Annotated in this window: 57 protein-coding genes (2 of these 57 running past the window's edge); 46 read left to right on the top strand and 11 right to left on the bottom strand. The window is 66.5% G+C overall.

Annotation, left to right across the window (positions count from 1 at the left end; all coding sequences use genetic code 11):
- Positions 1-1,533, bottom strand: partial view of a DNA translocase FtsK gene (locus tag C1932_RS09725; protein WP_108761976.1) — the 5' portion only. Its footprint begins 828 nt before the window's first position; 1,533 of the gene's 2,361 nt are visible here — the first part of the coding sequence; the start codon lies at positions 1,531-1,533; the stop codon falls past the left edge of the window.
- 232 nt (positions 1,534-1,765) lie between these two features.
- On the opposite strand from C1932_RS09725, the gene trxB reads away from it, so the two are divergent.
- Entirely contained in the window at positions 1,766-2,737 is a 972-nt protein-coding gene (gene trxB, locus C1932_RS09720) for a thioredoxin-disulfide reductase (protein ID WP_108761975.1), read from the top strand.
- A gap of 109 nt (positions 2,738-2,846) precedes the next feature.
- Here the strand turns inward: trxB and C1932_RS09715 are convergent, their stop codons facing one another.
- Complete coding sequence (locus C1932_RS09715) at positions 2,847-4,091, bottom strand: N-acetylmuramoyl-L-alanine amidase (protein WP_234412343.1); 1,245 nt, start codon at positions 4,089-4,091, stop codon at positions 2,847-2,849.
- 16 nt (positions 4,092-4,107) lie between these two features.
- A complete protein-coding gene (locus C1932_RS20010; RefSeq protein ID WP_234412342.1) occupies positions 4,108-4,326 on the bottom strand; it encodes a hypothetical protein in 219 nt (72 codons plus the stop codon).
- A gap of 192 nt (positions 4,327-4,518) precedes the next feature.
- Here C1932_RS20010 and C1932_RS09710 point away from each other — a divergent pair, with 192 nt between their 5' ends.
- From C1932_RS09710 to C1932_RS09695, 4 genes are all read left to right on the top strand, one after another.
- A complete protein-coding gene (locus C1932_RS09710; RefSeq protein ID WP_108761974.1) occupies positions 4,519-5,643 on the top strand; it encodes a GNAT family N-acetyltransferase in 1,125 nt (374 codons plus the stop codon).
- A gap of 57 nt (positions 5,644-5,700) precedes the next feature.
- Positions 5,701-6,441, top strand: a complete 741-nt coding sequence (aat, locus tag C1932_RS09705) for a leucyl/phenylalanyl-tRNA--protein transferase (protein WP_108763409.1) — start codon at positions 5,701-5,703, stop codon at positions 6,439-6,441.
- A gap of 86 nt (positions 6,442-6,527) precedes the next feature.
- Positions 6,528-6,746, top strand: coding sequence for a translation initiation factor IF-1 (infA, locus tag C1932_RS09700; RefSeq protein WP_005409596.1), 219 nt, complete (start codon positions 6,528-6,530; stop codon positions 6,744-6,746).
- A 201-nt stretch (positions 6,747-6,947) separates the two neighbouring features.
- Complete coding sequence (locus tag C1932_RS09695; RefSeq protein ID WP_108761973.1) at positions 6,948-7,337, top strand: hypothetical protein; 390 nt, start codon at positions 6,948-6,950, stop codon at positions 7,335-7,337.
- 61 nt (positions 7,338-7,398) lie between these two features.
- Here the strand turns inward: C1932_RS09695 and C1932_RS09690 are convergent, their stop codons facing one another.
- From C1932_RS09690 to clpS, 3 genes are all read right to left on the bottom strand, one after another.
- Positions 7,399-7,683 carry a HigA family addiction module antitoxin gene (locus C1932_RS09690; RefSeq protein WP_108756153.1) on the bottom strand — a complete coding sequence of 95 codons (285 nt, stop codon included), beginning with the start codon at positions 7,681-7,683 and terminating at the stop codon, positions 7,399-7,401.
- 168 nt (positions 7,684-7,851) lie between these two features.
- On the bottom strand, positions 7,852-10,134 hold the full coding sequence (clpA, locus tag C1932_RS09685; protein ID WP_108761972.1) for an ATP-dependent Clp protease ATP-binding subunit ClpA: 2,283 nt from the start codon (positions 10,132-10,134) through the stop codon (positions 7,852-7,854).
- Positions 10,135-10,577: 443 nt separating this feature from the next.
- The gene (gene clpS / locus C1932_RS09680) at positions 10,578-10,904 is read right to left on the bottom strand and encodes an ATP-dependent Clp protease adapter ClpS (protein ID WP_108749599.1); all 327 of its coding nucleotides are present in this window, start codon (positions 10,902-10,904) and stop codon (positions 10,578-10,580) included.
- Between the two features lie 98 nt (positions 10,905-11,002).
- Here clpS and C1932_RS09675 point away from each other — a divergent pair, with 98 nt between their 5' ends.
- The 7 genes from C1932_RS09675 (at position 11,003) to C1932_RS09645 (ending at position 15,989) form a co-directional block, all read left to right on the top strand.
- Positions 11,003-11,497, top strand: a complete 495-nt coding sequence (locus tag C1932_RS09675) for a hypothetical protein (protein ID WP_108761971.1) — start codon at positions 11,003-11,005, stop codon at positions 11,495-11,497.
- A 19-nt stretch (positions 11,498-11,516) separates the two neighbouring features.
- Entirely contained in the window at positions 11,517-11,960 is a 444-nt protein-coding gene (locus tag C1932_RS09670) for an NUDIX hydrolase (RefSeq protein ID WP_108763408.1), read from the top strand.
- Complete coding sequence (gene mnmA, locus C1932_RS09665) at positions 11,957-13,099, top strand: tRNA 2-thiouridine(34) synthase MnmA (protein ID WP_108761970.1); 1,143 nt, start codon at positions 11,957-11,959, stop codon at positions 13,097-13,099. The genes C1932_RS09670 and mnmA overlap by 4 nt, the downstream gene beginning before the upstream one ends.
- Positions 13,096-13,710, top strand: a complete 615-nt coding sequence (gene hflD / locus C1932_RS09660; protein WP_108753063.1) for a high frequency lysogenization protein HflD — start codon at positions 13,096-13,098, stop codon at positions 13,708-13,710. Before mnmA ends, hflD begins: the two co-directional genes overlap by 4 nt.
- Before the next feature lie 181 nt (positions 13,711-13,891).
- Positions 13,892-15,082, top strand: coding sequence for a methyl-accepting chemotaxis protein (locus C1932_RS09655; RefSeq protein ID WP_108749595.1), 1,191 nt, complete (start codon positions 13,892-13,894; stop codon positions 15,080-15,082).
- Between the two features lie 98 nt (positions 15,083-15,180).
- Entirely contained in the window at positions 15,181-15,393 is a 213-nt protein-coding gene (locus tag C1932_RS09650; protein ID WP_108756150.1) for a hypothetical protein, read from the top strand.
- A gap of 68 nt (positions 15,394-15,461) precedes the next feature.
- Positions 15,462-15,989, top strand: coding sequence for a hypothetical protein (locus C1932_RS09645; RefSeq protein ID WP_108761969.1), 528 nt, complete (start codon positions 15,462-15,464; stop codon positions 15,987-15,989).
- Between the two features lie 131 nt (positions 15,990-16,120).
- Here C1932_RS09645 and C1932_RS09640 read toward each other — a convergent pair whose 3' ends face one another.
- Positions 16,121-18,859: an EAL domain-containing protein gene (locus C1932_RS09640; protein ID WP_108761968.1), complete on the bottom strand. Its 2,739-nt coding sequence runs from the start codon at positions 18,857-18,859 to the stop codon at positions 16,121-16,123.
- A gap of 133 nt (positions 18,860-18,992) precedes the next feature.
- Here C1932_RS09640 and C1932_RS09635 point away from each other — a divergent pair, with 133 nt between their 5' ends.
- The gene (locus C1932_RS09635) at positions 18,993-21,095 is read left to right on the top strand and encodes a PAS domain-containing sensor histidine kinase (protein ID WP_108761967.1); all 2,103 of its coding nucleotides are present in this window, start codon (positions 18,993-18,995) and stop codon (positions 21,093-21,095) included.
- A gap of 3 nt (positions 21,096-21,098) precedes the next feature.
- Positions 21,099-22,874, top strand: a complete 1,776-nt coding sequence (locus C1932_RS09630) for an EAL domain-containing protein (protein WP_108749587.1) — start codon at positions 21,099-21,101, stop codon at positions 22,872-22,874.
- A gap of 106 nt (positions 22,875-22,980) precedes the next feature.
- Here the strand turns inward: C1932_RS09630 and C1932_RS09625 are convergent, their stop codons facing one another.
- The 4 genes from C1932_RS09625 to flgA form a co-directional block, all read right to left on the bottom strand.
- Positions 22,981-24,198: an ATP-binding protein gene (locus C1932_RS09625; protein ID WP_108749586.1), complete on the bottom strand. Its 1,218-nt coding sequence runs from the start codon at positions 24,196-24,198 to the stop codon at positions 22,981-22,983.
- A gap of 92 nt (positions 24,199-24,290) precedes the next feature.
- Positions 24,291-24,629, bottom strand: a complete 339-nt coding sequence (locus C1932_RS09620) for a flagellar protein FlgN (protein ID WP_108749585.1) — start codon at positions 24,627-24,629, stop codon at positions 24,291-24,293.
- Positions 24,626-24,931 carry a flagellar biosynthesis anti-sigma factor FlgM gene (gene flgM, locus C1932_RS09615; protein WP_108761966.1) on the bottom strand — a complete coding sequence of 102 codons (306 nt, stop codon included), beginning with the start codon at positions 24,929-24,931 and terminating at the stop codon, positions 24,626-24,628. Before flgM ends, C1932_RS09620 begins: the two co-directional genes overlap by 4 nt.
- Positions 24,932-25,006: 75 nt before the next feature.
- Positions 25,007-25,654, bottom strand: a complete 648-nt coding sequence (gene flgA / locus C1932_RS09610; RefSeq protein ID WP_199912030.1) for a flagellar basal body P-ring formation chaperone FlgA — start codon at positions 25,652-25,654, stop codon at positions 25,007-25,009.
- Positions 25,655-25,910: 256 nt separating this feature from the next.
- On the opposite strand from flgA, the gene C1932_RS09605 reads away from it, so the two are divergent.
- The 32 genes from C1932_RS09605 to C1932_RS09450 all read left to right on the top strand — a co-directional run.
- The gene (locus tag C1932_RS09605) at positions 25,911-26,855 is read left to right on the top strand and encodes a chemotaxis protein (protein ID WP_025879111.1); all 945 of its coding nucleotides are present in this window, start codon (positions 25,911-25,913) and stop codon (positions 26,853-26,855) included.
- 144 nt (positions 26,856-26,999) lie between these two features.
- Positions 27,000-27,395, top strand: a complete 396-nt coding sequence (gene flgB, locus C1932_RS09600; RefSeq protein WP_075075988.1) for a flagellar basal body rod protein FlgB — start codon at positions 27,000-27,002, stop codon at positions 27,393-27,395.
- Between the two features lie 3 nt (positions 27,396-27,398).
- Entirely contained in the window at positions 27,399-27,806 is a 408-nt protein-coding gene (gene flgC / locus C1932_RS09595) for a flagellar basal body rod protein FlgC (RefSeq protein WP_108749581.1), read from the top strand.
- A gap of 23 nt (positions 27,807-27,829) precedes the next feature.
- Positions 27,830-28,510, top strand: coding sequence for a flagellar hook capping FlgD N-terminal domain-containing protein (locus C1932_RS09590; protein ID WP_108761965.1), 681 nt, complete (start codon positions 27,830-27,832; stop codon positions 28,508-28,510).
- A gap of 32 nt (positions 28,511-28,542) precedes the next feature.
- On the top strand, positions 28,543-29,766 hold the full coding sequence (gene flgE / locus C1932_RS09585; RefSeq protein ID WP_108761964.1) for a flagellar hook protein FlgE: 1,224 nt from the start codon (positions 28,543-28,545) through the stop codon (positions 29,764-29,766).
- Positions 29,767-29,798: 32 nt separating this feature from the next.
- The gene (locus C1932_RS09580; protein ID WP_108761963.1) at positions 29,799-30,548 is read left to right on the top strand and encodes a flagellar basal body rod protein FlgF; all 750 of its coding nucleotides are present in this window, start codon (positions 29,799-29,801) and stop codon (positions 30,546-30,548) included.
- Positions 30,549-30,651: 103 nt separating this feature from the next.
- Positions 30,652-31,437 (top strand): flagellar basal-body rod protein FlgG, encoded by a 786-nt coding sequence (gene flgG, locus C1932_RS09575; RefSeq protein ID WP_049461063.1) that lies wholly within the window; start codon positions 30,652-30,654, stop codon positions 31,435-31,437.
- A 22-nt stretch (positions 31,438-31,459) separates the two neighbouring features.
- A complete protein-coding gene (gene flgH / locus C1932_RS09570; protein ID WP_108756141.1) occupies positions 31,460-32,152 on the top strand; it encodes a flagellar basal body L-ring protein FlgH in 693 nt (230 codons plus the stop codon).
- A gap of 8 nt (positions 32,153-32,160) precedes the next feature.
- A complete protein-coding gene (locus tag C1932_RS09565) occupies positions 32,161-33,297 on the top strand; it encodes a flagellar basal body P-ring protein FlgI (protein ID WP_108761962.1) in 1,137 nt (378 codons plus the stop codon).
- Between the two features lies 1 nt (position 33,298).
- Positions 33,299-34,495, top strand: a complete 1,197-nt coding sequence (flgJ, locus tag C1932_RS09560; protein ID WP_108761961.1) for a flagellar assembly peptidoglycan hydrolase FlgJ — start codon at positions 33,299-33,301, stop codon at positions 34,493-34,495.
- 8 nt (positions 34,496-34,503) lie between these two features.
- Positions 34,504-36,384, top strand: a complete 1,881-nt coding sequence (flgK, locus tag C1932_RS09555; protein WP_108761960.1) for a flagellar hook-associated protein FlgK — start codon at positions 34,504-34,506, stop codon at positions 36,382-36,384.
- Entirely contained in the window at positions 36,381-37,586 is a 1,206-nt protein-coding gene (gene flgL / locus C1932_RS09550; protein ID WP_108761959.1) for a flagellar hook-associated protein FlgL, read from the top strand. Before flgK ends, flgL begins: the two co-directional genes overlap by 4 nt.
- 231 nt (positions 37,587-37,817) lie before the next feature.
- Positions 37,818-38,996, top strand: coding sequence for a flagellin (locus C1932_RS09545; RefSeq protein WP_108756137.1), 1,179 nt, complete (start codon positions 37,818-37,820; stop codon positions 38,994-38,996).
- Between the two features lie 234 nt (positions 38,997-39,230).
- Positions 39,231-40,451: a flagellin gene (locus C1932_RS09540; protein ID WP_108761958.1), complete on the top strand. Its 1,221-nt coding sequence runs from the start codon at positions 39,231-39,233 to the stop codon at positions 40,449-40,451.
- A 243-nt stretch (positions 40,452-40,694) separates the two neighbouring features.
- Positions 40,695-41,936: a flagellin gene (locus tag C1932_RS09535; RefSeq protein WP_108761957.1), complete on the top strand. Its 1,242-nt coding sequence runs from the start codon at positions 40,695-40,697 to the stop codon at positions 41,934-41,936.
- A gap of 216 nt (positions 41,937-42,152) precedes the next feature.
- Positions 42,153-43,505, top strand: a complete 1,353-nt coding sequence (fliD, locus tag C1932_RS09530) for a flagellar filament capping protein FliD (protein ID WP_108761956.1) — start codon at positions 42,153-42,155, stop codon at positions 43,503-43,505.
- 130 nt (positions 43,506-43,635) lie between these two features.
- Positions 43,636-44,055, top strand: coding sequence for a flagellar export chaperone FliS (fliS, locus tag C1932_RS09525; protein ID WP_108761955.1), 420 nt, complete (start codon positions 43,636-43,638; stop codon positions 44,053-44,055).
- Entirely contained in the window at positions 44,055-44,354 is a 300-nt protein-coding gene (locus C1932_RS09520; protein WP_108761954.1) for a hypothetical protein, read from the top strand. Before fliS ends, C1932_RS09520 begins: the two co-directional genes overlap by 1 nt.
- Positions 44,351-44,929: a PilZ domain-containing protein gene (locus C1932_RS09515; protein WP_108761953.1), complete on the top strand. Its 579-nt coding sequence runs from the start codon at positions 44,351-44,353 to the stop codon at positions 44,927-44,929. The genes C1932_RS09520 and C1932_RS09515 overlap by 4 nt, the downstream gene beginning before the upstream one ends.
- A 91-nt stretch (positions 44,930-45,020) precedes the next feature.
- Positions 45,021-45,653, top strand: coding sequence for a response regulator transcription factor (locus C1932_RS09510; RefSeq protein WP_049460605.1), 633 nt, complete (start codon positions 45,021-45,023; stop codon positions 45,651-45,653).
- Positions 45,654-45,982: 329 nt separating this feature from the next.
- Positions 45,983-47,392 carry an RNA polymerase factor sigma-54 gene (gene rpoN / locus C1932_RS09505; protein ID WP_108761952.1) on the top strand — a complete coding sequence of 470 codons (1,410 nt, stop codon included), beginning with the start codon at positions 45,983-45,985 and terminating at the stop codon, positions 47,390-47,392.
- Positions 47,393-47,406: 14 nt separating this feature from the next.
- Complete coding sequence (locus C1932_RS09500) at positions 47,407-47,784, top strand: response regulator transcription factor (protein ID WP_049460600.1); 378 nt, start codon at positions 47,407-47,409, stop codon at positions 47,782-47,784.
- Positions 47,781-49,289 (top strand): sigma-54 dependent transcriptional regulator, encoded by a 1,509-nt coding sequence (locus C1932_RS09495; protein ID WP_108761951.1) that lies wholly within the window; start codon positions 47,781-47,783, stop codon positions 49,287-49,289. Before C1932_RS09500 ends, C1932_RS09495 begins: the two co-directional genes overlap by 4 nt.
- Positions 49,290-49,467: 178 nt before the next feature.
- The gene (locus tag C1932_RS09490) at positions 49,468-49,884 is read left to right on the top strand and encodes a hypothetical protein (RefSeq protein WP_108761950.1); all 417 of its coding nucleotides are present in this window, start codon (positions 49,468-49,470) and stop codon (positions 49,882-49,884) included.
- Positions 49,885-50,303: 419 nt separating this feature from the next.
- The gene (fliE, locus tag C1932_RS09485) at positions 50,304-50,669 is read left to right on the top strand and encodes a flagellar hook-basal body complex protein FliE (protein WP_108749563.1); all 366 of its coding nucleotides are present in this window, start codon (positions 50,304-50,306) and stop codon (positions 50,667-50,669) included.
- A gap of 12 nt (positions 50,670-50,681) precedes the next feature.
- Entirely contained in the window at positions 50,682-52,328 is a 1,647-nt protein-coding gene (gene fliF, locus C1932_RS09480; RefSeq protein WP_108753038.1) for a flagellar basal-body MS-ring/collar protein FliF, read from the top strand.
- A 7-nt stretch (positions 52,329-52,335) separates the two neighbouring features.
- Complete coding sequence (gene fliG / locus C1932_RS09475; RefSeq protein WP_108751550.1) at positions 52,336-53,322, top strand: flagellar motor switch protein FliG; 987 nt, start codon at positions 52,336-52,338, stop codon at positions 53,320-53,322.
- Entirely contained in the window at positions 53,319-53,960 is a 642-nt protein-coding gene (locus C1932_RS09470; protein ID WP_108749561.1) for a FliH/SctL family protein, read from the top strand. Before fliG ends, C1932_RS09470 begins: the two co-directional genes overlap by 4 nt.
- A complete protein-coding gene (locus C1932_RS09465; RefSeq protein WP_108761949.1) occupies positions 53,957-55,339 on the top strand; it encodes a FliI/YscN family ATPase in 1,383 nt (460 codons plus the stop codon). The genes C1932_RS09470 and C1932_RS09465 overlap by 4 nt, the downstream gene beginning before the upstream one ends.
- A gap of 3 nt (positions 55,340-55,342) precedes the next feature.
- On the top strand, positions 55,343-55,810 hold the full coding sequence (gene fliJ, locus C1932_RS09460; RefSeq protein ID WP_108749559.1) for a flagellar export protein FliJ: 468 nt from the start codon (positions 55,343-55,345) through the stop codon (positions 55,808-55,810).
- Positions 55,810-56,991, top strand: coding sequence for a flagellar hook-length control protein FliK (locus tag C1932_RS09455; protein WP_108761948.1), 1,182 nt, complete (start codon positions 55,810-55,812; stop codon positions 56,989-56,991). Before fliJ ends, C1932_RS09455 begins: the two co-directional genes overlap by 1 nt.
- Positions 56,992-57,141: 150 nt before the next feature.
- On the top strand, positions 57,142-57,171 hold the 5' end (the start) of the coding sequence (locus tag C1932_RS09450) for a flagellar basal body-associated FliL family protein (RefSeq protein ID WP_108749557.1). The gene runs 486 nt beyond the window's last position; the window shows 30 of its 516 coding nt (coding positions 1-30); the start codon lies at positions 57,142-57,144; the stop codon falls past the right edge of the window.

Raw genomic sequence — 57,171 nt, 5'->3', positions numbered from 1 at the left:
GCGGCGCTCCATTTCGGCCACGCACCAGCGCAGGCCGTTGGCGGCCTCCTTCATGTCGGTGACCACCGGCGCCAGCAGATGCGGAATGCCCTGGTAGACGCTCAGTTCCAGCATCTTCGGGTCGATCATCAGCATGCGCAGGTCTTTCGGCGAGCCCTTGTACAGCAGGCTGAGCACCATGGCGTTGACCGCCACCGACTTGCCCGAGCCGGTGGTACCGGCCACCAGCAGGTGCGGCATGCGCGCCAGGTCGGCCACGGTGGGCCGGCCGGCGATATCCTTGCCCAGCGCCAGGGTCAGCACGCTGGCCGCCTTGTCGTATTCCTTCGAGCGCAGCAGCTCGGACAGGAAGATCATTTCGCGGGTGACATTGGGGATTTCCAGGCCGATCACCGACTTGCCCGGAATCACATCGACCACGCGCACCGACTTCACCGACAGGCCGCGGGCGATGTCCTTGTCCAGCGAGCTGATCTGGCTGACCTTGATGCCCGGCGCCGGTTCGATCTCGAAGCGGGTGATGACCGGACCCGGATAGGCGCCGACCACCTGCGCATCGATGCGGAAGTCCTTCAGCTTGAACTCGATCTGCCGCGACAGGGTTTCCAGCGTTTCCTCGTCGTAGCCCTTGGGCTGCGGCTTGGGGTCGTCCAGCAGGGCCAGCGGCGGCAGGTCCGAGCCGTCGCCGTTGACGCCACGGAACATCGGAATCTGGTTGTCACGCTTGGCCCGGTCGCTCTTTTCGATCACCGGCTCCGGGCGCGGCTCGATCTTCACCGGCTCGCGCTTGGCGCGCACCTCGGCATCGGCCTTGCGCACTTCCTGGCGCTCCTCGCGCAGGGCGCGGGTCTGCTTCCATTCGGTGGCCTGTTCCTTCTTGCGCTCCAACAGCGGCGCCAGCGACATCACGCCGCGGCCGATCTTTTCCATCACCGCAAACCACGACAGGCCGGTGGCCAGGGTGATCGAGGCCAGCAGCAGCACCAGTACGAACAGATTGGCGCCCAGCGCGCCGAAGCCCACGGTGAGCGAATTGCCCACCAGCTTGCCGAGGATGCCGCCTGCGCTGGACACATCACCGCTGAACAGGCGCACGTGCAGGAAGCCGGTGCCGGCAATCAGGAAGCCAACCAGGCCGACCAGGCGCAAGGCCGGGTCCAGGTCGTTGTCGCCCTTGGCCTCGCGCTTGAGCCCGAACATTGCGATCCACGACAGGGCGCCCAGCACCACCGGCAGCAGGAAGGCGATGTAGCCGAACAGCTGCAGCAGTACGTCGGCAATCCAGGCGCCGGCACGGCCGCCCATGTTGTGTACGGGCGCGACCACGCTGCCGGTGTGCGACCAACCGGGATCACTGGCTGAATAGGTAAACAGACTGGCGGCCAGGTACAGCAGCGCCGGAGCGATCGCGATCAGCCCCAGGTCGCGCCACAGCCGCTGGCGCCGTGGATTGTCGGTCGTTGCCGCGGCCGCCGTGCGACGCGACGCCTTGCTGTCGTCGGACTTGGAGCGTTCGGGCACCTGCTTCGCCACCTTAGACCATACCTTTGGAATGCGCTGTTAGTGGTTGATAATAAACGACACGGCGTCAGTTTTCAGTCACCGCAGCCGAACGGGCGCCAGAACGGCGTCAATCCGCCCGTGGGCGACCGCGTTCTGTTCATCGGCTTGAATCGCCCTGCCCCAGCCGCCACTCTATGACCAGCCAAGGTTGCCGCGCAAACCGCAGCCGCGCCTTGTCCCATCTACCTTTTCGCGAGTCTACATGAGCACCAGCCTGCCCTCCCGCCATCAGCGCCTCGTCATCCTCGGTTCCGGCCCGGCCGGTTGGACCGCCGCGGTCTATGCCGCCCGCGCCAACCTGAAGCCGGTGGTCATCACCGGCCTACAGCAGGGTGGCCAGCTGATGACCACCACCGAAGTGGACAACTGGCCGGGCGACGCCCACGGCCTGATGGGCCCGGACCTGATGGCGCGCATGCAGGCCCACGCCGAGCGCTTCGAGACCGAGGTCATCTTCGACCATATCCATACGGCCGACCTGTCGCAGCGCCCGTTCAAGCTGATCGGTGACAGCCACGAGTACACCTGCGACGCGCTGATCATCTCCACTGGCGCCACCGCCAAGTACCTGGGCATTCCAACCGAGGAAACCTTCAAGGGCCGCGGCGTGTCCGCCTGCGCCACCTGCGACGGCTTCTTCTACCGCGAACAGGACGTGGTGGTGGTCGGCGGCGGCAACACCGCCGTGGAAGAGGCGCTGTACCTGTCCAACATCGCCCGCAAGGTCTACCTGGTGCACCGCCGCGACACCCTGAAGGCGGAAAAGATCATGCAGGACAAGCTGTTCGCCAAGGTCGCCGCCGGCAAGATCGAAACCGTCTGGCACCACCAGGTGGAAGAAGTGCTGGGCAACGACGCCGGCGTGACCGGCGTGCGCGTGAAGTCGACCCTGGACGGCAGCACCCGCGACATCGAGGCCCACGGCTTCTTCGTGGCCATTGGCCACCACCCGAACACCCAGCTGTTCGACGGCCAGCTGGCCATGAACAACGGCTACCTGGAAATCCGCTCGGGCCTGGGCGGCAACGCCACCCAGACATCGGTGGAAGGCGTGTTCGCCGCCGGCGACGTGGCCGACCAGCACTACCGCCAGGCGATCACCTCGGCCGGCTTCGGCTGCATGGCCGCGCTGGACGCCGAGCGCTACCTGGACGCACAGGGCAAGGCCAGCTGACCACGAGTTTGTAGAGTCGAGCCATGCTCGACTGGACCATGCTCGACAGAAGAGAACGGGCGCGAAAGCGCCCGTTTTCGCTACAGATTCCGTCCACTGGCCGCAACGGTCAGGCTTGGACGCAGGACTGAGTGAACTCCATCGGCGCCGAGGCGACACCATCCGCATCACGCATCAGCAATTTCCAGCGCACCGTTCCGGGACGCGTGGATGAGCAGCTCACTGCAAACTTCACCGGTGCATCCGGCACCTCGAAACGTCCCGTCCACGGGGTGCAGGCACCGGGCCTATCGCAATCTGCTACCACGACATCAAGCTCCAACGGATATTGCGGATTACCCCCAAAACTGACGTTCACATCGCGGGACGCCTGGAGCGGGACTTCAACGTCCGGGAGTGGATGGAGCGCCAAAGGCTCGCAGGTCTTCCCCTGCGCCCACAGGCGATAGCCTTTCTCCACACCTTTCATCGACGCCGCGCGGAAAACAGGATCCTGCAAGGCGGCCACATCGTCGGGATTGGAGTGATATGCGGTCTCGACGATGATCGATGGCATCGTTCCGATTCGGTTCTCGCCGTGCCTAGCCGCGTTGGAACTTTCGCGAATCGGGAAATCCTGATAGCCAGCTTGCGCTCGGATGACTTCCCGCATTGCACACAGAATACTGTCCGCCAGGAGCTTGTCCTGCGGTTTTTCCTGATGGTAGTAGACCTCTGTGCCACGAACGCTGGCTGAATCGCTGCCGTTGGTGTGCAGGCTCAGCATTACATCCACACCTAGATGGTTGGCGTAGTTTGGACGAGCCCTTATGTCCTCGTCCTTTTCGCGCGCAGGCTCTGGACTGTTCGGAAATTCGTTCCACATGTCGGTGCGCTCGGGAAAGAGCGCCTTTAGATGGTAGCGAGATGACATGTGCTCCCAAGGCTTTCCTGACTCCGGATGGAGTTCCGTAGAGCGACTTCGTGCCCGGTGCACCGTCAATCCACTACGTTGCTCAATCAATCCTTGAAGTTCGTCGCCATATGCCGGACTCAGTGTGTCCTCCTGAACTCCGAGGGGCGCCGGTCGCTGAAACTCCCATTCCCGGCCAGGATGTAGGCTGATGTAGCCATGACTTGCCGAGACCAAGGCTGATGTCTGCCTAGACCTCACTTGAACCCGTGGCGGAACGGCCAGATCCTCAGGGTAGTACTCCTCAAGGGTTTTTCCGTCAAAGAGGAAATCAATGTCGTTCACGTCCAGACCTGATTTTTCGGCGTAGAACCTCAATGTGGACGCCATCGGGATCAGGAAGAGCTCGTCATAGCTGCCTTCGGGGCCGGGAAGGTATCCAGGGCCAAAACTGATCGTCATTGATCTATTCTTCATATCAATACGGATGCTGACGCTGATCTGTCGCAGCTCCCCCCCTTTTTTGCAAATGACGCGTCAGCTGGCTCGCAGCCTCGCGCTCCAGCAGCGCAACCACCTCTGCATATACACCTGGATCCTCAGCCACTTTTTCAACCTGAGCTCCAGAAGCCAATACAGGTGATGCAAAGATCAGGCTGTACGCGACCACGGCAGACACAAGCTTCAATCCCTTCATTGTTGATTTCTCCATGTGGTGGGCTACGCGCCGCTCGTGCAGCGCCCCGATACCTTGCCGAGCCGAGTGCAAGTGATTCCGCACCGGGCGCACACGTATGGAGAATTCAAACTTTCCTCACGGCGCCGCCGAAACTGGCCGGTCCGATCTGGCCAGCCCCGTTCGCATTCCATCTGCCCTATCCTTCCTTCCATGCCTTCCCCTCGCCTCCTCGACTCCCTGCAGGCCATTCCCGCCACCCACTGGGATGCCCTGCACGACGGCCGCAATCCGTTCGTCACCCACGCCTTCCTGGCCGGGCTTGAAGAACATGGCTGTCTGCGCGAGGACTGGGGCTGGCAGCCGCAGCACTTCACGCTATGGGAGGGCGACACGCTGGTCGGCGCCATTCCGGGCTACCTGAAGAGCAACTCGCACGGCGAGTTCGTGTTCGACCATGCCTGGGCCAATGCCTACGCCCGCCATGGCCGCGACTATTACCCGAAATGGCTGGGCGCGGTGCCGTACTCGCCCGTCAGCGGCCCGCGCCTGCTGGCCCGTCACGATTCGCTGCGCGGCGAACTACTGGAGGCGCTTCGCGGGCACCTGGCCTCACTGCAGGTCTCTTCGGCTCACATCAATTTCCACACCGCCCGCGATGAGGCCGCCTTCAGCGACGACTGGCTGCTGCGCGAAGACATCCAGTTCCAATGGCAGAACCCGGGTGACTGGACCACCTTCGAGCAGTTCCTGGCCGCGATGAACCACAAGCACCGCAAGAACATCCGCCAGGAACGGGCCAAGGTCGCCCGCCAAGGCATCAGCTTCCGCGTGGTACATGGTGACGAAGCCAGCCGCGCCGACCTGCAGGCGATGTACCGCTTTTATCTGCAGACCTTCCTGGAATATGGCAACGCGCCGGCGCTGACCGAGGCTTTCCTGCGCCATCTGGCGGTTTCACTGGGCCGCGGGCTGGTGCTGTTCATGGCCGAGCAGGACGGCGAGCCGATTGCCGGTGCCCTGTGCCTGCGCGGCGGGGACACGCTGTATGGGCGCTACTGGGGTGGCGCCACCCTGCCCGGCCTGCATTTCGAGGCCTGCTACTACCAGGGCATCGAGTACTGCCTGCGCGAGGGGCTGAGCCGTTTCGAGCCCGGCGCGCAGGGCGAGCACAAGCTGGCGCGGGGGTTCCTGCCTACGGTGGTGCGCAGCCGACACTGGGTGGCCGATGCGGAGTTTGCTGAGGCTCTGCAGGACTGGTGCAGACAGGAGCGCCGCGATGTGCGGCGGTACCAACAGGCGCTGCAGGCGCACAGCCCGTTCCGCGCCGAGCCGTGATGCGTGCCAACCAAGGTTGGCACCTACCAGGGCTGCGGGGGCCGTTACACTTCGGGCATGACCCACCAGCTGCCATGGCGCCTGGCCGATGCACCGGACGCGCCGTTCCCGCCCGCTGAAACTGCACTGCGCCAGCCCGATGGGCTGCTGGCGGTGGGTGGCGATCTGCACCCGCTGCGGCTGCTGAACGCCTACGCCGGCGGCATCTTCCCGTGGTTCAGCGACGGAGAGCCGATCCTGTGGTGGTCGCCCGATCCGCGCATGGTGTTCCGCACCGATGGCGTGCATCTGTCCAGCCGCTTCCGTCGCCAGCTGCGCGCCAGCCCGTGGGAAGTGACGGCGGACACGGCATTCACCCAGGTCATGCGCGCCTGCGCCGGGGCGCCCCGGGCCGGCCAGGATGGCACCTGGATCAGCCCCGCCATGGTCGACGCCTACAGCCATCTGCACGATCTGGGCTTTGCCCACTCTTTCGAGGTCTGGGACCGGCAGGATCTGGTCGGCGGCATCTATGGTGTCGCCATTGGCCAGATGTTTTTCGGCGAAAGCATGTTCAGCGGCGCCAGTGGCGGCTCCAAGGTGGCACTGGCGGCACTGGCGGCCACGCTGAACGATTGGGGCTGGCCGCTGATTGATGCCCAGGTGGAGAACCCGCACCTGCTGCGGATGGGCGCGATCCACCTGCCGCGCCGGGAATTCCTGCAGCAAATGCGCCATGCCGTGCAGCAGCCGGGGCGCGAGAGCCCCTGGACCCAGGCCCTGGGGCGCCTGCCTGCGCGCGCCCTGGCCGGGGGTTAACACAAACTTTGCAAGCTGGCGCGAGTGCGCGTAAAATACTGCGCCTTAGGCCCAGCGTGGCCGTTTTCTGAACCGCACAGGACTACATGTCGAAAGACGATTCCATCGAGTTCGAGGGCACCGTCAGCGAGACGCTGCCGAACACCACTTTCCGCGTTCGCCTGGAAAATGGGCACGAAATCATCGCCCACATCTCCGGCCGCATGCGCAAAAACTACATCCGCATCCTCACCGGTGACCGGGTCAAGGTTGAAATGACCCCGTACGACCTGACCAAGGGTCGTATCACCTACCGCATGAAGTAAGCGGTCGGCGCACTGCGCCACCCCGACAAGGCCAGCCCTGGTTGCTGGCCTTTTGTCATGCCTGCCATCCGGCCCTGCCGGAGGTCACCGTGACCGAGCTCACCGTGGCATCGGTCAGCCGTGCTTGCGGCAGATTCGCATTCGTACCGATGGCGGCATCGTGGCACCCGGTCCAGTCCGGACCGCCACCCCTGCCCCGCCATGAACACGCCCCGCCTTCACGCCCTGATTGCTGCCGCCGCGCTGTCTGCCGGCACCTTGTCCGCCACCGCTACGGCGGCCGATGCCCCCGCTGCCAGCGTGGGCGACTGCGTTCAACTGGGCAACGACCAGCAACTGGTCCGCGCCAACGCATCGCGCGATGTGCTGCTACGCAACGGCGAAGCGCACTATCGGGTTTACTTTCAGGAAGACTGCTCCAAGGCCGCATACTCGCGCAAGCTGGCCTTCAGCACCGACGGCCAACCCGGACAGGTCTGCGGGGCCGGGCGCACCCAGCTGCAGACCGACCGCGGGCAGTGCACCGTGGCCCGCGTGGAAGCCATTGATGCCGACACCTTCAAGCAGAAGGCGCGCCAGCGAAGCCGCTGATGAGGCGCACAACAAGGGCGGCCGAAGCCGCCCTTGTTGATGCAGCGACGAAGCGCAGGCGCTAGCGCGCCGCTACAAGCGACTGCACATTCGGTTGCGCGCGCTGCCGCGCCAGCCAGAGATCGTAGTTCGACTGCAGGCCCATCCAGAACACCGCCGTACTGACGCCGGCAAGCTCCAGCCGAATCGCGAGATCGGGACTGATTCCCGCTTTGCCGTTGATGACACGGGACAGCGCAACACGCGACATGACCAGGCGCTCGGCGGCCTCGGTGACGGACAGCGAGACCGGATCGAACACCATGGCCTTGAGAGTTTCGCCTGGATGGGGATGATGGTGAATCATGTGCGCCTCACAATGGGTCGCCGGAATGGCATTGCTGAACGCCAGACACTCCCATCGATCCCAGCACCGGGCAAGGCAGCCAGCGACAACCGCGCACAAAAAAGGGCGGCCGAAGCCGCCCTTGCCTCCCCCCCCAACAGTGGCCGGGCATCACCCCGGCCGCTGGTCTTATTCCACCGTGGCCGGCAGCAGCCGCTCGGGCTCGGCCTGGGTTTCCACCACCAGTTCGTCGTCGCGAACGTCGATGCTGACCTTGCCACCGTTCACCAGTTTGCCGAACAGCAGTTCGTCGGCCAGCGGACGCTTGATCTTGTCCTGGATGACGCGGGCCATCGGCCGTGCGCCCATCAGCGGATCGAAACCATGGTGGGCCAGCCAGTCGCGCGCGGTCGGGGTGGCCGACAGGCTGACGTGCTTTTCCTGCAGGCGCATTTCCAGCTCGATCAGGAACTTGTCCACCACGCGCAGGATGTGCTCGAAGCCCAGCGCCTGGAACTGCACCACCGCGTCCAGGCGGTTGCGGAATTCCGGGGTGAACGCGCGACGGATGGTCTCCATCGCGTCGGTGGCATGGTCCTGCTTGGTGAAACCGATCGAACGCCGCGAGGCCTGGGCCGCGCCGGCATTGGTGGTCATCACCAGCACCACGTTCTTGAAGTTGGCTTCGCGACCGTTGGTGTCGGTCAGCACGCCGCGGTCCATCACCTGCAACAGGATGTTGAAGATGTCCGGGTGCGCCTTCTCGATTTCGTCCAGCAGCAGCACGCAGTGCGGCGTCTTCACGATCTTTTCGGTCAGCAGGCCGCCCTGGTCGAAACCGACGTAACCCGGAGGCGCACCGATCAGGCGGCTGATCGAATGCGGCTCCATGTACTCGGACATGTCGAAGCGCACCAGCTCGATGCCCAGCTGCAGGGCCAACTGCTTGGTCACTTCGGTCTTGCCCACGCCGGTGGGGCCGGCGAACAGGAAGTTGCCGATTGGCTTTTCCGGGTTGCCCAGGCCCGAGCGGGCCAGCTTGATGGCCGACGCCAGGGTGTCGATGGCCGGATCCTGGCCGAAGATCACCATCTTCAGGTTGCGCTCCAGGTGCTGCAGCACATCCTTGTCGGTGGCGCTGACCTGCTTGGCCGGAATGCGCGCCATCTTGGCCACGATCGATTCAACCTCTTCGACGTCGATCAGCTCCTTGCGCTGGCCTTCGGGCATCAACCGCTGGCGGGCACCGGCTTCGTCAATCACGTCGATGGCCTTGTCCGGCAGTAGGCGGTCGCCGATGTGCTTGACCGACAGGTCCACGGCGGCCTGCAGCGCTTCGTCCGAGTAGGTGACCCCATGGTGGGCCTCGTACTTGGCCTTCAGGCCCTGCAGGATCTCGTAGGTTTCACCCACGGTCGGCTCAACGATGTCGATCTTCTGGAAGCGACGGGCCAGCGCCCGGTCTTTTTCAAAGATGCCGCGATATTCCTGGAAGGTGGTCGAGCCGATGCAGCGCAGCTCGCCCGAGGCCAGGGCCGGCTTGATCAGGTTGGAGGCATCCATGGTGCCGCCCGAGGCCGAACCGGCACCGATGATGGTGTGGATCTCGTCGATGAACAGCACTGCGTTGGGCACCTTCTTCAGGGCCGTCAGCACGCCCTTCAGGCGCTTTTCGAAGTCGCCCCGGTACTTGGTGCCGGCCACCAGCGCGCCCAGGTCGAGCGAGTAGATGATGGCATCGGCCAGCACGTCGGGCACCGAGCCTTCCACGATGCGGCGGGCCAGACCCTCGGCGATCGCGGTCTTGCCTACGCCGGCCTCGCCCACGTACAGCGGGTTGTTCTTGCGGCGGCGGCACAGGACCTGGATGGTGCGCTCGATCTCGTCGGCACGGCCGACCAGCGGGTCGATTCGGCCGACGCGGGCCTGGTCGTTCAGATTGCTGGCAAATTCGGTCAGCGCGTCGCCCTTGGGCTCGCCCTCACCGCCCTCCATGCGGCCCTCGCTTTCCGGGGAGGACGGCTGTTCGCCCTCCTCGCCCAGCTTGGCGATGCCATGGGAGAGGTAATTGACCACGTCCAGCCGGGTGACATCCTGCTGGTTGAGGTAATAGACCGCATGGGAGTCCTTTTCGCCGAAGATCGCCACCAGCACGTTGGCGCCGGTCACTTCCTTCTTGCCCGAGGACTGCACGTGGTACACGGCCCGCTGCAGCACGCGCTGGAAGCCCAGGGTGGGCTGGGTATCGCGGCCATCATCTTCGGCCAAGCGGGACACCGAGGCCTCGATGGCCTGTTCCAGCTCCTGGCGCAGGCGCTCGGCGTCGGCGCCACAGGCCTTCAGGACCGCCTGGGCGGAGGGGTTGTCGAGCAGTGCCAACAGCAGGTGTTCGACCGTCATGAACTCATGCCGGGCCTCACGGGCGCGCTTGTAGCACTGGCCGATGGTGTGTTCGAGGTCTTTGCTGAACATGGATTACTCCGGCGGCAGTTGGAGACAATATGCGGCCTGACTACGCGATTTCCATCACCCTAGCGGATTGCAGCGTTCAGATGGCGTTAGCAGTGCAAACCGCTTGATCATCATTCACTCCACGGGCAGCCCACGGGGGGCAGAGCGCACCCTACCCGAGGCGCGGGCGATTGTGATGTGAATGGACCATCCCCATGGCTTTGAAGGAGAGCACGCAGGCTGTGGCGCGGAGCGGCCAGCGGGGCGGCGGCGCGTGGCGCGACCAAGGCGTGGTGCTGGACCGGGGTTGCGTGGCCCTGAGCGTCGCTGCCATTGGGGCGCGCGACCAAGACCGTCGTAGAGTCGAGCTTGCTCGACTGCTGTTGGTAAGAGCAGTCGAGCAAGCTCGACTCTACGGGGGCGCTGCGGCAGTCGAGCAAGCTCGACTCTACGGGGCAGTCGGCTCAGGCCTTTTCCATCGTGCACAGCAGCGGGTGCTGGTTCATGCGCGAGTACTCGTTGACCTGGGCCACCTTGGTCTCGGCCACTTCGCGGGTGAATACCCCGCAGACGCCGCGGCCACGGGTGTGGACGTGCAGCATCACCTGGGTGGCCTTGTCCAGGTCCATGGTGAAGAACTGCTGCAGCACATCCACCACGAAATCCATCGGGGTGTAGTCGTCGTTGAGCAGCATGACCTGGTAGAACGGCGGCGGCGCCACTTCCGGGCGCGCGGGCTCCACGGCAAGGCCGTGCTCGTGGTGGGAATCGGGGGAAGACTCGCGGGGCATCCGCCTATTATAAGCGCTGGCGGCCAGCCGCAGAATGGACGACACGCACCGGCACCGTCACAATTAGCGCCTTCCCCAACGTTTTTCACAGGAATTTCATGAAAAGGATCCTTCTGCCCGCCTTGCTGATCGCCCTGGCCACCCCGGCCATGGCCGCCGCGGCCAACGCCGCCGGCAACAGCGCGGCCAAGGCCGATGCCGCCATCGGGCGCCACCTGGACAAGTTGGGCTATACCTACGAAGTTGACCAAGACGGCGATTACCAGATGGTGTTCGACGTGGAAGGCGACCGTACCCAGATCGTGTACGTGCGCTCGGCCGTGGAAGATTTCGGCACCCACAACATCCGCGAGATCTGGTCACCTGGCTACACCGGCAAGAGCAAGCAGTTCCCGGCCGAGGTGGCCAACCGTCTGCTGGAAGATTCGCAGGACGCCAAGATGGGCGGCTGGGTGAAGCAGGGCACGACCGCGATGTTCGTGGTCAAGATTGATGCCGATGCCAGCACTGAGCAGCTGAGCGATGCCATCGACGCGGCGATCCGTACCGCCGATGCGATGGAACTGGAACTGACCAAGAAGGACGACCTCTGAATTGAATACCCCGCAGGACATGCGCTGGGCACCCCACGCCACCGTCGCCACCGTGGTGGTCGATGGCGGCCGCGTGCTGCTGGTGGAAGAAACCATCGAGGGCCGCGCCGTGCTGAACCAGCCGGCGGGCCACCTGGAGCCCGGCGAGAGCCTGGCCCAGGCGGCGCTGCGTGAAACCTTGGAAGAAACTGGCTGGACCGTGGCGCTGACCGATTTCATCGGCTGCTACCAGTGGACCGCCGGCGACGGCACCGTGTTCCTGCGGTTCTGCTATGCCGCCCGCCCGATCAGCCATGACCCGGCGCAACCGCTGGATACCGGCATCGACCGCGCCCTGTGGATGACCCCCGATGAGCTGCAGGCCGCCGGCGAGCGCCTGCGCAGCCCACTGGTCTGGCGCGTGCTGGCCGACTACCTGGCCGGCCAGCGCCACCCGCTGCATCTGGTGCAGGAGGTCGCATGAGCAGCCCACGGGTGATGGTGGGGGTGTCTGGCGGCGTGGATTCGTCGGTGGCCGCCTGGCGCCTGGTGCAGCAGGGCGAGGCCGTGGCCGGTCTGTTCATGCAGAACTGGGCCGACGATGGCAGCGGCGACTGCCGCGCCGAGGATGACCGCCGCGACGCGGTGGCAGTCTGCGGCCTGCTGGGCATCCCGTTCCACTTCCGCGATTTCTCCAGCGAATACTGGCAGGGCGTGTTCGAGCACTTCCTGGCCGAGTACGCGGCCGGCCGCACCCCCAATCCGGACGTGCTGTGCAACCGCGAGGTGAAGTTCAAGCACTTCCTGGACGCCGCCCGCGAGCTGGGCGCCGAGCGCATCGCCACCGGCCACTACGCGCGGGTGGCCCAGCGCGGCCAGCAATGGCTGCTGCTGCGCGGCGCCGACCGCAGCAAGGACCAGAGCTACTTCCTGCACCAGCTGGGGCAGGCACAGCTGGCCGCGACCCTGTTCCCGATTGGTGACCTGGAAAAGAGCGATCTGCGGCGCATCGCCCGCGACGTCGCCCTGCCCACCCATGCCAAGAAGGATTCCACCGGCATCTGCTTCATTGGCGAGCGCGATTTCCGCGAATTCCTGGGCCGCTACCTGCCCGCGCGCCCGGGCCAGATTCTGGACCCGGCCGATGGCAGCGTGATTGCCGAGCACCCCGGCGTGTTCTATTTCACCCTGGGCCAGCGCGAAGGCCTGAACATCGGCGGCGTACGTGGCCGCCCGGCGGCGCCGTGGTACGTGGTGGGCAAGGATGTGGCCAGCAACGTGCTGTACGTGGACCAGGACCGGGAAAGCCCGTGGATGCTGTCCAACCGCCTGCGCTCGGAAACCGCGCACTGGATTGCCGGCGCGCCGCCGGCCCGGCGCTTCGAATGCACGGCACAGACCCGCTACCGCCAGCCCGATGAACCGTGCACGGTGGAGGTGCTGGACGATGGCAGCGTGCTGGTCACCTTCGCCCGGCCGCAGCGCGCCGTCACCCCCGGCCAGTCGCTGGTGCTGTATGACGGTGAGGTCTGCCTGGGCGGTGCGGTGATCGCCGCCACCGATGCGCCGCTGGAACAGCGCCTGCGCACCACCCCTTCTCCTTTCGAGGTAATTGCTGCATGAGTTTCACTGTCGACGACCGCGTACTGGCCCTGGCCGGCATTGCCCAGGCCCTGCAGCAGGTCCGCCGTATCGCCGATACCGGCCATTCCGACGCCTCTGCCGTGCGTACCGCGGTGGACAGTGTGTTCCGCATCGATGCCGGCTCGCCGCAGGATGTCTTTGGTGACCGCCATGCGCTGAAGAGTGGCCTGCGCCTGCTGCACAACTATTTCCGCAACCAGGGCCAGGACCCGGTGCTGCCCAAGCTGGCCCTGTCGGTGCTGCAGCTGGAACGCCGCTTCGTTCAGGACGGGGCCACCGTGAACAAGGTGGCTTCGGGCATCGAGCGTGCCCAGCAGCAGGCCGCCGAGCTGGGCGACAGCGGGCACCCAGACGTGCTGGCCAACCTGGGCGGCCTGTATGCCGACACCATCAGCCACCTGAAGCCGCGGGTGATGGTGCAGGGCAACCCGCATTACCTGGCCCAGGCCGGGGTGGTGGCCGAGATCCGCGCCCTGCTGCTGGCCGCCGTGCGCGCCGCGGTGCTGTGGCGGCAGGTGGGTGGCAGCTACTGGGACTTCCTGATCGGGCGCAAGGCCATGATCGAGGCGGTGGACCGCCTGCTGGCCTGAGGGCCGGGGGTCAGAGGCCGGGGTCGTCTGCCCCGGGGTCAGATCCCTTTTCCCCGGAAAAGGGCTCTGACCCCACCACCCAGAATGGCGCCAGAAATCCGGCGCATTCAGAAAGCACATCGACGTTAAAGAGAAAGGGGGTACGGCCGATACATCCTCCGTGCACCTCCCGAGAACGTCCATGTACTCACGCATTTTCATCCGTCTGGCCGCCCCCCTGGCTCTGACCCTGCTGCTCCCCTTCGCCATCGGTTTCGAATGGCCGGCCGCCCTGCGCTGGGCGATCCTGACCACGATGACGCTGAGCTGGCTCGGCTTCGCGTGGTGGACCACCCGTGCCCAGGCCCATCGTTCCCCGGAACATGCCCGTGTCCTGCGTGAGCAGGACCAGCTGCTGACCGAACTGCGCAGCTTTGTCGGCAACGAAATCGACGGCTCGCGTGGCGAAGTCGAACGCGCCCGTGACCTGATCCGCCAGGCAGTGTCCAGCCTGGGGGGCAGCTTCGATGCCATGAACCGCAAGTCCCGCCAGCAGAGCCAGGCCCTGTCGCGCATCGTCGACCGCGCCGGCGATGAAGGCAGTGCCGGCCTCGACGTCGCCCGCTTCGCCCAGCACGCCAGCAACCGCATGGAACAGCTGGTGGAGGCGCTGGAACAGGTGAGCGGCCAGAGCAGCACCACCGTGCAGCACATCGACCAGATGGCGCAGCACCTGGACGGCATCTTCGCCCTGCTGGAAGACGTCAAGTCGATTGCCGACCAGACCAACCTGCTGGCACTGAACGCGGCCATCGAAGCAGCCCGTGCCGGTGAAGCCGGGCGTGGCTTCGCGGTGGTGGCTGACGAAGTGCGTAATCTGTCCGAGCGTTCGACCACCTTCAACGAACAGATCCGCAAGCTGGCGCACAGTTCCAAGGACGCCATTGCCAAGGTGCGCGAGACCGTCTCGCACATGGCGTCGCGTGACATGGACCGGTCCCGCGAAGCGCGCCAGGAAGCGGCAACCATGCTCGACAACGTGGCGCAGATCAACGCGTCGCTGGGCGATGGCATGCGCGAAGTCTCCGAATGCGCCCGCTCGATCGACGGCAGCGTAGCCGAGGCCGTGCGCGCCCTGCAGTTCGAAGACATTGCCACCCAGGCACTGGGCGGCGTGCACACCCACCTGGATCGCCTGACCGCGATCAACCGTGAGGCCGTGGCCCTGCAGGAGCTGCTGCACCGCAATGGCGGCGTGTTCGACGAAGAGATCGCCACCGCCCTGCAGCGCACCGGCAACCGACTGCGCGACCTGCGCAGCGAATGGGAACGTCCGCCGCACAAGCCGGTTGCCCAGCAGAACATGGGCGCCGGTACGGTCGAGCTGTTCTGACCCTGATGTCCGCTGCCTTTTCCGGCAGCGCCGAAGGCCCCGGTAGTTCTGGGGCCTTTGCCTGTACGCTAGCTCTGGACCACGCCGACCCGCGCAGCATGACCCTGATCCGCGCCCTGCCCCCCATCGATGCCAGCCAACGCCCGCGCAACCCGAGTGTGCGCGAGCAGTTGCAGCAGCTGGAGGACGTGGCGCGCGAGGAGATCCAGGAGCTGCAGCGCCTGGCCGATGCCCGCCCCGCCCCGCCGGCCCAGACCGACGCCCTGATGAGCCTGGCCTGGGACCTCGGCCTGGGCGGCGACGCGTTGTAGATCCACGCCCTGCGTGGATGGGCCTGCGCCCATGGCATGATGCCCCCAGTCCCGTTCATGGATGACCGATGGCCATCGCCCTGATCGCATTGATGCTGATCGAGTTGCTGCTTCTTTTGGCGTGGGCTCCGCTGTTCTTCCGCACCGGCATCGTACTGTTCAACCAGCGCATTGCCGCTGCACCCGACGATCTGAAGCGACTTTCGCTGGGCGGGCTGGAATACGATCTTCCGACCGAGCGGTGGGCGCGCCTGGCATTCCGCGACCTGCCCGACGGCAGCGTTGCATTCCGTGAGAGCTTCGCGCCTGGCTTCGGTGGCCGCTACTTTCCCTTGCTGCACGGCCAGATCGTGGTGGACAAACGGCGCCGCGAGGTACGTGTGCTCGGCCGCTGCAGCTGGTTTGCGACGATCTTGACCGTACTGCTGGTGCCGATCGTGCTGCTGCGCCCGGTGGCGTGGCCGATATTGGCGGTGCCGCTGTTGTTCTATATCGGTTACCGCATCCAGCGCCGGCGCTATGCCAATGTAGTGGAGGCGGTGCGCGCACGGGTGCGCAACGAATTCCCTTGCCAGTTCAAGGACCCGCCCCGGTAGATCCACGCCATGCGTGGATGGGTGATTGCGAGCGCACGCGTGCGTGCCAACCAAGGTTGGCACCTACCGTAGATCCATGCCGTGAGTGGATGGGTGATTGCGCGCGCGCACGTGCGGCGGCGGGGGCGCCGTCAGCGGGCCAGGGCGACTTCGTTGCCGGCGTGCTGCTGGCGCAGCCACTGCGCCAGGTCGCGCGGGCTGAGCGGGCGTGAATACAGGTAGCCCTGGATCTCGTCGCAGCCCTGGCGGCGCAGCATGTCTTCTTCCTGGTGCGTTTCCACGCCTTCGGCCACCACCTTCATGCCCAGGGCGTGGCCCAGGTGCACGATGGCCTGGGTCACTTCGGCCGTACCCGAGTCGTGCAGCATGCCCTGCACGAAGCTGCGGTCGATCTTCAGCCGTCCCACCGGGAAACGATTCAGATAGTTCAGGTTGGAGAAGCCGGTACCGAAATCATCCACCGCCAGCGGTACGCCATGCCGTTCCAGCACATCGAAACAATGGCGCAGGATGTCGGTGTCACGGATCAGCGCCGACTCGGTCAGTTCCAGTTCCAGCCGCTGCGGCGGCCAGCCGTGAGCGTGGCAGATCTCGATCACGCGCTCGGCAAAGCCCCGGTCGCGCAACTGCACGGCCGACACATTCACCGCCACGCGTTCGAAGCACAGACCCGCGCGGTCCCACGCTGCAGCCTGGCGGCAGGCCTCGTTCAGCACCCAATCGCCGATGCGGACGATTTCGCCGCACTTTTCCGCGATGGGAATGAACTCGGCCGGGCTGCAGTAGCCGATGCCGGGGCGGTGCCAGCGCAGCAGCGCTTCGATTGCCGGCGGTTCGCCGTTGTGTGCGTGCAACAGCGGCTGGTAGGCCAGGCTGAACTCTTCGCGCTCGATCGCGCCGTGCAGGCCGTGTTCGATCTCCAGGCGGCGCTGGATGCGGGCCAGCGCGTCCTGGCTGTAGTATTGATAGGTGTTGCGCCCAGCTTCCTTGGCCGCATACATGGCCGCATCGGCGGCGCGCAGCAGCGAGTCGAAATCGGTCTGTGATTCACCCAGCATGGCGATGCCGACGCTGGCACCGACCTTCAGGGTGGTGTCGCCACGGCGCAGCGGCTCGGCCAGCGAGCCGATCAGCTTGCGTGCCACATGGCCGGCGTCCTCCGGCTCGGCCAGGTCGCGCAGCACCACGATGAATTCGTCACCACTGAAGCGGCCGAACAGGTCGTTGTTGCGCAGGTTCTGGTGCAGGCGGGTTGCAGCGGCCTTCAGCAGCGCATCGCCGGTGGCGTGGCCGAAGCTGTCGTTGATGTTCTTGAAACCGTCCAAGTCGATGAACAGCATCGCCAACGAAGTGCCACGGTCACGCGCCTCTTCGATGGCTTCGGCGGTCTGCTCGCCCAGCAGTACCCGGTTGGGCAGGCCGGTCAGCAGGTCGTAGTGAGCCAGCAGCTCGATGCGCTCGCTGGCCTCGCGTTCGCGGGTGATGTCACGGAACAGGACCACGTAGCGGGCCGGCAGGCCGTCGCGTCGATCCAGTTCGATCAGCACCTGCACCCACACACGCAGGCCGGACTGACGGTAGAAGCACAGGTCCAATTGCTCGGGCAGCCCACCGTTGGAAATGCGGCCGAGCGCGGACTCGAACGCGTTGCGCGAGTCCTCGGTGTACAGCGCCAGCGCCTGGTCCAGCGTGATCGGTTCCTTGCGCAGGCCGTGGATGCGGTAGCACTCCTCGGTCCACTGCATGTGCCGGGTGGACACTTCGATTTCGCAGCCGCCAATACGCCCCAGCGCCGACACGCGATTGAGCAGCTCGGTGCGCCAGCGGATCAGCGCGTCGGTCTGGTGTTGTTCGGTGATGTTCTGCACCTGGCCGAGCAGGCGCTTGGGCTGCCCGTCCATGTCCAGCAGCGGCTGCATCCATAGGCGCAGGTGCTGCGAGGGCTCGCTGCCGCGGGTCAGTTCCAGGTCCAGGTTCGCGGCGCGGCCGTCGCGCCACAGGCGCCGCCACGCGGCACGCAGCGCGCCGCGCGAGCGCGGATGCAATTGCTTCAGCCAGCGCCGCTGGCCGGGCACGCTGCCCTGCTCCAGCGCCAGCAGCGAGCGCAGCTCGGGCGACCACCAGAAGCGGTGGTTCTGCGGGTCGAACGACCAGCTGCCCATGCTGGCGATGCGCTGGGCCTCGCTCAGGTGCAGCTGCTGTTCCTGCAGCAGCGCTTCCAGCTGCTTCTGCTGTTCGATATCGGTATGGGTGCCGACCATGCGCAGCGGCTGGCCGTCGGCGGTACGCGCCACCACCCGGCCGCGATCCAGCACCCAGCGCCAGTGGCCATCGCCCTGGCGGAAGCGGAACTGCGCGCTGTACTGCTCGCTGTGCCCGCGCAGGTGCTCGTCCAGCTCCGCGCGCACATCGGCGATGTCGTCCGGGTGGACCCGGCCCAGCACGTCGGTAGCGCTTTCGTCGCCAAGGGCGGGCGTGCGCAGCACGCGGTCGCTGGGAATATCCCAGTCCCACAGGCTGTGGCCGGCACTTTCCAGGGCCAGCGCCCAGCGCCCGCCGCCGGTCAGCGGTACCGGCTCAGGCACGCTGAGGGTGAAGGCCAGCAGGTTGCCATTGCCATCGTGCACGGCGCGCAGGTGGCCGTCGTAGTGCCCCTGCGGCCCGCCGGGCAGCGAGCACGGCACGATGCCGCCGTCGGCTGCCAGCAGGCGCAGGTCTTCCAGCATGGGGGCATAGGCCGCCAAGGTGGCCGGCAGCCCATGTTCGCGCGCGGCCGGATTGGCCGCCAGCGGGCGGCCACTGCGGTCGACGATGACCAGTGCCGACGCGAGCGGATGCTGCAGCAGGCTGGCGATGATCCCTTGGTCCACGCGATCTAGCTCCGGAAAGACGCGCCCGACAGCGGGGCATGCAGTCCTTAACGGCCCGCCGCGGGGATAATTGAGTGGCCATCGCACACCCGCGCTGTAAGATGGCTGGCGCCCCTCCCTACTGCCCCTGTCCATGCCCGCAGACCCGACCGGCACCGACCCAGATTCCGCCCTGCGGATGGCGCAGTCGTTGCGGCGCGACCGCCGCCGGGTGGTGCTGAGCTATCTGATGATGGCGCTGGCCTGGATCATTGCCTCCGATGGCGCGGTGAACGGGTTCGTGCTGGACCCCCAGCAGGCCGCCTTCTGGCAGAGCGTGAAGGGCGCGTTCTTCGTCTTCGCCAGCGCCGGCCTGCTCTACCTGCTGCTGCGACCACTGGCCGAGCACGTGCTGGCCACCCATGCGCGGCTGCAGATGTCCGAGACCCGCCTGCGGCAGATGTTCGAGGGCAACCCCGGGCCGATCCTGGTGTATGACCTGGACAGCCTGGCCATCCTGGATGCCAACCCCGCGGCATGCCTGGCCTTCGGCTGGGAGCGCGAGGAACTGCTGGCCCGCACCATCGAGATCCTGTGGCCGCCCGGCCAGGACCAGGCGCTGCAGACCAAGCTGGAGGCGATCCGCGAAGCGCCCGAGCAGCTGTGCATCCTGCGCGCGCAGCTGCAGCTGCGCGACGGCAGCCTGCGGCAGATGGAGCTGCGTTCCAATGCCATCGACTATGACGGCCACAACGCCCGCCTGCTGATCGCCATCGATCGCACCGCCGAAGACCTGGCGCAGCTGCGCCGCGACCAGGCGCTGGCGCGGGTGGAGGAAGCCCACGAGCTGGCGCGTATCGGCGCCTGGGAACTGGACCCCGCCAGCGGGCTGGGCCGCTATTCCAACCAGGTCTACCATCTGCTGGGGCGGCGCCCGCCCGAGGCCCGGCGCTGGCACCGCTTCGTCGAACTGCTGGTGCCGGCCGACCCGGCCACTGCAGCTCAGACCGAACAGCTGTTGGCCGACCTGTGTGCCGGCGAACCGGTCCAGGTGGATGTGCTGCTGCCGCTGCTGGCCATGGATGGGCGCGCCCTGATGGTGCACCTGCGCGCGACCAGTGGCCGCGACGAAGCCGGCCGCGAACGCGTGCTGGGCACGCTGCAGGACGTGACCGAGCGCGAGCAGTCGCGGCGCCTGCTGCGTGAGCGCGAAGAACAGTTCCGCGAGCTGGTGCGGGTGCTGCCCGACGGCGTGGTGATCCTGTCCGAAGAGCATGTGCTGTACGCCAATGCGTGGGCCGCAGCCCTGTTCGGCTATGGCAGCCATGCGCTGCTGGGCGAGCCGCTGTCGGCGCTGGTGAACGGCGCCGATCTGCAGCGGGTGCGCGCCCAATTGCGGGCCGGCCAGCCGCAGCACAGCCCGGGCCACAGCAGCGTGGCGGTCATGCAGCGCGCCGACGGCCGCCACTTCCATGCCGGCCTGGCGGTGGGTGAGGTGCGCTACGGTGGCCGCGACTGCAAGCTGCTGATCGTGCGCGACCTGAGTGAGGCCGAACGCACCCGCAGCGCGCTGGAAAACAGCAACCGCGAACTGCAGGCCATGGCCGGGCGCCTGTTCTCGCTGCAGGAGGACGAGCGCCGGGCGATCTCGCGCGACCTGCACGATGACATCGGCCAGGCGATCACCGCCATGAAACTGTCGGCCTACGCCGCGCAGGACGAGCAGGACCCCGCCCGCCGCGGCGAGGACCTGGCGCAGATCGTCAGCCTCGCCGACACCACCGTGGCCAAGCTGCGCGACATCTCCACCCTGCTGCGTCCGCCACAACTGGATGCGCTGGGCCTGGAGGCCGCGCTGAGCTGGCAGGCGCGGGTGCTGTTCCGCTCGTCGCCGGTGGAACTGCTGGCCGACATCGACGCCCTGCCCACCCGCCCGGACAACAGCATCGAACAGGCCTGCTTCCGCATTGCCCAGGAAAGCCTGACCAACGCCCTGCGCCACGCGCGCGCCAGCCAGGTGCAGCTGCAGTTGCGCGATCTGGGCCAGCGCGGACTGCACCTGCAGATCCGCGATGACGGCGAAGGCTTCGACCCCGATGGCCCGCGCGGCCTGGGCCTGATCGTGATGCGCGAGCGCGCGCAGAGCGTGGGCGGCCACGTGCATATCGCTTCGGCGCACGGTGCCGGCACCCTGGTCGACGTCCACCTTCCTTACCAGGCTGCCATCACGGTGGCCGTCGAGTCTCCGGAACACTGAACCATGTGGAACCCCAACCTGCCCCCGGTCAGCATTGACGATGCCCCCGACCGGCTGGGCGCCGGCAACCCCGAACTGCAGGCCATGGTGGCCGAGGCAGCCTCTGGCGGCACCCCGCTGATGCTGATGCACGTGGACATCGACCACTTCGCTTCGGTGAACGAGAACATGAGCGCCGAAGTGGGTGACCAGGCGCTGGTGCTGGTGGCCCAGCGCCTGCAGTCCTACCTGCGCGGGCGCGGCAAGCTGTGGCGGCATGGCAGCGATGAATTCCTGATTGCCGTACCGCGCACCGCCGACCTGCCGCTGCCGGAAGACTTCGCCGAAGAGATCCGCCAGCAGATGGAGCTGCCGCTCTCTGTACTGCCGTACACCCTGTTCATGACCGGCAAGCTGGGCGTGAGCCTGTGCCCGGAACATGCCAGCAGTGCATCGCGGCTGCTGGACCACGCCGAAGATGCGCTCTACCAGGCAGCCCGCGAAGGCGGCAACGCGGTGCGCATCCACGCGGTGGACACCCCGCCCAGCGCGCACAGTGAAAGCATCATCGCCCGGCAGATTGTCGATGCCATTCCCAATGGCGAACTGAAGCTGCGTTACCAGCCGCTGGTGAGCGCGCGCGACGGCCACGTGGTGGGCATGGAAGCGCTCCTGCGCTGGCAGTCGCCCACCCTGGGCATGCTGGTGCCGGAGCGCTTCATGCGCACCGCCGAACGGCTGGGCATCATCGTGCAGATCGGCACGTGGGTGCTGGAAGGCGCACTGAAGCAGGCGCGTCTGTGGCGCGACCAGGGCTTTGACGATTTCACCATTGCAGTGAACGTGTCCACCCTGCAGCTGCTGCGCCCGAACTTCTTCGCCGAGGTGATGTCGCTGATGCAGGCCGCCGGCGTGCCGGCGCACATGCTGACGCTGGAGATCAACGAAAGCGCGCTGACCAACAACGTCAATTTCGTGCACGAAACCCTGGCCAACCTGCGCAATGAAGGCATCAGCCTGAGCCTGGACAACTTCGGCACCGGCGATTCCAGCCTGAGCGCGCTGGTGCGCTACCCGGTGGACAAGCTGAAGATCGACCGCAGCTTCATCAAGAGCGCCCCGGCCGGTAACCGCGAGGCGGCCATCGCCCGCGCCATCATCGCCATGGGCCACCAGCTGGGCATGACGGTCATTGCCAACGGCGTGGAATCACAGGCCCAGCTGGGCTTCCTGCGCCGCAACGACTGCGATGTGTTCCAGGGCTATCTGTTCGGCGAGCCGATGTCGGCCGATGCCGCCGGCATGACCCTGCGCCGCCGCTACCTGCGCCCGGAAGCCTTCGCCGAAACGCGCCCTGACCGCACCCTGCTGCTGCTGGATGACGAGGAAAACGTGCTGCGTTCGCTGGTGCGCCTGTTCCGCCGCGACGGTTACCGCATCCTGGCCGCCGGCAACGTGCGCGACGCGTTCGATCTGCTGGCGATCAACGACGTGCAGGTGATCCTGTCCGACCAGCGCATGAGCGACATGAGCGGCACCGAATTCCTGGGCCGGGTGAAGATGCTGTACCCGGACACGATCCGGCTGGTGCTGTCCGGCTACACCGATCTGAACACGGTGACCGATGCGATCAACCGCGGTGCGATCTATCGCTTCCTGACCAAGCCGTGGAACGATGACGAGCTGCGCAAGCACATCCACCAGGCGTTCCGCACGTACGAAGAGCAACGCCGCAGCAATGCAGGCCCGGCGCTGGCCGAGCCGCTGGAGGGTGGCGAGGATCGTTCGCCGTTGCGGTGACCGATCTGTAGAGTCGAGCCATGCTCGACTGCGGCAAAAAGCAGTCGAGCATGGCTCGACTCTACAAAAAAGCAGTCGAGCATGGCTCGACTCTACAGAAGCGCGGTCAGCGCGGCTGCTTGATCGGCAGTACCACGCGGAAACGCGAGCCGACCCCCGGGGTGCTGTCCAGATCGATGCGGCCGTGGTGCTTGTTGATGATGCTGTAGGAAATCGACAGGCCCAGCCCGGTGCCGCTGCCCACCGGCTTGGTGGTGAAGAACGGATCGAAGATGCGCTGGCGCAGTTCCGGCGAAATGCCGCCGCCGGTATCTTCGAACTCCACCCATACGGTCTCGCCATCCACGCCGGTACGCACGGTAATGGTGCCGCGCTCTGCAATGGCATGGCCTGCGTTGAGCAGCAGGTTCATGTACACCTGGTTCAGTTCCGAAGGCAGGCATTCCACCAGCGGCAGCTGGCCGAACTGGCGTTCCAGGGTGACCTTGTACTTGAGCTCGTTCCAGATGATGTTGATGGTCGATTCAAGGCCGGCATGCAGGTCCACCAGCTTCCACGACTCGTCGCGGCCGGAATACGAGAAGTCCTTCAGGTCGCGCACGATGCGGGTCACCCGCTCGATGCCTTCGCGTGATTCGGCCATCAGCTGCGGCAGGTCGCGGCTGATGAAATCGATGTCCAGGCGGTCACGGATATCGTCGATTTCCGGAATCAATGCCTTCGGATCGGGCGCGCGCAGGGCACGTTCGTAGGCTTCGATCACCGTGAACAGACTGCGCAGGTATTCCTGCAGGCTGCCCAGGTTGGAGTGCACGTAACCGATGGGATTGTTGATCTCGTGCGCCACGCCAGCGGCCAGCTGGCCGATGGAGGCCATCTTTTCCGACTGCAGCAGCTTTTCCTGGGTACCGTTCAGACGCAGATAGGCCTGGCGCAGTTCGGCATGGCGCTGCTGCAGCTCGCGCTCATAGTCTTCCTGCCCTTCAATGCGCTGGAACAGCGCCAAGTAATGGCTCTGACCGCCTTCGCCATGGTGGTACAGATGGGCGATGACCACGCCCTCGCCCAGCGGCAGGCTGCCACTCCACGCGCCCTGCTGCCGGGCCTGTTCAAGGGCGTCGGGGGGCAGCAGCTCGCGCAGGCGCTGGGCCGGTGCCGCTGCACTGTCGGCGTTGCCCAGCAGGTGCTGGGCGGCCGGGTTGGCCAACGCCACCTGCCCGTCTGCGGTGAACAGCAACAGCCCTTCGCGCAGGCGTTCCAACAGGGCCTGCAGCACGGGCTGGGAAGGAAGGGGGGCGGTAACCAGGGCGTTGGCGGCGGACACGGCGACTCGGGGGCTTGCGAACAGGCGCCCAATATACGCGCTCCGGCTGCGGGTCACAGCCCGCCCGGTGGCGGCCAGCGGCCGCTGGGGAATCAGGCGACGGCCAGCGGCCGGCGCGCGGTAACGGTGTGCGACTGGCCCTTGGCGTCGTAAGCCGAGGCGTCTTCGGTGCGACCGAGCTGGCGCAGCGCCCAGTTGACCTCGCGGCGACGGCGCGACAGCAGCACGCCGTTGGCGCGATTGCGCTCGGCCAGTTCCTGCAGCTGCTCGCCCTGCCCGACCGGCGGCGTGCCTTCCAGCGCACGCAGCGCTTCCAGCTTGGCCCCGGTGGCGCGGATCAACGCATGCACGTCGTGCTCGACCAAGGCCTGGCGTTCAACGTCCAGGGCTTCGGCAAGGCGCTGCAGCGGCTCGCTCATGGCCGCGCTCATCCCTGCAGCTGCTGGTCCAGCTCGAGCATGCGCGAAGCAATCGCGTCTGGATTGATCTTGTAGGTGCCGTTCTGCAGCGATTCGCGCACTGCGGCCACGCGCTGGGCGTCGATCGCCGGGGCGGTGCTCAGGTCGCGTTCGATGGCCTGCAGGTTGGTCGCTTCGCCGGTCAGGCGCAGGCTGTCAGCTGCTTCCACCGGGCGGGCAGCCGAATCGCTGCTGACGCCGGGCTTGCTGGCCGGGGGCGTCACGCCGCGCAGGGCCTGCGGGATCTGCAGATTGCCGTCGATTTTCTGGCTCATGGGGTGTCCTGGAGTTGCCGTACACAAGGGATAACGGCGGCTGGGCCGTGATCTTTAGGGATTTTCCAAACTTTTTCAACGCGCCACGATTACGTCACCGGCCGCATCCACCACGCCCTGCACGATGCGGCGGGTGGACAGGTTTTCGACCGAAACGCGGTCGTTGTGCCCGGCATCGCCCAGGGCCCGGCCGGCAATACGCACTTCCACGGCGCCGGTGCGGGCGACCAGGGCCACATTGTCTCCGCGCTTGATGAGACGCTGGGCCAGAAGATCATTGCCCGACAGCAGGCTGCCGGCGGCCAGCGGGCGGCGCGCGATGCGCCCCACCGCCGCGGCCGGATCGGCCAGCACGGCGCCGGCAATACGGGCCGCGTCACGCGTGGCAGTGCTGATATCGGCCGCGCTGATGGTTTCTCCAGTGGCAATGCCACGGGTCAGCACCAGCACGGTCTGGTTGTGCCGCACCTTCACCGGCACGAACAGGCGCCAGCCGCCCGCATCCGGGCAACTGACCTCGACAGTGGTGTTGGCGGTGGGCTGCACCGCCAAGGGCTTGCCACACTGCGGCAGGCGCAGCGCATCGGCCACGATGGCCTCGCCTTCGCTACCGGCCGCCAGGGTCGACAGCGCTGCGGCACGGATGCTGGCCACCGGCTGCCACTGCGCGGCCTGCGCCCACGGCGCGGCCAGCGCAAGCGCGGCGGCTACTAGCAATGTCATCCGGCGCATGGCGCCTCCTGTGTTCGATGGGACCTGGACCGGAAAGATGCAAGCGCTGTGCCAGCCCGCCCCTGCAGCGTCGAGCGTGCTCGACGTCCTGCTGTAGTGTCGAGCCATGCTCGACTGCACGGCACATCAGTCGAGCATGGCTCGACTCTACAAGAGGCGGAAGTCGAGCAAGCTCGACTCTACGACTGCGGGGTGTCGGCATCACATGACCCTCAAGTTCGGCGGGCACCACGCCGATACAGCAGCCATGTCCCATGACCTGCTCAACCGGATCGACCAGCGGACCCGACTGGCCGGCCACAATCGCCTGGCGCTGCTGCTGTTCCGTCTCGGCGGACGTCAGCTTTTTGGCGTCAATGTCTTCAAGGTGCAGGAAGTGCTGCGCCGGCCCGAGCTGTTCCAGGTGCCTGGCTTGCCCGGCCAGTTCGCCGGCGTGGCCGACGTGCGCGGCCGCTCGGTGCCGGTGCTCGACTTGGGCTTGGCCATCGGCCACCCCGAGCGTGAGCCGGATGCGGACACCGCACCGGGCTACCTGGTGGTGACCGAGTTCAACCGCTCAATCCAGGGCTTCCTGGTCAGCGGGGTGGAACGCATCGTGAACATCGCGGTGGAGGACATCCACCCGCCGCCGGAGCTGGGCGCCGAATCGAGCTACCTGACCGCGGTGACCCGCTTCCAGGGCGAGCTGATCCAGGTGATCGACGTGGAAAGCGTGCTGGCCGACATTGCCCAGGTGCGCGGCGAAGCCGTGCTGGACCCGGCCATGGCCATGCCTGCCGACGCGCCGCAGCTGCAGGTGCTGGTGGTGGACGACTCGCGGGTGGCCCGCCAGCAGATCCGCAGCGTGCTGGACCAGCTGGGCGTGGGCGCCACCCTGCTGTCGGACGGCAAGCAGGCGTTGGACCACCTGCTGCAGATCCACGCCTCGGGCGAAAACCCGGCCGAACGCTACGCCATGGTCATTTCCGATATCGAAATGCCGGCCATGGACGGCTATACGCTGACGACAGAAATCCGGCGCCACGCCGGGCTGTCCGGGCTGTATGTGCTGCTGCACACCTCCCTGTCGGGCGTATTCAACAATGCGATGGTCGAACGCGTGGGCGCCAATGCCTTCGTGGCCAAGTATTCGCCGCACGAACTGGCTGATTTCGTGCTGGACCGCCTGCGCAAGGTGGCCATGGCGGCGTAAGGCCGCCCACAGGGTCGGATCCCCGCAGGGGCTCCGTCCCCCGCGCCCCTTGATGGGGTCAGAGCCCCTTCGGGGATCTGACCCCTTCACGCTTTTGGCACACCGCTTGCAGCTTCCCGGGCAACGTTCCTGTGGGAGTGCATCGTGCGCAACCTGATTACCGATTACCTGGGTGTCCACGCCCAGGCCATGCCGTTGCGCGAACAGCGCATGAAGCTGATCGCCAGCAACCTCGGCAACGCCGACACCCCCGGCTACAAGGCCCAGGACCTGGACTTCGATGCCGCCCTGCGCCACGCCCAGGGCCTGGATGCCAACGGTCTGATGACCACCACCAACGAGCAGCACTACGAAATCAGTAGTGGCCTGAACCCGTTCCAGGTGGCCCGTGAAGGGGTGCAGCCCAGCCTGGACGGCAACACCGTCGACCCCGATGCAGAGCGCGCCGCCTATGGCCGTGCCGCCCTGGAGTACCGCGCCTCGCTCAGCTTCGTCGAAAGCAAGGTGCGTTCCATGCTGACCGCGATCACGGGGCAATAAGCCATGAGCAATCTGCCGATCTTCGATATCGCCGGTTCCGCGCTGCAGGCGCAGTCGGTGCGCATGAGCACCATCGCCTCCAACCTGTCCAACGCTGACAGCATCGCCGGCTCGGCCGACGCGGTGTACAAGCCGCTGGAGCCGATCTTCCAGGCCGTTACCAGCAAGACCGATCCGAATGTCACTTCGGTGAAGGTGAAGGAAATCAGCCAGAGCGAAGCAGCGCCGATCAAGCGCTACGAGCCAGGCCACCCGCTGGCCGACGCCGAAGGCTACATCTACCAGCCCGACGTGGACCCGGTGGCGCAGATGGTCAACCTGATCTCGACCTCGCGCAATTACCAGGCCGGCGTGGAAATGCTGACCACCGCCAAGGAACTGGCCCTGGCCACCCTGACCATGGGCCGCTGAGGCGGACCCTTGAGGATTACCCGATGACCACCGTCTCTACCCAGACCAGCCAGGACGTGTACAGCGCCCTGGGCCTGACTGCCCCCAACAGCAACGCGAGCACGCGCAAGAGCACGCTGGACCAGGCCGACTTCCTGCGCCTGATGACCGAACAGCTGCAGCACCAGGACCCGCTGAAGCCGATGGACAACACGCAGATGGTCGCGCAGATGGCGCAGATGTCCACCGTGCAGGGCATTACCGATCTGAACACCACGGTGCAGGGCTTCCAGGAATCGATGGCCAGCGACCAAGTGCTGCGCGGCGCGGCACTGGTCGGCCACGAAGTGCTGGTGCCTTCCACCAAGATGGTACTGGGCGATGAAGGCGGTGCCAGCGGCGTGGTTGCCGCACCGGGCGCCGGCATCGTGAACGTGACGGTGACCGATGCCAACGGCAACACGGTCACCCAGCTGAGTGTTGAAGCTACCGCCGCCGGCGAAACCGCCTTCGAGTGGGACGGCAAGGATTCCAACGGCAACCGCGTGGCTGCCGGCGATTACACCATTGCCGCCACCCACACCGACACCGCTGGCGCGGAAACCAAGCTGTCCACCTATGTGCAGGCGCCGGTGGAAAGCGTGACCGTCGGCTCGGACGGCCTGTACCTGAACCTGAAGGGCCTGGGCACGGCCCCGATCGACTACGTGCTCCGCGTCAGCTGAGCCGCACATCCCGCATCTACCAGGAGCATCCCATGGGCTTCAACATTTCGCTGTCCGGCATCAATGCCGCCAACTCCGACCTGAGCGTCACCGCCAACAACGTCGCCAACGTCAACACCACCGGCTTCAAGGAATCGCGCGCCGAGTTCGCCGACCTGTTCTCGGCCACCAGCTACGGCCTGTCGAAGAACTCGATCGGTTCGGGCGTGCGCGTTTCCAACGTGGCCCAGCAGTTCCTGCAGGGCAACAACGAGCAGACCGGGCGCAGCCTGGACATGGCCGTTTCCGGTGAGGGCTTCTTCACCATGAACATGAACGGTGCGCGCGTGTACACCCGTGCCGGCAACTTCCAGACCGATTCGGCCGGCTACGTGATCAACCCGCAGGGCGCACGCCTGCAGGTGTTCGCGCCGAACGCCGATGGCACCAACTTCGACGCCGGCCGCCTGGTCGACCTGCAGCTGCTGACCACCGACAGCCCGCCCAAGCAGACACGCGAAGTGAAGGTGGGCTTCACCCTGCCGGCCAACGCCAGCGTGCCGACCGTGGGCACCTTCGACCCGACCGATTCGAACAGCTACAACTTCTCCAGCGGCGGCATCACCGTGTACGACTCGCTGGGCGTCAGCCACACCCAGGTGTCGTACTTCGAAAAGCTGCCGGGCGTGAACCAGTGGCGCGTGCACAACTACGTTGACGGCCAGGCCGCGGGCACGCCCACCGATCTGGAATTCGACAACGCCGGCACCCTGATCGACCCGGCCGACGGCAAGATCAGCCTGGGCACGTTCACCCCGACCACCGGTGCGGGCGTGTTGAACATGACCCTGGATGTGACCGGCTCGACCCAGTACGGCGAGAAGTTCGCCCTGCGCAACACCCAGCAGGATGGCTACGCGGCCGGCAAGCTTAATGAAATTACCGTGTCGGAAAGCGGCGTGGTGTTTGCCCGCTATTCCAACGGCGACGACAAGGCGCTGGGCCAGGTGGCGCTGACCACCTTCAACAATCCGCAGGGCCTGGAAGCCAAGGGCAACAACCTGTGGGTGGAAACCTTCGATTCGGGCACCCCGCGCACCGGCTCTCCGGACACCTCGAACCTGGGCAAGATCCAGGCCGGCGCGCTGGAATCGTCCACCGTGGACCTGACCGAGCAGCTGGTGAACATGATCGTGGCCCAGCGCAACTTCCAGGCCAACGCGCAGATGATCACCACGCAGGACCAGATCACCCAGACCGTCATCAACATCCGTTGATGAGCTGCTGACCCTGTCACGGAACTCCCCGCATGGATAAAGCCCTTTACGTGGCGATGACCGGTGCCCGCGCCTCCCTGCAGGCGCAGGGTACGCTCAGCCACAACCTCGCCAACTCCGACACCCCCGGCTTCAAGGAAGCGCTGGCCAACACCGAGGCCTTCCCGATCCGTGGGCAGGGCTATGCCTCGCGGGTGGATGCGCTGCACGTCGACGCCGGTTTTAACCGCAGCGCCGGCGCGCAGCACATCACCGGCAAGCCGTTGGACCTGTCGTTGCAGACCGGCACCTGGCTGGCCGTGCAGGCCCCCGATGGCAGCGAAGCCTATACCCGGGGGGCCGCGCTGTCGGTCACCCCCAATGGCCAGCTGGTGACGTCCAGCGGCCGTGCGGTGCTGGATGACAACAACAACCCCATCGCCATTCCGCCCTACCAGGCAATGGAAGTGGGCAACGACGGCACTATCTCGATCATTCCGCAGGGCGAAGGCCCGCAGACCATGGCGATGATCGGCCGCATCAAGATCGTGCAGGCGCCGGACGAACGCCTGGAACGCGGCCTGGATGGCCTGTTCCGCAACACCGACCCGCAGCAGCCCTTCGCCCAGGCGCAGGGCGCCACCGTGCACAGCGGCCAGCTGGAAGGCAGCAACGTGGACGCCGCCGGCGCGCTGGTGCAGATGATCCAGCTGCAGCGGCAGTACGAAATGCAGGTGCAGGTAATCAAGCACGGCGACGAGAACGCGCGCAGCGCCAACAGCCTGCTGCGCCTGGGCGGCTGACGGAATTCCGGCGTCGGCACGGGCCGGCGTTGGCACACCGCTTGCACAGCCTTCACCAACGGCCGCACCGCGCGGCCCGCTTCAGCCAGACAGGATTCCGAAGATGAACCAGGCATTGTGGATCGCAAAAACCGGACTGGATGCGCAGCAGACGCGCATGTCGGTGGTTTCCAACAACCTCGCCAATACCAACACCACCGGTTTCAAGCAGGACCGCGCCAGCTTCGAAGACCTGCTGTACCAACAGGTGCGCCAGCCCGGCGGCGCCAGTTCGGCACAGACGCAGCTGCCGACCGGCCTGCAGCTGGGTACCGGCGTGCGCGTGGTGGCCACCTCGAAGAACTTCGAACAGGGCAGCCAGCAGCAGACCGGCCGCGCGCTGGACGTGATGGTCAACGGCCGCGGCTTCTTCGAAGTGCAGCTGCCCGACGGCAGTTCCGCGTACACCCGTGATGGCTCGTTCAAGATCAACCAGGACAGCGAGCTGGTGACCAACACCGGCTATCCGGTGCAGCCGGGCATCCAGATTCCCGAAGGCGCGCAGTCGGTCACCATCGGCAGCGACGGCACCATCAGCGTGAAGATGGCCGACGACGCTGCATCGGTGGAAGTGGGCGCACTGACCCTGACCGATTTCGTGAATCCGGCCGGCCTGCAGGCCCGCGGTGAAAACCTGTTCCTGGAAACCACGGCATCGGGTCCCGCACAGAACGGCAACCCCGGCCTGAACGGTTTGGGCACCGTGGTGCAGGGTGCGCTGGAAGGCAGCAACGTGAACGTGGTGGAAGAGCTGGTGTCGATGATCGAAACCCAGCGCGCCTACGAAATGAACGCCAAGGCCATTTCCACCACCGACGCCATGCTCGGCTACCTGAACCAGAACGTCTGACCGCAACCACCGGGATACCGCCATGTCGCCCTTCTCTACCCTCGCCCGCACCGCGCTGTGCTGCGCCGTGACCGCCCTGCTGGGCGGCTGCGTGATTGCCGGCGACGTGCGCCCCTACCCGGCCATGGCCCCGGTGCAGCCGATCGTGCCGATGCAGGCCGCGCCCACCGCCGGCGCCATCTATGCCGCCGGCCCGACGCTGAACCTGTATGCCGACCGCCGCGCCCGCGATGTCGGTGATCTGCTGACCATCACCCTGCTGGAAAACACCACCGCGCAGACCAGTGCCAACACCGCCACCAGCAAGGAATCGGGCCTGACGATCGGCTCGCCCTCGCTGTTCGGCGCGCCGGTCACCCTGGGCGGCAAGGACATTCTGAGCGCCAGTGCCAATGGCGAACGCGAGTTCACCGGCAAGGGCAACAGCGCGCAGAGCAACCGCCTGCAGGGCAGCGTGACGGTCACGGTGGTGCAGCGCCTGCCCAACGGCAACCTGGTGGTGCAGGGGCAGAAGAACCTGCGCCTGAACCAGGGTGACGAACTGGTGCAGGTGCAGGGCATCGTGCGCCCCGGTGACATCAACCAAGACAACACCGTGCCGTCCAGCCGCGTGGCCGAGGCCCGCATCGTCTACGGCGGCCGTGGTGCCGTGGCGCAGTCCAACGCCATGGGCTGGCTGAGCCGCTTCTTCAATTCGGCGCTGGCGCCGTTCTGAGTACTGTCATGAAACTCTTCTCCTCTTCTTCCTGGCAGCGACGCATGGCGTCGCTCTACGGAGCATTCTTCCTGCTGCTGGCCGTGGCGGCCCCCGCCAGTGCCGAGCGCATCAAGGACCTGGCCCAGGTGGGCGGCGTGCGCGGCAACGCGCTGGTTGGCTACGGCCTGGTGGTGGGTCTGGATGGCAGCGGCGACCGCACCAGCCAGGCGCCGTTCACCGTGCAGAGCCTGAAGAACCTGCTGGGCGAGCTGGGCGTGAACGTGCCGGCCAACGTGAACCCGCAGTTGAAGAACGTCGCCGCCGTGGCCATCCACGCCGAACTGCCGCCGTTCGCCAAGCCCGGCCAGCCGATCGACATCACCGTGTCTTCCATCGGCAACGCCGTATCGCTGCGCGGCGGCTCGCTGCTGATGGCGCCGCTGCGCGGTGCCGACGGCCAGATCTATGCCATTGCCCAGGGCAACCTGATCGTGGGCGGCTTCGGCGCGCAGGGCAAGGATGGTTCGCGCGTATCGGTGAACGTGCCCAGCGTGGGCCGCATTCCCGGCGGCGCCACCGTTGAACGTGCCCTGCCCGATGTGTTCGGCGCCAACGGCGAGATCACCCTGAACCTGCACAACAACGATTTCACCACCGTCTCGCGCATGGTTGGCGCGCTGAACAATGCCTTCGGTGAGGGCGCCGCGCGTGCGGTGGATGGCGTGACCGTGGCCGTGCGCGCGCCCACCGACCCCGGTGCACGCATCGGCCTGCTGGCCCGGATTGAAAACCTGGAACTGACCCCGGGCAGTGCGCCGGCCAAGGTGGTGGTCAATTCGCGCACCGGCACCGTGGTGATCGGCCAGCAGGTGCGCGTGGGCCCGGCGGCGATCTCGCACGGCTCGCTGACCGTGACCATCCAGGAAAACGCCAACGTCAGCCAGCCCAACGCGTTGGCCGGTGGCCAGACCGTAGTGACCCCGCAATCGACCATTACCGCCACCAACGATGGCAGCCGCATGTTCAAGTTCAGCGGTGGCACCAGCCTGGACGAGATCGTGCACGCGGTGAATGCGGTCGGTGCCGCGCCGGGCGACCTGATCGCGATCCTGGAAGCCCTGAAACAGGCCGGTGCGCTGAGCGCCGAGCTTGAGGTGATCTGACATGCGCATCACCCCCGCCCTTGAGCTGCACCCGACGCAGCAGAACGATCCGGCCAAGATCGACAAGGTCGCACGCCAGCTGGAAGGCCAGTTCGCGCAGATGCTGGTGAAGAGCATGCGCGATGCCAGCTTCGGCGATTCGCTGTTCCCCGGTGAAAACAAGGTCTTCCGGGATATGTACGACCAGAAGATTGCCGAGACCCTGACCCGCGGCAAGGGCCTGGGCCTGCACGAAACCATCGCCCGCCAGTTGTCCGGCAACCAGGGCGATGCCCCGGCGCTGGACACCCGCGTGGACCCGGCCAAAGCCAGCCGTGCTTACCAGTTGAACGCACCGGCACAGGCGCCGTCGCTGCCGCTGGAAGACGCCAGCAATGCACTGCGCATCCTGCAGCAGATGTCCGCCGGCGTGCAGGACGGCGCGCAATCGTCGGTGGCACCGATGGAACAGGCGCTGGACCTGATTGCCGGCCGCGAAAGCAGCAGCGCGCACCGTGCGCTGGGCACCGAGGATCCGTACGCCAGCAACATTGGTGGTGCCGATTGGGCCGCCGCCAGCGACCAGTGGGCGCCCACGGCCAGCAACCGTGGCAGCACCGGCACCGCCGCCGACGCGCTGGCCAGCCGCACTGCCGTGGCCCAGCTGGGCGCACACACGCCGGAAGGCTTCGTGGCCAGCATCTGGCCACACGCGCAGAACGCGGCCAAGGAACTGGGCGTGGACGCCCGCGCCCTGGTGGCCCAGGCCGCGCTGGAAACCGGCTGGGGCAAGCGCCAGATCAAGCATGCCGACGGCAGCACCTCGCACAACCTGTTCGGCATCAAGGCCACCGGCTGGAAAGGCCAGAGCGCGGTGGCCGGCACCCACGAATACGTGGATGGCGTGCGCCGTAACGAAACCGCCAGCTTCCGCGCCTACAGCTCGCCAGCCGAAAGCTTCGCCGATTACGTGCGCCTGCTGAAGACCAGCCCGCGCTACCAGCAGGCCCTGCAGGCCGGCACCGATGTGCAGGGCTTCGCCCGTGGCCTGCAGCGTGCCGGCTATGCAACCGACCCGAGCTACGCCGCCAAGATCGCCGCCATTGCCGGTGGCCCGACCATCGAACGCGCGGTTGCCGCGGTGACCGATGCCGGCGCCCGCCTTGGCCAGACCTTCGCCAGCACCGCAACCGCGGCGCTGGGTATCACCCGCCGTTGAGGAACCCCATGTCCAGCGTCCTTTCCACCGGTACCAACGCCCTGCTCGCCTTCCAGCGTGCCCTGGCGACGACCAGCCACAACGTCGCCAACATCAACACGCCCGGTTACAGCCGGCAGAAGGTCGACTTTGCCACCGCCGATCCGCAGAACTTCGGCTACGGTGATGTCGGCAACGGTACGCGTATCGTTGACATCCGCCGCACCGCCGACCAGCTGGCCATTTCCCGCCTGCTGGACAGCAGCGGCGAACTGGCGCGGTTGAAGCAGCTTTCCACCATGGCCGACCGCGTCGATGCGCTGTTCTCGGACACCGCCACCAATGTGTCCGGCGTGTGGTCCAACTTCTTCGATTCGGTCAGCGGCCTGTCGTCCAACGCATCGGGCAGCGCCGACCGGCAGAACGTGCTGGACAGCGCCAACACGCTGGCCAACCGCTTCCAGCAGCTCAACAACAGTCTGAACACGCTCAACAGCGAAGTGAACAACGGCCTGACCGCGGCCGCCACCGAAATCAACCGGCTGGCCGCGGAAATCGCCCAGATCAACGGAGTTATCGGCAGCAATGCGGCCACCGCTGCGCCTGACCTGCTCGACCGCCGTGACCAGCTGATCGCCAACCTGGTGGGCTACACCGGCGGCACCGCCGTGGCCCAGGATGGCGGCACCCTGAATGTATACACCGCCGGCGGCCAGGCCCTGGTGGTCGGCACCACGGCCTCGAAGGTGACCACGGTCACCGACCCCTACCAGCCCGAGCGCCTGCAGCTGGCCCTGCAGACCCAGGGCGGCAAGATCACCCTGGACCCCAAGCAGCTGGGTGGCCAGGTCGGCGGCATGCTGGAATTCCGCGACACCGTGCTGACCCCGGCCCAGGCCGAACTGGGCAAGCTGGCCGTAGGCCTGGCGACCACGTTCAACGAGACCCACCGCAACGGCGTGGATCTGTACGGCAACATGGGCGGCGACCTGTTCAACATCGGCAGCCCGCGGGTGACCGGCAACACCAGCAACACCGGCACTGCCTCGATCACCGCCAGCTACGGCGACCTGTCATCGCTGGATGCACAGAACATCGTGCTGAAGTACGACGGCACGCAGTGGCTGGCGATGCGTTCGGATACCGGCGCCACCGTGGCCATGACCGGTACCGGCACCGCCACCGATCCGCTGAAGATCAATGGCGTGGAGCTGGTGGTGAGCGGCACCCCGGCCACCAATGACCGCTTCCTGCTGCAGCCCACTGCGGGCGTGGCCGGCAGCATCGGCGTGGCGATCACCGATACCTCGCGCCTGGCCGCGGCCGCGCCGATCAAGGGCAGTGCCGCGCTGGCCAACACCGGCACCGGCAAGCTGAGCGACGTGAAGGTGGCCGACGCCAGCAACGCCAACCTGCGCAACCCTGCCGCGATCGTGTTCACATCTGCCACCGAATACACCATTGATGGCAATGGACCGTTCACCTACACCGCCGGCCAGGCGATCACCGCCAACGGCTGGAGTTTCGTGCTCGATGGCGCGCCGAAGACCGGCGATACCTTCAACATCACCCCCACCCCGGTCGGTTCGTCCGACAACAGCAATGCCCTGGCCCTGGCCAAGGTCGAGGACGCCAAGGCATTCAATGCCGGCACCATCACGTTGAACGGCGCACTGGGCGGACTGACCACGCAGGTGGGCGCCGCCGCCCGTGCAGCGGAGTATTCGCTGGATGCGCAGCAGGTGATCACCGACCAGGCCCAGTCCGCGCGCGATTCGGTTTCCGGGGTGAACCTGGATGAAGAAGCCGCCGACATGCTGCGCCTGCAACAGGCCTACCAGGCTGCCTCGCAGCTGATTTCCACTGCCGACACCATGTTCCAGACCATCCTGGGAGCTGTATCGCGATGAACAACCGCATTTCCACCGGGATGATGTTCAGCCAGTCCGTCTCGCTGATGTTGTCCAAGCAGGCCAAGATGAGCCACCTGGAACAGCAGCTGGCCACCGGCCAGCGCCTGGTGTCGGCCAAGGACGACCCGGTCGCCGCCGGCACCGCGGTCAGCCTGGACCGCGCCGTGGCCGAACTGGACCGCTTCAAATCCAACGCCGACGTGGTGCAGAACCGCCTGGGCCTGCAGGAAAACGCCCTGTCCGGCGCCAACGAACTGATGGCGCGCATTACCGAACTGACCCTGCAGGCCAACAACCCTGCCCTGTCGGCGGCCGACCTGAAGTCGATCGGCTCGGAACTGCAGACGGTGTACGACAGCCTGTTGTCGCTGGCCAACACCACCGACGGCACCGGCCGCTACCTGTTCGGCGGCACCGACGATGCCGACGCGCCGTTCAAGCTGAGCAACGGCACGGTCAGTTACAACGGCGACCAGACCCAGCGCCAGGTGGAAGTGGCACCAGACACCTTCGTGAAGGACGCCCTGCCCGGCAGCGAGATTTTCCTGCGCATCCGCACCGGCGATGGCACCCTGGATGGTGCGGCTGCAGCCGGCAATACCGGCAATGGCGTGCTCACTACATTCGGTTTGAATTCTTCTTCCGGCAATTGGAATGGCGGCAGCTATTCCTTGAACTTTACCGCTGCTGATCAGTACGAAGTGCTCGATTCCACCGGCACCGTGGTCAGCACCGGCACGTTCAAGGCCGGCGAGGACATCAGCTTCGAAGGCGTGTCGATGCGTATCGAAGGCGCGCCCGCGGCCGGCGACAGCTTCAGCGTCGGCCCGTCGGGCACCCGCGATGTGTTTTCCACGGTGCAGGGCATGATCGATGCGCTGAACACCGCCGCCAACACCCCCGCCGAGGTGGCCAACCAGCAGAACGCACTGCAGTCGGGCATCCGCGATATCGCCCGCGCCGCCGAACAGTTCATCGACGCGCGCTCGGCCGGTGGTGCGCAGCTGAAGGCCATCGACGATGCCGCCGCCACCCGCGAATCGAACGCGGTCACCCTGAAAACCACCCTGTCTTCGATCCGCGACCTGGATTACGCCGAAGCCGTGGGCCAGTACCAGCTTGAGCAGATCGCGCTGCAGGCCGCGCAGACGATCTTTACCCAGATGCAGCAGATGTCGCTGTTCAACGCGATCCGCTGAGCAGGCGCCTTCGTCGCGCGGCACTCCCCCGGGCCGCGCGACGAAGGCCGCTGAACCGCAGCCCGCCTGGGCTGCGGCACCCAACCACCGCCTCTCGGGACGGTGGCGTTGGCGTTTGTGCTAAAGACCGCCTTCCTGGCGCCGTTACTGGACCTTGCAAACGCGAAACACCTTCGCGTCGTGCATCGGTCGGCCACCTGGCGCCGGCCTTCGCCCACAGGAAGAGAAAAAATGGCACAAGTCATCAATACCAACGTGATGTCGCTGAACGCTCAGCGCAATCTGTCCACCAGCGGCAACAGCCTGGCGACCACGATCCAGCGCCTGTCCTCGGGCCTGCGCATCAACAGCGCCAAGGACGACGCCGCCGGCCTGGCGATCTCCGAGCGTTTCGGCACCCAGATCCGTGGCCTGGACGTGGCCGTGCGCAACGCCAACGACGGCATCTCGCTGGCCCAGACCGCCGAAGGCGCGATGGTTGAAATCGGCAACAACCTGCAGCGTATCCGCGAACTGTCGGTGCAGTCGGCCAATGCCACCAACTCCGACAGCGACCGCGAAGCGCTGAACGCCGAAGTGAACCAGCTGGTTTCGGAAATCGACCGCGTTTCCCGCCAGACCAACTTCAACGGCACCAAGCTGCTGGACGGTTCGTTCTCCGGCGCGCTGTTCCAGATCGGCGCCGATTCGGGCCAGACCATCGGCATCAACAGCATCGTCGATGCCAGCACCAGCGCCCTGGGCGAAGGCAAGTACGCTGCCACCCAGACCAGCACCGCAGCCATCTACGGCGACGCGGCTGCCGCTGATGGCAAGGTGACCGGCCTGAAGGTAAACGGCCAGGACATCGGTGACATCGCCTTCAAGGCCGGTGATACCGCCCTGTCGGTGGCCAAGAAGACCGTCAATGCCATCAACGACAAGATGGACCAGACCGGCGTCTACGCCGAGCTGGACGACGCCGGCAAGATGACCCTGACCTCGCTGAAGTCGGGCCAGGCGCTGGAATTCACCGCCGGCACCACCACCGACGCCGACCTGGCCCCGGCCTTCGCCGGCATCTCGGCCACCAAGGTCGACGCCACCGAATCGTCCACGGTCAGCAAGGTCGACATCTCCAGCATCGCCGGCGCCCAGAAGGCCCTGTCGATCGTTGACGATGCGCTGAAGGCGGTGAACTCCTCGCGCGCCGACATGGGTGCGATCCAGAACCGCTTCACCTCCACCATCGCCAACCTGAACACCACCTCGGAAAACCTGTCGGCCTCGCGCAGCCGTATCCGCGACACCGACTACGCCAAGGAAACCGCTGAACTGACCCGCACGCAGATCCTGCAGCAGGCCGGTACCGCGATGCTGGCCCAGGCCAACCAGTCGCCGTCCAGCGTGATGAGCCTGCTGCAGGGCTGATTCCCCGCACCGGTTCATGCAACACCACGGAAAGGCCGCCTTCGGGCGGCCTTTCTGCGTCTGGGCGCGAGCGGAATCACGCCCCCGTTGACATTGGCGAAAAAACTTTTCGCGCAATCCCTAAAGGTCTGGCGCGGGGTGTCGTTATTGGTATCAACGGGGCACAACACCCCAGCGGTCCTCCCCCGGGGACCTCCCCTTTCCAGCACCAGATACAACTCTCGGAGAACGGCAATGGCACAAGTCATCAACACCAACGTGATGTCCCTGAACGCACAGCGCAACCTGTCGACCAGCGGCTCCAGCCTCGCCACCACGATCCAGCGCCTGTCCTCGGGCCTGCGCATCAACAGCGCCAAGGACGACGCCGCCGGCCTGGCCATCTCCGAGCGTTTCGGCACCCAGATCCGCGGCCTGGACGTTGCCGTGCGCAATGCCAACGACGGCATCTCGCTGGCCCAGACCGCCGAAGGCGCGATGGTCGAAATCGGCAACAACCTGCAGCGTATCCGTGAACTGTCGGTGCAGTCGGCCAACGCCACCAACTCCACCAGCGACCGTGAAGCACTGAACGCCGAAGTGAAGCAGCTGGTCTCGGAAATCGACCGCGTGTCCCGCCAGACCAACTTCAACGGCACCAAGCTGCTGGACGGTTCGTTCTCCGGCGCACTGTTCCAGGTCGGCGCCGATTCGGGCCAGACCATCGGCATCAACAGCATCGTCGACGCCAGCGCCAATGCCCTGGGCGGCGTGAAGTTCGACGCCAACGACTTCACCGTTGCAGCGCAGACCGCCGGCAACAATGCCGACGTCAAGATCACCGGCATGAAGGTGACCGGTTCGGACGGCAAGGAAATCACCTTGGCGGACATCAACGTGAAGGCCGGTGTTGACGAGGCCGCCACCCAGAAGGCAACCGCCGCTGCCATCGCCACCGCCATCAACGAGAAGATGGACCAGACCGGTGTGTACGCCGAAGTGGACGCCACCGCCGGCAAGATCAACCTGACCTCGGTGCAGAACACCATCGCCGCCGACGGCACCTTCAACGCCATCGACATCGACTTCGGCACCTGGACCGGCAACACCGCACCGACCGGCTACACCGCCACCGCCGCGGCGACCGGCATCGATGCCCAGTACGCCTCGAACCTGGACATTTCCAGCGTGGCCGGTGCACAGCAGGCCCTGTCGATCGTCGACAAGGCGCTGACCGCGGTGAACTCCTCGCGTGCCGACATGGGTGCGATCCAGAACCGCTTCACCTCCACCATTGCCAACCTGAACACCACCTCGGAAAACCTGTCGGCCTCGCGCAGCCGCATCCGCGACACCGACTATGCCAAGGAAACCGCTGAACTGACCCGCACGCAGATCCTGCAGCAGGCCGGTACCGCGATGCTGGCCCAGGCCAACTCGGCACCGCAGAGCGTGATGAGCCTGCTGCAGGGTTGATTCCCGCCGCCGCGCAATGAACGCAGAAAGCCGCCTTCGGGCGGCTTTTCTGCGTCTGCAGTTCCGCTGTCGGGCCACACCGAGCACGCATGAACACACTCAGCAAAACACGGCCAAATTCCTGCTAAAGACGGTTGACATGTCGCCGTTATTGATTTCAGCCGAGGCATTCCAACTGCAGCGGCCCCTCCTACGGGAGGCCTCTCAACCGTCGGCGACATCATCGCCACCAGGAGCAAGAAAATGGCACAAGTCATCAATACCAACGTGATGTCGCTGAACGCCCAGCGCAACCTGTCCACCAGCGGTTCCAGCCTGGCGACCACCATCCAGCGCCTGTCCTCGGGGCTGCGCATCAACAGCGCCAAGGACGACGCCGCCGGCCTGGCCATCTCCGAGCGTTTCGGCACCCAGATCCGCGGTCTGGACGTGGCCGTGCGCAACGCCAACGATGGCATCTCGCTGGCCCAGACCGCCGAAGGCGCGATGGTCGAAATCGGCAACAACCTGCAGCGTATCCGTGAACTGTCGGTGCAGTCGGCCAACGCCACCAACTCCGACAGCGACCGTGAAGCACTGAACGCCGAAGTGAAGCAGCTGGTTTCGGAAATCGACCGCGTTTCCCGCCAGACCAACTTCAACGGCACCAAGCTGCTGGACGGTTCGTTCTCCGGCGCACTGTTCCAGGTCGGCGCTGATTCGGGCCAGACCATCGGCATCAACAGCATCGTCAACGCCAGCGCCAACGCACTGGGCGGCGCCCAGTTCGACTCGAACTCGCTGACCATCGGCGCCACCGCCGTCACCGCTGGCGAAGGCCTGAAGATCACCGGCATGAAGGTGACCGGTTCGGATGGCAAGGCCATCGACCTGGGCGACATCGAAGTGAAGGCCACCGGCACCACCGCCGCTGACATGCAGGGCGCCGCCGCCAAGGCCGTGGCCGCCGCCATCAATGAAAAGATGGACCAGACCGGCGTCTACGCCCAGGTTGATGGCACCGATGCCACCAAGATCAACCTGACCGCGATCAAGGACAGCGTGAACGCCTCGGGCGCCTTCACCGCCTTCGGCGTGACCACCGGCACCTGGACCAACACCGCCGGCACCCCGGCTGCCACAACCGCTCCGACCTTCACCGCTTCCACCGGCGCCCCGACCAGCAAGACCTTTGCTGCTGACCTGGACATCGGCAGCGTGGCCGGTGCACAGCAGGCGCTGGCCGTGGTCGACAAGGCGCTGACCGCAGTGAATTCCTCGCGTGCCGACATGGGTGCGATCCAGAACCGCTTCACCTCCACCATCGCCAACCTGAACACCACCTCGGAAAACCTGTCGGCCTCGCGCAGCCGTATCCGCGACACCGACTACGCCAAGGAAACCGCTGAACTGACCCGCACGCAGATCCTGCAGCAGGCCGGTACCGCGATGCTGGCCCAGGCCAACCAGTCGCCGTCCAGCGTGATGAGCCTGCTGCAGGGCTGATCCCCGCACCGGTTCAGGCAGTACAAAAAGGCCGCCTTCGGGCGGCCTTTCTGCGTCTAGGGCGCGGCCACCGGCACCGCGCGCGCACCCCGGCTGGCACGGGCCTTGCAACGGCGCATGCATCGGCGCACGCATGTGCGCTCAAGCTTCCATTCCGGCGGCCGATAGCCATTGCAACGGCAGTGGCTTCGCCCGCCCACAGCACAAGGACTTCTCATGGCCATCGGCACCATCGGTACCGGTCTCGACATCCCCACCCTGGTTGCGCAGCTGGTTGCCAAGGAGCGCGAGCCCCAGGAAAACCAGATCAACGCGCTGGGCACGGCTGCGACCTCGAAGCTGTCGGCCATCAGCACCATCAAGAGTGGCCTGGCCAACCTGCAGACCGCGCTGGCCACCCTGGTGAAGAGCGCCGACAACCCCGGCTACAAGACCACGCTCGGCACCGATGCCACCTTCACCGCCGCGGTCGATACCGGCGACAACGCCACCAGCCCGGTGGCCGGCACCCACCAGGTGCAGGTACAGCAGCTGGCACAGAACCAGAAGCTCAGTTCCAAAGCCTTCGACAAGGATGCGGCGATCGGCGGCGGTAAATTGACGATCGGCTACGGCGACACCAACCTGGAAGTGGATATTGCCGCCGACAGCAAGCTGGCCGACGTGGCCAAGGCGATCAACAAGGCCTCGGCCGGCAAGGGCGTGGTCGCTTCGGTGGTGACCGCCGACGATGGCCAGCACCTGGTGCTGACCGCAGTGGACTCCGGCGAAGCCGGCGCGATCACGGTCACCCCGTCCGGCGGCAACGGCACCCTGGATGACCTGGCCTACGACGGCACCGCCGCCTCGAAGATGGAAGTGATGGTGGAAGCCAAGGACGCGATCGTGATCGTGGACGGCTTCACCCGTACCTCCAGCTCCAACACGATTTCCGACCTGGTGCCGGGCGTCACGCTCACGCTGACCAAGGCCAACCCGGACGTGAAGCAGACCCTGACCATCGGCCGCGACAACAGCGCGCTGAAGGCCAACCTGACCGCCTTCGTGACCGCCTACAACGCGATCAACACCACCCTGAAGTCGGCCACCGCTTACAACAGCGAGACCAACACGGCCTCGGCACTGACCGGCGATGCCATGGTGCGCGGCCTGCAGCAGCAGCTGCGCGGGCAGATGAGCCCCAACGTGAACGAACTGAAGGCGCTCGGCATCACCCTGGCCACCGACGGCACCATGAGCCTGGACAGCACCAAGCTGGACGCGGCCATCGCCAAGGATCCCGAATCGGTCAGCAACCTGTTCGGCGCCGACGGCAAGGTCGGCAAGTCGATGACCGACATGCTGAAGAGCAACCTGGATGCCACCACCGGCACCATCACTCAGCGCACCAACACACTGAACAAGCAGATCAAGGACCTGGAAAAGCGCCTGGACGATCTGGATGCGCGCATGGAACAGGTGTCCACCCGCTACACCAAGCAGTTCACCTCGATGGAATCGCTGGTCAGCCAGATGCAGACCACCAGCGACTACCTGACCCAGCAGCTGGCCAAGAAGACCAGCAGCTGAACCCGCACGGCGGCGCTCAAGTTTGGCGCCGCCGGCGCCGATACAAACAGCAACACATTGCAGGGCCCGTGGCGGGCCCTGATGCCACGCACAGGCCATGCGCCGGGTGGCCAACCAGGAGACTCATTCAATGTACGGTTCCAGCCGTCAGTACGCAGAGCAGTACCGCAAGGTCGGGGTGAACACCGCCGTGTCCGACGCCGACCCGCACAAGTTGGTTGCACTGCTGCTGACCGGAGCGTGCGAACGCATCCGCCTGGCCGAAGCCTGCATCGAGCGCAACGACCAGGCGCGCAAGGGCAAGGCCATCGGCGAAGCCTGCGCCATCGTCGGCCACCTCAATGGTTCGCTGGACCATGAGGCCGGCGGCGAGATCGCCGGCAATCTGTCGGCGCTGTACGACTACGTGCAGCAGCGCCTGACCGAAGCCAACCTGCACAACGATGTGGTGGCCCTGCAGGAAGCCCTGCAGCTGCTGACCGAGATCGACGCGGCCTGGAATGCGATTCCGCAGGACCAGCGCCAGCGCGCTGCCGGGACCCCTGCCTGATGGACGCCGTGCTTGCCCCGCTGCACGCCGAACTGGATGCGCTGGATGCTGCGCTGACCACCGCTTCGGGCGAAGACTGCGCCGCGCTGCTGGGCCAGTACGATGCCAACCTGCGCAAGGCCATGGACGTGCACGGCGCGATCCTGGGCGCCGATGCGCTGCAGGGCCTGCTGCAGCACCAGCACGACCTGAGCGCGCGCATGCGCCTGCTGCGCGATGAAGCAGCCAGCCACCTGCAGCAGGGCCGCACGTCCCTTCGCGCTGCCCATGCATACCTGCAGGCAGAATCGCTGGCATGACCCTGCTGCCGACCACCTCGCTGCACCACCCGGCCGAAAGCGAGCTGTTCGACGAAACGCTCAGCTGCGAACTGGCCCTGCCTGCCGAGTTCCAGGCCGGCAGTGCGCTGGGCCGTACCGGCAATGCCGAAGCCTTGCTGCGCAGCCTGGCCCTGGTGGAAGACAGCAGGGTGGACGAGCACGAGGAGCGCAGCGAAGCCACCCTGCAACTGCAGCGCCTGGAAGCCAAGCTGGACCTGACCATGGTGCTGCTGGGCCGGCTGGTGCGCCAGCAGGGCCACGACCTGCCCCTGCGCCCGGTACGCTGGTCGCGCCGCGGCATCCGCCTGCAGCTGGGCCCGCGCAACGGCGCCAGCCCGGGCCAGGCCGGCGTCGTCCGCCTGCAGCCCAGCGACTGGCTGCCCGACCATATCGACCTGCCGGTGGAAGTGGTGGCCGAAGCCGCCGACGGCAGCGGCGGCCACTTCCTGTGGCTGCGCTTCAGTCATCTGGGCGATGGCCTGGAAATGGCCATGGAACGCCACCTTTTCCGTCTACACCGTCGACAGGTTGCCGAAGCGCGCCGGGCGCGCTGAACGCCGTCACCGTAGTGCGTGGCCGACGGGCCTTGGCGGGCCCGTTCAGCTAAGTTAAGGTGGACTCCCCTCACGGACCTGCTGCGTGCCTGTGCGAGTTCTCATCGTCGACGATCACACTCTGGTTCGCGCCGGCCTGGCGCGGCTGTTGCAGGGGTTTGCCGACGTGCAGCTGGTGGCCGAAGCGAGCAACGCCGAACAGGCGCTGCAACTAGCCCTGCAGCATGCGCCCGACGTGGTGCTGATGGATCTTTCCCTGCCCGGCCGCACTGGCCTGGAAGCGCTGAGCGACATCCGCCTGCGCGCTCCCGGCACCCGGGTGGTGATGATGACCATGCACGATGATGCCGCCCATGTGCGCGATGCATTGGACCGCGGCGCCGTGGGTTTCGTGGTGAAGGATGCCGCGCCGCAGGAACTGGAACTGGCCCTGCGTGCCGCCCATGCCGGCCAGGTGTTCCTGAGCCCGCAGATCTCGGCCAAGATGCTGGCGCCCATGCTGGGCCGCGAAAAGCCCACCGGCATTGCCGCGCTGTCGCCGCGCCAGCGCGAGATCCTGCGCCAGATCGGCAAGGGCGAAAGCAACAAGGAAATCGCCGCCGACCTGGGCATCAGCGTAAAGACGGTGGAGACCCACCGCGCGCGCATGATGGAATCGCTGGGCTGCCGCCGCGCCAACGATCTGCTGCTGCTGGCCGCCCGCCACCAGCACGAGCTGGAATGATCGTCCGCCGGACACCCCGCGCCTTGCGCGTTGGTCGACCAACGGTCGACCCTACCGACCCGGGCCCTGAATTGGCGACGACTTCCCGTCACCCCGACAGGCCCTGACAGGTTTCCGTACCGCCAGAACCGCGCTCACCCGGTTCTCCGCACCAGCAATCAACGATTTAGCCACGACCATCGTCAACTTCCCGCGCTTTCGTAGGGAATTCCCCTACAGCGTGTCGGGAACTCAACCAAGCGCCTCAGGAACCCCCCGATTCCGGACCTGCCGGATCAAAAGCAAGATGTGTTCCACAAGGCGCCGGGGAGCGGTGCCGGGGAACCACGATGAAGGCTGCACTCTCGACCCAGCTGGGCCAACAACTACACCTGACGCCGCAGCTGCTGCAGTCGATCCGCCTGCTGCAGCTCGATGGCCTGCACCTGGAACAGGAAATCCAGCGCCTGCTTGATTCCAATCCGCTGCTGGAAATCGAAGAGGCCGAAGCGCCCGTTGCCGACGCCAGCGATGCCACCGCCACTACTCTGGAAACGGCGGCCTTCGATGAGCTGCCCGAATCGTCCATGTGGGACGTGGCCGGCACCAGCTGGCAGGACGGCGACGACGACCGCATGGCACGCATTGCCGCCGGCGAATCCAGCGACCCGCAGCTGCGCGTGCTGCAGCGCCTGGCACTGGACCTGGACGACCGTGGCCTGGCCATCGCCGCGTTCTGGCTGGAACACTGCGATGACGCCGGCTACCTGCAGGCCCCGCTGGCCCAGCTGCACCTGCTGGCCAGCGCCCAGTTCGATGTCGACGCCGCAGGCGTGGAAGCCATCCGCCAGCAGCTGCTGCACGGCGAACCGGCCGGCATGGCCGCGCAGGACCTTCGCGAATGCCTGCTGGCCCAGCTGTACAGCCTGCAGGGTCTGGTACCGGGCCGTCACCTGGCCGGGCGCATCCTGGAAGGCGCGCTCGACGCCCTGGCCGCCCATGACTACCTGGCCCTGGCCCGCCAGCACGACGCTGAAGTGGACGACGTGCGCGAAGCGGTGCGCCTGATCCTGTCCCTGCAGCCGCGCCCGGGCGACAGCCTGCAGACCGACAGCAACGTGGCCGTGGTACCGGACGTGGTGGCCTGGCATGCCGACGAGCAGTGGAAGGTGGCGTTGAACCCGGCCACCAGCCGCCGCGTGTCGATCAACAGCCAGTACGAACAGGCCCTGGCCGATACTGCCGATGCTGCCCCTGCCCTGCGCGAAATGCTGCAGGAAGCCCGCTGGTTCAGCCGCGGCCTGTCCATGCGCTACGACACCCTGCTGCGCACCGCGCGGGTGATCGTTGAGCGCCAGGCCGCCTTCCTGGTCCGTGGCGACGAAGCCATGGCACCGCTGACCCTGAAGGAGGTGGCCGAAGAAATCGGCATGCACGAATCCACCGTTTCGCGCATCACCACCGGCAAGTACCTGCAGACCCCGCGCGGCACCTTCGAACTGAAGCACTTCTTCGCCGTGCGCCTGGAAGGCGCCAGCGTGTCCGGGCAGGCCGTGAAAGCCATGGTGCGCCGCCTGATCGACGCCGAACCGGCCGGTCGCCCGCTGGCCGACGAGGCCATCGCCGGCCTGCTGTCGCGACAGGGGGTGAACATTGCCCGCCGAACCGTCGCAAAATACCGCGAACAACTGGATATCGCTCCGGCCCGCGAACGGCGCCGGATCAGCGCCAGGCAACCCCAGCTGGCCCGGGTGGGCTGAAAAGGATGTTGGACATGAACAAGCTCACAGTGCTGCTGGTCGATGACCATGAAGGTTTCATCAACGCCGCCATGCGTCATTTCCGCAAGATCGACTGGCTGCAGATCGTTGGCAGCGCAGGCAACGGCCTGGAAGCAATCGAGCGCTCGGAAAGCCTGCGCCCGCAGGTGGTGCTGATGGATCTGGCCATGCCGGAAATGGGCGGCCTGCAGGCCACCCGCCTGATCAAATCGCAGGATGATGCCCCGTACATCGTGATTGCCAGCCACTTCGACGACGTCGAGCACCGCGAACACGCGCTGCGCGCCGGCGCCGACAATTTCGTCAGCAAGCTGTCCTATATCCAGGAAGTCATGCCGATCCTGGAAGGCCTCAGGGAGGATAGATCGTGAGCGAATCGCGCATCCTGGTACTGGACAACGATGCCGTGCGCGCCGAGCGCACCGTTGCCCTGCTGGAATTCATGGATTTCAACCCGCGCTGGGTCTCCGACGCGGCCGATTTCGACCTGGGCCGCCAGCGCCAGAACGACTGGATGGCGGTGATCGTCGGCAGCCTGGACGAAAGCCCCGCCAGCACCGCGCTGTATGCGTGGCTGGGGGGCAGCAGCCTACCGCCGCCGGTGCTGCTGGCCGATGGCGATGCCGCCACGTTCGCCCACCAGCATGGCCTGCACGAAGCCAACATCTGGCCGCTGGAATCACCGCTGCGCCATGCGCAGATGGAAGCCCTGCTGCGCCGTGCCAGCCTGAAGCGGCTGGATGCCGAGCACCAGGCCGGCGCCGTGCAGGACCAGGGCCCGACCGGCACCGGCCCGGCGGTGACCACCCTGCGCACCATGATCGAACAGGTGGCCGCCTTCGACACCACCGTGCTGGTGCTGGGCGAATCGGGCACCGGCAAGGAAGTCGTTTCGCGCGCCATCCACCAGCGCTCGCCGCGCCGTGACGGCCCGTTCGTTGCGATCAACTGCGGCGCCATTCCGGCCGACCTGCTGGAAAGCGAACTGTTCGGCCACGAAAAGGGCGCCTTTACCGGCGCACTGACCGCGCGCAAGGGCCGTTTCGAAATGGCCGAGGGCGGCACCCTGCTGCTGGACGAAATCGGCGACATGAGCCTGCCGATGCAGGTGAAGCTGCTGCGCGTGCTGCAGGAACGCAGCTTCGAGCGCGTGGGCGGCAACCAGACCATCCGCTGCAACGTGCGCGTGGTCGCCGCGACCCATCGCGATCTGGAAACGCGCATCGCCGAAGGCAAGTTCCGCGAGGATCTGTTCTACCGCCTGAACGTATTCCCGATTGATGTGCCGGCCCTGCGCGAGCGCCGCGAAGATCTGCCTGCGCTGGTGGAAACCATCGCCGCGCAGCTGGCCCGCACCGGCCGTGGCGAAGTGCGCTTCACCCCTGAAGCCCTACAGGCGCTGGCCGGCTACGAATGGCCGGGCAATGTGCGCGAACTGACCAACCTGGTCGAGCGCCTGGCCGTGCTGCACCCAGGCGGCTCGGTGCGCGTGCAGGACCTGCCGGCCCGTTACCGCGGCGATGCCGCGCTGGCCCCGGTGGTGCCCGCCCCCGCCCCGGCGCCCGTGGCCAGCAGCGAAGACCGCCTGGACCTGCGCAGCTTCTCCTTCCACACCCCCGGCAGCGGCGGCCAGCCGGCGCTGGAGCACGGCATTGCGGTGAACCGCGCCAATGCCCCGGCGGCCCTGCCCGACGACGGCCTGGACCTGCGCAACCACATGGCCAACATCGAACTGGGCCTGATCAACGAAGCCCTGGAACGCACCCAGGGCGTGGTCGCCCACGCCGCTCAACTGCTCGGCCTGCGCCGCACCACCCTGGTGGAAAAGCTGCGCAAGTACGGCATCGAACGCGAACCGGCCGAACTGGCCAGCTGACCGCAGGCACCGGGGTCAGAGCCCTCCCTTCGGGAGGGATCTGACCCCACGCGATCCCAGAGGGGTCGGAGCCCTTTCCGCTGGAAAGGGATCCGACCCTTTTGCATTTGCACGTTTTCCTAAAGACATCGGCATCGCACTGCGGACCATGGCAGGGACACCTTACGGAGGTTCCGCCATGCATCGTTCAGCAATACTCATCGCCCTGCTCTGCCCGACCCTGGCCACCGCCGCCGACTGCACCTTGCCCGCGACACTGGACCAGCGCCAGTTCACCAACCTCAGCGATCCGCTGTACGCGCCCGACAACCCCAACGCCGGACGCGTGGTGCAGGTCAGCTTCGGCACGAACGCTCACACGCTCGATGTACTGGGCACCGATATCCGCATCGGCGGCAGCTACCGCTACCAGCGCCTGGCCCCGCACGCCGCGGAACTCCAGATGGTCGAAGCCCACCCCGACGGCCCAGCCCGCTACACCCTGCTGCTGACCTGCCTGACCCCGAACCAGGGCCGTTTCATCTACACCCAGCACGACGGCCCCATGGCCCCCCGACAGCGCCAGAATTCCGGCCGCTGGACCCTGCAGCCATAGGCCAGAAAACCGACGCCGGTTAAATGGCACCGCACCATCCACGCATGGCGTGGATCTACTGTGTCGACCAAGGTCGACACCTACCAGAGCACGATGCCGTTCCGACAGATCGCGACCAACTGTCGAAGGCGGGGTGGGTCCGGTTGCGGTGGTGTCCGCGGCATGGATGCCGCGGCCAAGCCTACAGAGACGTACTTGCGGCGTCCCCCGCAACCGGACCCACCCCGCCAACCCCAGGAAACCAGCTTTTGACGTTGCTTCAGTCGAGCATGGCTCGACTCTACAGCGGGTGCAGGACTGCAAGCCCTGCCAGGAACACACCCCCACCCTCACCACACTGAATCAAAAACCGGTTTCGGCACGCCGCTTGCATTGCTTCCAGACGAACGCCCCCATCCCTGTTTCTGGAACCGTTGCAGATGTCCCACTCCGTCACTTCGATCCTTTCCCAGATCCGCTCCTATCAGACCCAGATGGGACAGCCCGCGCTCAACCCGCTGGCCGAAGCGCCGCGCAGCAATGCCCTGCCCAACGCGGTGCTGGATGCGCCGCAGGTGCAGCCGCCCAGCTTCACCGAAACCCTGCGCGGCGCCCTGTCCAGCGTGAACGACGCCCAGCAGACCTCCGGCGCCCTGGCCAAGGCCTTCGAAATGGGCGACCCCAGCGCCGACCTGGCCAAGGTGATGGTCGCCTCGCAGCAGTCTCAGATCGCCTTCCGCGCCACCGTGGAAGTCCGCAACCGTCTCGTCCAGGCCTACCAGGACGTGATGAACATGCCGCTGTAAGGATCCAACCGCATGGCACTGACGCTCTCCAAGGAATCCCTGAACGCCGAGAAGGCCGGACAGTGGTTCGATCGGCTGCAAAGTCTGCAGATCACCCGCCGCCTGGGTCTGATGGCGATGATCGCCGTGGCGGTGGCGGCAGGCCTTGCCGTGTTCTTCTGGGCACAGAAGCCGGGCATGGTGCCGCTGTATACCGGCCTGGACCAGAAGGCCACCGCCGAAGCCACCGACCTGCTGCGCGCCGCACAGATTCCGTTCGAGCTGGATCCGGCCACCGGCGGCATCACCGTGCCGGAAAAGAACCTGCACGATGCGCGCCTGAAGCTGGCCGGTTCCGGTCTGACCGACAGCGGCAAGCTGGGTTTTGAACTGATGGAGCGCGATCCGGGCTTCGGCGTCAGCCAATTCGTGGAAAGTGCGCGCTACCAGCACGCCATGGAAACCGAGCTGTCGCGCACCATCAACACCCTGCGCCCGGTGCGCGATTCGCGTGTGCACCTGGCCATTCCCAAGCCCAGCGCCTTCACCCGCCAGCGTGACGTGGCCAGCGCCTCGGTCACCCTGGAACTGCGTGGCGGCCAGCAGCTGGAACGCAGCCAGGTCGATGCCATCGTGCACATGGTGGCCGCCAGCATTCCCGACCTGGCCCCGGAACGGGTGACCGTGGTCGACCAGAGCGGCCGCATGCTGAGCGTGAGCGACCCCAACAGCGAAGCGGCGGTCAATGCCGCACAGTTCGAACAGGTGCGCCGCCAGGAAACCTCGTTCAACCAGCGCATCCGCGAACTGCTGGAACCGATGACCGGCCCGGGCCGGGTGAATCCGGAAGTGAGCGTGGACATGGACTTCTCGGTGACCGAGGAGGCGCGCGAACTCTACAACGGTGAACCGCAGAAGCTGCGCAGCGAGCAGATGAGCGAGAACACCAGCACCACGCCGGGCCCGCAGGGCGTGCCGGGCGCAACCAGCAACAGCCCGCCGGGCCAGCCGGCCGCACCGCCCACCGCGCAGACCCCGACCGAAAGCAGCAAGAACGCCACCCGCAATTACGAACTGGACCGCACGCTGCAGCACACCCGCCAGCCGGCCGGCCGCATCAAGCGGGTGTCGGTGGCGGTGCTGGTGGACAACGTGCCGCGTGCCGGCGCCAATGGCAAGGTGACCCCGCAGCCGCTGTCGGCCGCCGAGCTGACCCGCGTGGAAGCGCTGGTGAAGCAGGCCGTGGGCTTCAACGCAGAACGCGGCGATACCGTGTCGGTGATGAACGCGCCGTTCGTGCGCGATACCACCCCGGTGGAAGGCCCGGCCTGGTGGGAACTGCCGTGGGTGCACGATGCCGGCCGCATGCTGCTGGGTGCCATCGTGGTGCTGGCGCTGCTGTTCGGCGTGCTGCGCCCTGCCCTGCGCGCCATCACCGGGCAGACCAAGAAGGACGACGACGCTGCACTGGAACCGCACAGCGCGGACGTGCAGCTGGTGGATGACGATGGCACCCCGCTGCCGGCGCTGGGCGCCGACCGGGTCAGCCTGGGCGGGGCCGAAGCACTGGCCCTGCCGGTGGATTCATATGAGGAACGACTGCGGATGGCCCGTGAAGCCGTAAAGACCGACTCCAAGCGCGTGGCCCAGGTGGTCAAGGGCTGGGTGGCCAATGACTGAGGCACAACTGACCGGCGTGCAGCGCGCTGCCGTGCTGCTGCTGTCCCTGGGTGAACTGGATGCGGCCGAAGTGCTGCGCCACATGGAACCCAAGGAAGTGCAGAAGATCGGCATCGCCATGGCCACCATGACCGACATCACCCGCGAGCAGGTGGAACGGGTGATGGACCAGTTCAGCCAGGAACTGGGCTCGAAGACCTCGCTGGGCGTGGGTTCGGACGACTACATCCGCAACATGCTGGTGCAGGCGCTGGGCAGCGAGAAGGCCGGCAATCTGATCGACCGCATCCTGCTGGGCCGCAACACCACCGGCCTGGATGCACTGAAGTGGATGGACCCGCGCGCGGTGGCCGATCTGGTGCGCAACGAGCACCCGCAGATCATCGCCATCGTGATGGCCCATCTGGAAACCGACCAGGCCGCCGACGCGCTGAAACTGCTGCCCGAGCGAACCCGCGTGGACGTGCTGCTGCGCATCGCAACGCTGGACGGCATCCCACCCAATGCGTTGAACGAACTGAACGAGATCATGGAACGCCAGTTCGCCGGCAACCAGAACCTGAAGTCGTCCAACATCGGCGGCGTGCAGTGCGCGGCCAATATCCTCAACTTCATGGACAGTGGCCAGGACCAGGCGATCCTGGGCGAGATCGCGCGCATCGACGCGCCGCTCAGTGGCCGCATCCAGGACCTGATGTTCGTGTTCGACGACCTGGTGGATCTGGACGACCGCGAAATGCAGCTGGTGCTGCGCGAAGTCAGCGGCGAGCGCCTGGGCCTGGCCCTGCGTGGCGCCGACATCAAGGTGCGCGACAAGATCACCCGCAACATGTCCCAGCGTGCCGCCGAAATCCTGCTGGAGGACATGGAAGCACGCGGCCCGGTGCGCCTGTCCGACGTGGAAGGCGCGCAGCGCGAGATCCTGGCCATCGTCAAGCGCATGGCCGATGAAGGCACGGTCACCATCGGCGGCAGCGCGGAGGCCATGCTGTGAGCAATGTCGTGCGCTGGCTCGCCCCGGACCTGTTGGCCCAGCCCGAACCCGAGCTGGAGCAGGAGGATGTGTTCGAACTGACCGAGCCCGACCCGGAGCACGAGCCGGAGCCGGTACTGCAGCTGCCCACGCTGGAAGAGATCCAGGCGATCCAGGACAGTGCGGAGAAGGAAGGCTTTGCCCAGGGCCACAGCGATGGCTATGGCCAGGGCCAGGCCGAGGTGCGCCGCCTGGTCGCGCAGATCGAAGGCATCCTGGACAACTTCAGCCGCCCGCTGGTGCGCCTGGAAAATGAAGTGGTCGGCGCGCTGGGCGAGCTGGCCGTGCGCATTGCCGGCGCCCTGGTCGGCCGCGCCTACGAGGCCGACCCCGCGCTGCTGGCGCAGCTGGTGGGTGAAGCCGTGGACGCAGTGGGCGGCGCCACCCGCGAGGTGGAAGTGCGCCTGCACCCCGATGACATCGCCGCGCTGTCGCCGTTGCTGACCCTGTCACCGCAGCAGCGGCTGGTGCCCGACACCAGCCTGAGCCGCGGCGACCTGCGCGTGCACGCCGAAGCGGTGCGCGTGGATGGCACCCTGGAAGCACGCCTGCGCGGCGCCCTGGATGCGGTGATCCGCCAGACCGGAGCCAATGCATGAACACCGAACCGCACCTGCCGCCGCCGGCGGACTGGACCATTGCCCGCAACCTGCGCCTGGCCGGCCGTCTGGACAGCCTGCGCGTGGATACCGCACACGGCCGCGGCCTGATCCGTGAGGGCGTGCTGCGCCGCGCGGTGGGCCTGACCCTGGAAGCGGTGGGCTGCGAGGCCCCGCTGGGCGCCAGCTGCAAAGTGGAAGTGGTCGATGGTGGCTGGGTGGATGCCGAAGTGGTCGGCTTCGCCGGCGAACGCACCTACCTGATGCCCAGCGCCGAGCTGCACGGCCTGCTGCCCAACGCACGGGTGGTGCCCTCGGCCCGCCGTGGCGGCGTAGAAGTGGGCGAAGGCCTGCTGGGCCGGGTGATCGACAGCGACGGCGTGCCGCTGGATGGCAAGGGCCCGATCCGTGCCGAAGGCCATGTCGGCATGGCGGGCGTGTCGATCAACCCGCTGGCGCGCGAACCCATCACCCAGCCGCTGGACGTGGGCGTGCGCGCGATCAATGCACTGCTGCCGATCGGCCGTGGCCAGCGCGTGGGTCTGTTCGCCGGCTCCGGTGTCGGTAAATCGACGCTGCTGGGCATGATGACCCGCTACACCGCCGCCGACGTGATCGTGGTCGGGCTGATCGGTGAACGTGGCCGCGAAGTGCGCGATTTCGTTGAAACCACCCTGGGCGAGGAAGGCCTGCGCCGCGCGGTGGTGGTGGCCAGTCCGGCCGACCGGCCGCCGCTGGCGCGCCTGCACGGCGCCTACCGGGCCACCGCCATTGCCGAATGGTTCCGCGACCAGGGCCTGAACGTCCTGCTGCTGATGGATTCGCTCACCCGCTTCGCCCAGGCCCAGCGCGAGATCGGCCTGTCGGTGGGTGAACCGCCCACCACCCGCGGCTACCCGCCGTCGGTGTTCGCCAAACTGCCGGCGCTGGTGGAACGTGCCGGCAACGGCGCCAAGGGGCGCGGCTCGATCACCGCGTTCTACACCGTGCTGACCGAAGGCGATGACCCGCAGGACCCGATTGCCGATGCGGCACGCGCGATCCTGGATGGCCACATCCTGCTCTCGCGCCGGGTGGCCGACAGTGGCCTGTACCCGGCCATCGACGTGGAATCGTCGGTCAGCCGCGTAGTCACGGAAATCGCCGACGAGCCGTGGCGCCTGCGCATCCGCAAGCTGAAGCGCCTGGTGTCGGCCTACTCGGCCAACCGCGATCTGATCGCCATTGGCGCGTACCAGCGTGGCAACGATGCTGCGACCGACGAAGCACTGGAACGCTGGCCGGAAATCATGGAATTCCTCGGCCAGGACGTGGCCAAGGCCGCCGATCTTCCGCACAGCCAGGCCGCGCTGCAGCGCCTGGTGGAACAAGAGAACTAAGCCATGACACAGTCCAAGCGCATCGACCCACTGCTGAAGCGGGCCCAGGAACACGAAGACGCGGTGGCCCGCGACCTGGCCGAGCGCCAGCGCGTGCTGGACACCCATCTGTCGCGGCTGGATGAACTGCGCCGCTATGCCGAGGAGTACGCCAACGCACAGATGGCCGCCACCAGTCCGGCGCAGCTGCTGAACCGCCGTGCCTTCCTGGACCGCCTGGACAGCGCGGTGGAACAGCAGCAGCAGACCGTGAACGGCAACCGCGAAAAGGTGGAAGCCGAACGCGCGCGCCTGATCCTGGCCAGCCGTGACAAAGCCGTGCTGGAGCAGCTGGCCGCCAGCTACCGTGCACAGGAAAAGGTGGTGACCGACCGCCGCGATCAGCGCGAGATGGATGACATCGGCGCACGCCGCGCGCGCCTGGCGCAGGCCGCAGACCCGGACAGCGACCCGCAGGGAGGCCGCGCGTGATGCCTTCCCTGTTGACCGGCAACAGCACCGCCGCCAACGCTACCGGTTCCACCGGCAGCAGTACGCGCAGCAGCCGCAGCGACGGCAGCAGCGGCAGCGGTTTCGACCAGATGCTGCAGGGCGGCGGCAATACGCCTGCGGCCAAGACCGCCAGCACCCCGTCGAAGCCGGCGAGCAAGGCGAGCAACGCCGATGCGGGCAACGCAGATGCGCGTACCCCGCCAGCCAGTTCAACCGATGCCACCGACCCCGACGCGGCAACGACCGAGGTGGCCGCCAGCACCACTGACACCACCGCACCGGCCACCGACAAGGACGCCGCGACCGACAGCGACGACGCGCCCTGGCCACCACTGGGCCTGGCCGGGCTGGCGCTGATGGTGCCGCCGGTCGCCGATCCCAGCGCGCCTGCCTTGCCCACCGCCACGGGCACCGATGCCGACGCGCTGCCCAGCGCCGCGCCTGCGGCGCTTGCCACGCAGCCCGCCGCGGCCACCACCGCTACGCCGGCCACCGCGCCTGCGGCCACGGGCGTAGCCGCCACCACTACCGCACCGGATGCCGATGGCGAAGCCATCGAACTGCCGCTGCCCGGCACCGTGCTGGCACAGACCGCGCTGGATGGCGCAGACGATGCGGACAGCCTGTTCGGCAGCGATCGCAGCGTGACCGCACCGTTGCAGGTGGCCCTGCCCGCCGCCCTGCAGGACCTGAAGGCCGCGCTGGCCCGCACGCCGGTGTTCAACGGCGAACCCACCCCCATCCCGGTGCTGGGCGATGATGGTTTCGACCTGGCCATCGGTGCACGCGTCGGTTGGCTGGCGGACCAGAAGATCGGCCACGCCCACATCACCCTGAACCCCGAAGACCTGGGCCCGGTGGACGTGCGCCTGCAGATGAACGGTGACAAGGTGCATGCCAGCTTCAGCAGCCCGCACGTGGATGTGCGCCAGGCGCTGGAAAGCAGCCTGCCGCGCCTGCGCGAACTGCTGGGCGAACAGGGCTTCCAGCTGGCCCACGCCGATGTGGGCCACCACAACAGCGGCGACGGCGGAACGTCGGGCCAGAACACCGGCAGCGGCAACGGCCGGATCGGTGACGGAGAAACGTCGCTGGGCGACACCACGGTGTCGGCGGCGCAGCTGATCCGCCAGCGCGGATTGCTGGACGCCTACGCGTAACCGGTAGCGCCGGGCCATGCCCGGCGGCACCCCGATAGTCCGCCGGGCACGGCCCGGCGCTACCGACGGAATTCCGTCGCCGCCCTTCCCCAGCATTGCGGCACACCCCTTGCATAGCCCTGTGAAGCAACCCCTGAGGAGCTTCACCCCGTGGCCGCAGCCGCTGACAAAACCAAGAAG

This window comes from Stenotrophomonas sp. YAU14D1_LEIMI4_1, assembly GCF_003086815.1.
Classification (GTDB): Bacteria; Pseudomonadota; Gammaproteobacteria; order Xanthomonadales; family Xanthomonadaceae; genus Stenotrophomonas.
The sequence above is the reverse complement of the archived record's forward strand: the minus strand, read 5'-3'. Positions and strand labels throughout refer to the sequence as shown.

Coding starts and splice junctions, on each gene's coding strand:
- flgM (WP_108761966.1), bottom strand. CDS start 24,931: ATGAGCCAGAAAATCGACGGCAATCTGCAGATCCCGCAGGCCCTGCGC.
- infA (WP_005409596.1), top strand. CDS start 6,528: ATGTCGAAAGACGATTCCATCGAGTTCGAGGGCACCGTCAGCGAGACG.
- C1932_RS09650 (WP_108756150.1), top strand. CDS start 15,181: ATGACCCTGATCCGCGCCCTGCCCCCCATCGATGCCAGCCAACGCCCG.
- flgE (WP_108761964.1), top strand. CDS start 28,543: ATGGGCTTCAACATTTCGCTGTCCGGCATCAATGCCGCCAACTCCGAC.
- flgL (WP_108761959.1), top strand. CDS start 36,381: ATGAACAACCGCATTTCCACCGGGATGATGTTCAGCCAGTCCGTCTCG.
- flgK (WP_108761960.1), top strand. CDS start 34,504: ATGTCCAGCGTCCTTTCCACCGGTACCAACGCCCTGCTCGCCTTCCAG.
- C1932_RS09465 (WP_108761949.1), top strand. CDS start 53,957: ATGAACACCGAACCGCACCTGCCGCCGCCGGCGGACTGGACCATTGCC.
- C1932_RS09630 (WP_108749587.1), top strand. CDS start 21,099: ATGTGGAACCCCAACCTGCCCCCGGTCAGCATTGACGATGCCCCCGAC.
- flgC (WP_108749581.1), top strand. CDS start 27,399: ATGAGCAATCTGCCGATCTTCGATATCGCCGGTTCCGCGCTGCAGGCG.
- C1932_RS09670 (WP_108763408.1), top strand. CDS start 11,517: ATGCGCTGGGCACCCCACGCCACCGTCGCCACCGTGGTGGTCGATGGC.
- mnmA (WP_108761970.1), top strand. CDS start 11,957: ATGAGCAGCCCACGGGTGATGGTGGGGGTGTCTGGCGGCGTGGATTCG.
- trxB (WP_108761975.1), top strand. CDS start 1,766: ATGAGCACCAGCCTGCCCTCCCGCCATCAGCGCCTCGTCATCCTCGGT.
- C1932_RS09655 (WP_108749595.1), top strand. CDS start 13,892: ATGTACTCACGCATTTTCATCCGTCTGGCCGCCCCCCTGGCTCTGACC.
- fliF (WP_108753038.1), top strand. CDS start 50,682: ATGGCACTGACGCTCTCCAAGGAATCCCTGAACGCCGAGAAGGCCGGA.
- C1932_RS09490 (WP_108761950.1), top strand. CDS start 49,468: ATGCATCGTTCAGCAATACTCATCGCCCTGCTCTGCCCGACCCTGGCC.
- clpA (WP_108761972.1), bottom strand. CDS start 10,134: ATGTTCAGCAAAGACCTCGAACACACCATCGGCCAGTGCTACAAGCGC.
- C1932_RS09565 (WP_108761962.1), top strand. CDS start 32,161: ATGAAACTCTTCTCCTCTTCTTCCTGGCAGCGACGCATGGCGTCGCTC.
- flgH (WP_108756141.1), top strand. CDS start 31,460: ATGTCGCCCTTCTCTACCCTCGCCCGCACCGCGCTGTGCTGCGCCGTG.
- C1932_RS09710 (WP_108761974.1), top strand. CDS start 4,519: ATGCCTTCCCCTCGCCTCCTCGACTCCCTGCAGGCCATTCCCGCCACC.
- C1932_RS09695 (WP_108761973.1), top strand. CDS start 6,948: ATGAACACGCCCCGCCTTCACGCCCTGATTGCTGCCGCCGCGCTGTCT.
- fliE (WP_108749563.1), top strand. CDS start 50,304: ATGTCCCACTCCGTCACTTCGATCCTTTCCCAGATCCGCTCCTATCAG.
- flgA (WP_199912030.1), bottom strand. CDS start 25,654: ATGACATTGCTAGTAGCCGCCGCGCTTGCGCTGGCCGCGCCGTGGGCG.
- aat (WP_108763409.1), top strand. CDS start 5,701: ATGACCCACCAGCTGCCATGGCGCCTGGCCGATGCACCGGACGCGCCG.
- rpoN (WP_108761952.1), top strand. CDS start 45,983: ATGAAGGCTGCACTCTCGACCCAGCTGGGCCAACAACTACACCTGACG.
- fliS (WP_108761955.1), top strand. CDS start 43,636: ATGTACGGTTCCAGCCGTCAGTACGCAGAGCAGTACCGCAAGGTCGGG.
- C1932_RS09635 (WP_108761967.1), top strand. CDS start 18,993: ATGCCCGCAGACCCGACCGGCACCGACCCAGATTCCGCCCTGCGGATG.
- C1932_RS09645 (WP_108761969.1), top strand. CDS start 15,462: ATGGCCATCGCCCTGATCGCATTGATGCTGATCGAGTTGCTGCTTCTT.
- hflD (WP_108753063.1), top strand. CDS start 13,096: ATGAGTTTCACTGTCGACGACCGCGTACTGGCCCTGGCCGGCATTGCC.
- C1932_RS09605 (WP_025879111.1), top strand. CDS start 25,911: ATGTCCCATGACCTGCTCAACCGGATCGACCAGCGGACCCGACTGGCC.
- C1932_RS09540 (WP_108761958.1), top strand. CDS start 39,231: ATGGCACAAGTCATCAACACCAACGTGATGTCCCTGAACGCACAGCGC.
- C1932_RS09500 (WP_049460600.1), top strand. CDS start 47,407: ATGAACAAGCTCACAGTGCTGCTGGTCGATGACCATGAAGGTTTCATC.
- C1932_RS09690 (WP_108756153.1), bottom strand. CDS start 7,683: ATGATTCACCATCATCCCCATCCAGGCGAAACTCTCAAGGCCATGGTG.
- C1932_RS09520 (WP_108761954.1), top strand. CDS start 44,055: ATGGACGCCGTGCTTGCCCCGCTGCACGCCGAACTGGATGCGCTGGAT.
- C1932_RS09715 (WP_234412343.1), bottom strand. CDS start 4,091: ATGACGATCAGTTTTGGCCCTGGATACCTTCCCGGCCCCGAAGGCAGC.
- fliJ (WP_108749559.1), top strand. CDS start 55,343: ATGACACAGTCCAAGCGCATCGACCCACTGCTGAAGCGGGCCCAGGAA.
- fliD (WP_108761956.1), top strand. CDS start 42,153: ATGGCCATCGGCACCATCGGTACCGGTCTCGACATCCCCACCCTGGTT.
- flgG (WP_049461063.1), top strand. CDS start 30,652: ATGAACCAGGCATTGTGGATCGCAAAAACCGGACTGGATGCGCAGCAG.
- C1932_RS20010 (WP_234412342.1), bottom strand. CDS start 4,326: ATGAAGGGATTGAAGCTTGTGTCTGCCGTGGTCGCGTACAGCCTGATC.
- C1932_RS09535 (WP_108761957.1), top strand. CDS start 40,695: ATGGCACAAGTCATCAATACCAACGTGATGTCGCTGAACGCCCAGCGC.
- C1932_RS09620 (WP_108749585.1), bottom strand. CDS start 24,629: ATGAGCGCGGCCATGAGCGAGCCGCTGCAGCGCCTTGCCGAAGCCCTG.
- C1932_RS09675 (WP_108761971.1), top strand. CDS start 11,003: ATGAAAAGGATCCTTCTGCCCGCCTTGCTGATCGCCCTGGCCACCCCG.
- clpS (WP_108749599.1), bottom strand. CDS start 10,904: ATGCCCCGCGAGTCTTCCCCCGATTCCCACCACGAGCACGGCCTTGCC.
- C1932_RS09590 (WP_108761965.1), top strand. CDS start 27,830: ATGACCACCGTCTCTACCCAGACCAGCCAGGACGTGTACAGCGCCCTG.
- flgJ (WP_108761961.1), top strand. CDS start 33,299: ATGCGCATCACCCCCGCCCTTGAGCTGCACCCGACGCAGCAGAACGAT.
- C1932_RS09545 (WP_108756137.1), top strand. CDS start 37,818: ATGGCACAAGTCATCAATACCAACGTGATGTCGCTGAACGCTCAGCGC.
- C1932_RS09580 (WP_108761963.1), top strand. CDS start 29,799: ATGGATAAAGCCCTTTACGTGGCGATGACCGGTGCCCGCGCCTCCCTG.
- C1932_RS09455 (WP_108761948.1), top strand. CDS start 55,810: ATGCCTTCCCTGTTGACCGGCAACAGCACCGCCGCCAACGCTACCGGT.
- C1932_RS09515 (WP_108761953.1), top strand. CDS start 44,351: ATGACCCTGCTGCCGACCACCTCGCTGCACCACCCGGCCGAAAGCGAG.